The organism is Actinomycetospora termitidis, from assembly GCF_030286555.1.
In the GTDB taxonomy this organism is placed as follows: Bacteria; Actinomycetota; Actinomycetes; order Mycobacteriales; family Pseudonocardiaceae; genus Actinomycetospora; species Actinomycetospora termitidis.
Genome location: NZ_JASVWF010000004.1, coordinates 1 through 56,971, shown reverse-complemented (window position 1 = coordinate 56,971; position 56,971 = coordinate 1). Strand labels below are relative to the sequence as shown.

54 protein-coding genes (1 of these 54 cut by a window edge) are annotated in these 56,971 nt (G+C 74.0%); 15 read left to right on the top strand and 39 right to left on the bottom strand.

Annotated features, from left to right (window positions below):
• The 4 genes from QRT03_RS18475 to QRT03_RS18460 form a co-directional block, all read right to left on the bottom strand.
• Positions 1-534: the 5' portion of a hypothetical protein gene (locus tag QRT03_RS18475; protein ID WP_286054459.1), read on the bottom strand. It extends 720 nt beyond the left edge of the window; 534 of the gene's 1,254 nt are visible here — the first part of the coding sequence; it begins with the start codon at positions 532-534; its stop codon lies off the left edge, out of view.
• Between the two features lie 163 nt (positions 535-697).
• Complete coding sequence (gene aspS, locus QRT03_RS18470; protein WP_286054458.1) at positions 698-2,527, bottom strand: aspartate--tRNA ligase; 1,830 nt, start codon at positions 2,525-2,527, stop codon at positions 698-700.
• 47 nt (positions 2,528-2,574) lie between these two features.
• Positions 2,575-2,988 (bottom strand): PPOX class F420-dependent oxidoreductase, encoded by a 414-nt coding sequence (locus QRT03_RS18465; RefSeq protein ID WP_286054457.1) that lies wholly within the window; start codon positions 2,986-2,988, stop codon positions 2,575-2,577.
• A 327-nt stretch (positions 2,989-3,315) separates the two neighbouring features.
• A complete protein-coding gene (locus QRT03_RS18460; protein ID WP_286054455.1) occupies positions 3,316-4,878 on the bottom strand; it encodes an Rv2578c family radical SAM protein in 1,563 nt (520 codons plus the stop codon).
• Positions 4,879-4,997: 119 nt separating this feature from the next.
• Between QRT03_RS18460 and QRT03_RS18455 the strand changes: the two genes are divergently transcribed.
• Together QRT03_RS18455 and QRT03_RS18450 are read left to right on the top strand one after the other, a co-directional pair.
• Positions 4,998-6,362 (top strand): acyl-CoA dehydrogenase family protein, encoded by a 1,365-nt coding sequence (locus QRT03_RS18455; RefSeq protein WP_286054453.1) that lies wholly within the window; start codon positions 4,998-5,000, stop codon positions 6,360-6,362.
• A gap of 76 nt (positions 6,363-6,438) precedes the next feature.
• Positions 6,439-7,695, top strand: a complete 1,257-nt coding sequence (locus QRT03_RS18450) for a hypothetical protein (protein WP_286054452.1) — start codon at positions 6,439-6,441, stop codon at positions 7,693-7,695.
• 12 nt (positions 7,696-7,707) lie between these two features.
• On the opposite strand, the gene QRT03_RS18445 is transcribed toward QRT03_RS18450, so the two are convergent.
• Positions 7,708-8,103, bottom strand: a complete 396-nt coding sequence (locus QRT03_RS18445) for a RidA family protein (protein WP_286054451.1) — start codon at positions 8,101-8,103, stop codon at positions 7,708-7,710.
• A gap of 71 nt (positions 8,104-8,174) precedes the next feature.
• Here QRT03_RS18445 and QRT03_RS18440 point away from each other — a divergent pair, with 71 nt between their 5' ends.
• The gene (locus QRT03_RS18440) at positions 8,175-8,792 is read left to right on the top strand and encodes a TetR/AcrR family transcriptional regulator (RefSeq protein ID WP_286054450.1); all 618 of its coding nucleotides are present in this window, start codon (positions 8,175-8,177) and stop codon (positions 8,790-8,792) included.
• Here QRT03_RS18440 and QRT03_RS18435 read toward each other — a convergent pair.
• On the bottom strand, positions 8,789-10,438 hold the full coding sequence (locus QRT03_RS18435; RefSeq protein ID WP_286054449.1) for an NAD-dependent malic enzyme: 1,650 nt from the start codon (positions 10,436-10,438) through the stop codon (positions 8,789-8,791). The two genes, QRT03_RS18440 and QRT03_RS18435, sit on opposite strands and share 4 nt — an antisense overlap.
• Positions 10,439-10,656: 218 nt before the next feature.
• Here QRT03_RS18435 and QRT03_RS18430 point away from each other — a divergent pair, with 218 nt between their 5' ends.
• A complete protein-coding gene (locus QRT03_RS18430) occupies positions 10,657-11,541 on the top strand; it encodes a hypothetical protein (protein ID WP_286054448.1) in 885 nt (294 codons plus the stop codon).
• Between the two features lie 100 nt (positions 11,542-11,641).
• Here the strand turns inward: QRT03_RS18430 and hisS are convergent, their stop codons facing one another.
• Complete coding sequence (gene hisS, locus QRT03_RS18425) at positions 11,642-12,910, bottom strand: histidine--tRNA ligase (RefSeq protein ID WP_286054447.1); 1,269 nt, start codon at positions 12,908-12,910, stop codon at positions 11,642-11,644.
• A gap of 14 nt (positions 12,911-12,924) precedes the next feature.
• Positions 12,925-13,617 carry an MBL fold metallo-hydrolase gene (locus QRT03_RS18420; protein ID WP_286054446.1) on the bottom strand — a complete coding sequence of 231 codons (693 nt, stop codon included), beginning with the start codon at positions 13,615-13,617 and terminating at the stop codon, positions 12,925-12,927.
• 90 nt (positions 13,618-13,707) lie between these two features.
• Here QRT03_RS18420 and QRT03_RS18415 point away from each other — a divergent pair, with 90 nt between their 5' ends.
• Positions 13,708-14,499 carry a peptidylprolyl isomerase gene (locus QRT03_RS18415; protein ID WP_286054445.1) on the top strand — a complete coding sequence of 264 codons (792 nt, stop codon included), beginning with the start codon at positions 13,708-13,710 and terminating at the stop codon, positions 14,497-14,499.
• A gap of 1 nt (position 14,500) precedes the next feature.
• Here the strand turns inward: QRT03_RS18415 and eutC are convergent, their stop codons facing one another.
• The 12 genes from eutC to QRT03_RS18355 form a co-directional block, all read right to left on the bottom strand.
• Positions 14,501-15,259, bottom strand: coding sequence for an ethanolamine ammonia-lyase subunit EutC (gene eutC, locus QRT03_RS18410; RefSeq protein ID WP_286054444.1), 759 nt, complete (start codon positions 15,257-15,259; stop codon positions 14,501-14,503).
• Positions 15,256-16,638, bottom strand: a complete 1,383-nt coding sequence (locus tag QRT03_RS18405) for an ethanolamine ammonia-lyase subunit EutB (RefSeq protein ID WP_286054443.1) — start codon at positions 16,636-16,638, stop codon at positions 15,256-15,258. The genes eutC and QRT03_RS18405 overlap by 4 nt, the downstream gene beginning before the upstream one ends.
• Positions 16,635-18,068, bottom strand: a complete 1,434-nt coding sequence (gene eat, locus QRT03_RS18400; RefSeq protein WP_286054442.1) for an ethanolamine permease — start codon at positions 18,066-18,068, stop codon at positions 16,635-16,637. The genes QRT03_RS18405 and eat overlap by 4 nt, the downstream gene beginning before the upstream one ends.
• A gap of 100 nt (positions 18,069-18,168) precedes the next feature.
• A complete protein-coding gene (locus QRT03_RS18395) occupies positions 18,169-19,677 on the bottom strand; it encodes a glutamate synthase subunit beta (RefSeq protein WP_286054441.1) in 1,509 nt (502 codons plus the stop codon).
• A complete protein-coding gene (gene gltB / locus QRT03_RS18390; RefSeq protein ID WP_286054440.1) occupies positions 19,670-24,289 on the bottom strand; it encodes a glutamate synthase large subunit in 4,620 nt (1,539 codons plus the stop codon). The genes QRT03_RS18395 and gltB overlap by 8 nt, the downstream gene beginning before the upstream one ends.
• A 206-nt stretch (positions 24,290-24,495) precedes the next feature.
• A complete protein-coding gene (lgt, locus tag QRT03_RS18385; protein WP_425604865.1) occupies positions 24,496-25,608 on the bottom strand; it encodes a prolipoprotein diacylglyceryl transferase in 1,113 nt (370 codons plus the stop codon).
• A 31-nt stretch (positions 25,609-25,639) separates the two neighbouring features.
• The gene (gene trpA, locus QRT03_RS18380; protein WP_286054439.1) at positions 25,640-26,452 is read right to left on the bottom strand and encodes a tryptophan synthase subunit alpha; all 813 of its coding nucleotides are present in this window, start codon (positions 26,450-26,452) and stop codon (positions 25,640-25,642) included.
• Entirely contained in the window at positions 26,449-27,762 is a 1,314-nt protein-coding gene (gene trpB, locus QRT03_RS18375; protein WP_425604872.1) for a tryptophan synthase subunit beta, read from the bottom strand. Before trpB ends, trpA begins: the two co-directional genes overlap by 4 nt.
• Complete coding sequence (gene trpC / locus QRT03_RS18370; protein WP_286054437.1) at positions 27,762-28,571, bottom strand: indole-3-glycerol phosphate synthase TrpC; 810 nt, start codon at positions 28,569-28,571, stop codon at positions 27,762-27,764. The genes trpB and trpC overlap by 1 nt, the downstream gene beginning before the upstream one ends.
• A gap of 96 nt (positions 28,572-28,667) precedes the next feature.
• The gene (locus QRT03_RS18365; RefSeq protein WP_286054436.1) at positions 28,668-29,288 is read right to left on the bottom strand and encodes a Trp biosynthesis-associated membrane protein; all 621 of its coding nucleotides are present in this window, start codon (positions 29,286-29,288) and stop codon (positions 28,668-28,670) included.
• Positions 29,285-30,853: an anthranilate synthase component I gene (locus QRT03_RS18360; protein ID WP_286054435.1), complete on the bottom strand. Its 1,569-nt coding sequence runs from the start codon at positions 30,851-30,853 to the stop codon at positions 29,285-29,287. The genes QRT03_RS18365 and QRT03_RS18360 overlap by 4 nt, the downstream gene beginning before the upstream one ends.
• Before the next feature lie 36 nt (positions 30,854-30,889).
• Entirely contained in the window at positions 30,890-31,849 is a 960-nt protein-coding gene (locus tag QRT03_RS18355) for a DMT family transporter (RefSeq protein WP_286054434.1), read from the bottom strand.
• Positions 31,850-31,923: 74 nt separating this feature from the next.
• Here QRT03_RS18355 and QRT03_RS18350 point away from each other — a divergent pair, with 74 nt between their 5' ends.
• Genes QRT03_RS18350 through QRT03_RS18340 form a run of 3 tightly spaced genes read left to right on the top strand, consistent with a single transcriptional unit; the run spans position 31,924 to position 34,067 of the window.
• A complete protein-coding gene (locus tag QRT03_RS18350; RefSeq protein WP_286054433.1) occupies positions 31,924-32,847 on the top strand; it encodes a LysR family transcriptional regulator in 924 nt (307 codons plus the stop codon).
• A 10-nt stretch (positions 32,848-32,857) separates the two neighbouring features.
• Positions 32,858-33,250, top strand: coding sequence for a hypothetical protein (locus QRT03_RS18345; protein WP_286054432.1), 393 nt, complete (start codon positions 32,858-32,860; stop codon positions 33,248-33,250).
• Between the two features lie 52 nt (positions 33,251-33,302).
• On the top strand, positions 33,303-34,067 hold the full coding sequence (locus QRT03_RS18340) for a DUF6882 domain-containing protein (protein ID WP_286054431.1): 765 nt from the start codon (positions 33,303-33,305) through the stop codon (positions 34,065-34,067).
• On the opposite strand, the gene hisI is transcribed toward QRT03_RS18340, so the two are convergent.
• The 11 genes from hisI to QRT03_RS18285 form a co-directional block, all read right to left on the bottom strand.
• Positions 34,068-34,415 carry a phosphoribosyl-AMP cyclohydrolase gene (hisI, locus tag QRT03_RS18335; RefSeq protein WP_286054430.1) on the bottom strand — a complete coding sequence of 116 codons (348 nt, stop codon included), beginning with the start codon at positions 34,413-34,415 and terminating at the stop codon, positions 34,068-34,070.
• The gene (gene hisF / locus QRT03_RS18330) at positions 34,412-35,185 is read right to left on the bottom strand and encodes an imidazole glycerol phosphate synthase subunit HisF (protein ID WP_286054429.1); all 774 of its coding nucleotides are present in this window, start codon (positions 35,183-35,185) and stop codon (positions 34,412-34,414) included. Before hisF ends, hisI begins: the two co-directional genes overlap by 4 nt.
• Before the next feature lie 33 nt (positions 35,186-35,218).
• The gene (gene priA / locus QRT03_RS18325) at positions 35,219-35,950 is read right to left on the bottom strand and encodes a bifunctional 1-(5-phosphoribosyl)-5-((5-phosphoribosylamino)methylideneamino)imidazole-4-carboxamide isomerase/phosphoribosylanthranilate isomerase PriA (protein ID WP_286054428.1); all 732 of its coding nucleotides are present in this window, start codon (positions 35,948-35,950) and stop codon (positions 35,219-35,221) included.
• A gap of 26 nt (positions 35,951-35,976) precedes the next feature.
• Positions 35,977-37,260 (bottom strand): RNA polymerase sigma factor, encoded by a 1,284-nt coding sequence (locus tag QRT03_RS18320; protein ID WP_286054427.1) that lies wholly within the window; start codon positions 37,258-37,260, stop codon positions 35,977-35,979.
• Complete coding sequence (locus QRT03_RS18315) at positions 37,257-37,694, bottom strand: YciI family protein (protein ID WP_286054426.1); 438 nt, start codon at positions 37,692-37,694, stop codon at positions 37,257-37,259. Before QRT03_RS18315 ends, QRT03_RS18320 begins: the two co-directional genes overlap by 4 nt.
• A 22-nt stretch (positions 37,695-37,716) precedes the next feature.
• The gene (locus QRT03_RS18310) at positions 37,717-38,196 is read right to left on the bottom strand and encodes a YciI family protein (protein WP_286054425.1); all 480 of its coding nucleotides are present in this window, start codon (positions 38,194-38,196) and stop codon (positions 37,717-37,719) included.
• 96 nt (positions 38,197-38,292) lie between these two features.
• The gene (hisH, locus tag QRT03_RS18305; RefSeq protein ID WP_286054424.1) at positions 38,293-38,934 is read right to left on the bottom strand and encodes an imidazole glycerol phosphate synthase subunit HisH; all 642 of its coding nucleotides are present in this window, start codon (positions 38,932-38,934) and stop codon (positions 38,293-38,295) included.
• A gap of 27 nt (positions 38,935-38,961) precedes the next feature.
• Positions 38,962-39,624, bottom strand: coding sequence for a class I SAM-dependent DNA methyltransferase (locus QRT03_RS18300; protein ID WP_286054423.1), 663 nt, complete (start codon positions 39,622-39,624; stop codon positions 38,962-38,964).
• Positions 39,625-39,708: 84 nt separating this feature from the next.
• Positions 39,709-39,870, bottom strand: a complete 162-nt coding sequence (locus QRT03_RS18295) for a hypothetical protein (RefSeq protein ID WP_286054422.1) — start codon at positions 39,868-39,870, stop codon at positions 39,709-39,711.
• A gap of 31 nt (positions 39,871-39,901) precedes the next feature.
• On the bottom strand, positions 39,902-40,507 hold the full coding sequence (gene hisB / locus QRT03_RS18290) for an imidazoleglycerol-phosphate dehydratase HisB (RefSeq protein ID WP_286054421.1): 606 nt from the start codon (positions 40,505-40,507) through the stop codon (positions 39,902-39,904).
• A gap of 14 nt (positions 40,508-40,521) precedes the next feature.
• Positions 40,522-42,075: a methyltransferase domain-containing protein gene (locus tag QRT03_RS18285; RefSeq protein ID WP_286054420.1), complete on the bottom strand. Its 1,554-nt coding sequence runs from the start codon at positions 42,073-42,075 to the stop codon at positions 40,522-40,524.
• A gap of 60 nt (positions 42,076-42,135) precedes the next feature.
• Between QRT03_RS18285 and QRT03_RS18280 the strand changes: the two genes are divergently transcribed.
• Positions 42,136-42,714 carry a helix-turn-helix domain-containing protein gene (locus QRT03_RS18280; protein WP_286054419.1) on the top strand — a complete coding sequence of 193 codons (579 nt, stop codon included), beginning with the start codon at positions 42,136-42,138 and terminating at the stop codon, positions 42,712-42,714.
• A 3-nt stretch (positions 42,715-42,717) separates the two neighbouring features.
• Here QRT03_RS18280 and QRT03_RS18275 read toward each other — a convergent pair whose 3' ends face one another.
• Positions 42,718-43,827 (bottom strand): histidinol-phosphate transaminase, encoded by a 1,110-nt coding sequence (locus tag QRT03_RS18275; RefSeq protein WP_286054418.1) that lies wholly within the window; start codon positions 43,825-43,827, stop codon positions 42,718-42,720.
• Positions 43,824-45,101 (bottom strand): histidinol dehydrogenase, encoded by a 1,278-nt coding sequence (gene hisD / locus QRT03_RS18270; RefSeq protein ID WP_286054913.1) that lies wholly within the window; start codon positions 45,099-45,101, stop codon positions 43,824-43,826. The genes QRT03_RS18275 and hisD overlap by 4 nt, the downstream gene beginning before the upstream one ends.
• 151 nt (positions 45,102-45,252) lie before the next feature.
• Between hisD and QRT03_RS18265 the strand changes: the two genes are divergently transcribed.
• Positions 45,253-45,849, top strand: coding sequence for an NADPH-dependent FMN reductase (locus tag QRT03_RS18265; RefSeq protein WP_286054417.1), 597 nt, complete (start codon positions 45,253-45,255; stop codon positions 45,847-45,849).
• 83 nt (positions 45,850-45,932) lie between these two features.
• On the opposite strand, the gene QRT03_RS18260 is transcribed toward QRT03_RS18265, so the two are convergent.
• Positions 45,933-46,790, bottom strand: a complete 858-nt coding sequence (locus QRT03_RS18260; protein WP_286054416.1) for a GH12 family glycosyl hydrolase domain-containing protein — start codon at positions 46,788-46,790, stop codon at positions 45,933-45,935.
• 152 nt (positions 46,791-46,942) lie between these two features.
• On the opposite strand from QRT03_RS18260, the gene gndA reads away from it, so the two are divergent.
• A complete protein-coding gene (gene gndA / locus QRT03_RS18255; protein ID WP_286054415.1) occupies positions 46,943-48,382 on the top strand; it encodes an NADP-dependent phosphogluconate dehydrogenase in 1,440 nt (479 codons plus the stop codon).
• Between the two features lie 54 nt (positions 48,383-48,436).
• Positions 48,437-49,126 carry a DedA family protein gene (locus QRT03_RS18250; protein WP_286054414.1) on the top strand — a complete coding sequence of 230 codons (690 nt, stop codon included), beginning with the start codon at positions 48,437-48,439 and terminating at the stop codon, positions 49,124-49,126.
• 396 nt (positions 49,127-49,522) lie between these two features.
• Here the strand turns inward: QRT03_RS18250 and QRT03_RS18245 are convergent, their stop codons facing one another.
• The 3 genes from QRT03_RS18245 to QRT03_RS18235 are packed head-to-tail and all read right to left on the bottom strand — an operon-like array spanning position 49,523 to position 53,290.
• Positions 49,523-50,236, bottom strand: a complete 714-nt coding sequence (locus QRT03_RS18245; RefSeq protein ID WP_286054412.1) for a hypothetical protein — start codon at positions 50,234-50,236, stop codon at positions 49,523-49,525.
• Between the two features lie 58 nt (positions 50,237-50,294).
• Positions 50,295-52,226, bottom strand: coding sequence for a translational GTPase TypA (gene typA, locus QRT03_RS18240; RefSeq protein WP_286054411.1), 1,932 nt, complete (start codon positions 52,224-52,226; stop codon positions 50,295-50,297).
• 41 nt (positions 52,227-52,267) lie between these two features.
• The gene (locus tag QRT03_RS18235; RefSeq protein WP_286054410.1) at positions 52,268-53,290 is read right to left on the bottom strand and encodes an NAD(P)/FAD-dependent oxidoreductase; all 1,023 of its coding nucleotides are present in this window, start codon (positions 53,288-53,290) and stop codon (positions 52,268-52,270) included.
• A gap of 57 nt (positions 53,291-53,347) precedes the next feature.
• On the opposite strand from QRT03_RS18235, the gene QRT03_RS18230 reads away from it, so the two are divergent.
• Positions 53,348-53,554 (top strand): hypothetical protein, encoded by a 207-nt coding sequence (locus QRT03_RS18230; RefSeq protein WP_286054409.1) that lies wholly within the window; start codon positions 53,348-53,350, stop codon positions 53,552-53,554.
• 129 nt (positions 53,555-53,683) lie between these two features.
• Here QRT03_RS18230 and QRT03_RS18225 read toward each other — a convergent pair whose 3' ends face one another.
• Positions 53,684-54,550 carry an SCO6745 family protein gene (locus QRT03_RS18225; RefSeq protein WP_286054408.1) on the bottom strand — a complete coding sequence of 289 codons (867 nt, stop codon included), beginning with the start codon at positions 54,548-54,550 and terminating at the stop codon, positions 53,684-53,686.
• Between the two features lie 49 nt (positions 54,551-54,599).
• On the opposite strand from QRT03_RS18225, the gene QRT03_RS18220 reads away from it, so the two are divergent.
• A complete protein-coding gene (locus tag QRT03_RS18220; RefSeq protein WP_286054407.1) occupies positions 54,600-55,454 on the top strand; it encodes an esterase/lipase family protein in 855 nt (284 codons plus the stop codon).
• Position 55,455: 1 nt separating this feature from the next.
• On the opposite strand, the gene QRT03_RS18215 is transcribed toward QRT03_RS18220, so the two are convergent.
• Positions 55,456-56,340 (bottom strand): Dyp-type peroxidase, encoded by an 885-nt coding sequence (locus QRT03_RS18215; RefSeq protein ID WP_286054406.1) that lies wholly within the window; start codon positions 56,338-56,340, stop codon positions 55,456-55,458.
• A gap of 104 nt (positions 56,341-56,444) precedes the next feature.
• On the opposite strand from QRT03_RS18215, the gene QRT03_RS18210 reads away from it, so the two are divergent.
• Positions 56,445-56,971, top strand: a 527-nt coding sequence (locus QRT03_RS18210; RefSeq protein ID WP_286054405.1) for a DUF222 domain-containing protein, incomplete at its 3' end; no start/stop codon positions are given.

The window sequence follows — 56,971 nt, the reverse complement described above, 5'->3', positions numbered from 1 at the left end:
GCGGGCCGCCGTCGCCGCCTGCAGCCGTCCGAGCGCGCGGGTGGCGCCGAGCAGGGCCCGTTCCGCGCCCTTGGGGTCGTCGCCGTGCAGCTTGTCGGCGAGCGTCGAGCCGCGGCCGAGGTCCTCGAGGACGAGGAGACGGCGCTGCGGGTCGTTCGCGTAGAGCGTGGGCGTGGCGCGGTCGTCGGCCGGCATGGCGGTGAACAGCTGGCAGCTCGCGGCCTCGTACGGGAACGGGTCGACGCGGTCCGCCGTGCCGCCCGGGGCGACCGGCCCGAGGTAGTGCTTCACCACCAGCGTGCGGGGCAGCGAGAACGGGTTCTCGGCCACGCGGACCCGTACCACCCGCGAGCGGTGGCTGCCCCCGAGGTCCTCCACGTCTGCCAGACGCACCCGCGCACCGCTGCGGCGGGTGAGCAGTTCCTCCGCGAGCGCGACGGTCTCCCCGGGTGAACGGCCCGTCCCCTCCGGTGGGGTCCCGCGGTGATCGAGCGTGGACGGAGTGTCGGAATCGTCGGCCGTGAGGGGGGTCATCAGACGATGGACCCTACGCCCCGGTGCGTCTACTACTCGCGAGTAATGCGGACTGAACCTTCTCGGAATCGATGCACGTGGGTGTTCACAGCACCACGTATCGGTTGCGCGGCGTCACCGTATGTGGCAATGACGGCGCGCAACCGAACGCGCGATCGGCTCCTCAGGAGGACTGGTCACCGGGGTCGTCGACGGGGCGCTCCGGCGGCTTCACCGGGGCAGCGGGAGCGGGCTTCGCGTCCACGCCCGCCTCCTTGCGCTGCAGTGCCGTGATCGGGGCGGGGGCCGCGGTCAGCGGGTCGTAGCCGCCGCCGGTCTTCGGGAAGGCGATGACGTCGCGGATCGAGTCGACGCCGGCGAGCAGCGCGCAGATGCGGTCCCAGCCGAACGCGATGCCGCCGTGCGGGGGCGGGCCGAAGGAGAACGCGTCGAGCAGGAAGCCGAACTTCTCCCGCTGCTCCTCCGCGGTCAGGCCCATGAGCGCGAACACCCGCTCCTGGACGTCCTGGCGGTGGATACGGATGGACCCCCCGCCGATCTCGTTGCCGTTGCAGACCAGGTCGTAGGCGTAGGCCAGCGCGTTCGCCGGGTCCTCCTCGAACCGGTCGATCCACTCCGGGGTCGGCGAGGTGAAGGCGTGGTGCACCGCGGTCCACTGCCCGGAGCCGACCGCCACGTCGCCCGCGGCGGTGGCCTCGTCGGCCGCCTCGAACAGCGGCGCGTCGACGACCCACACGAACGACCAGGTGCCGGGCTCGATCAGCTCCTGACGACGAGCGATCTCGCCGCGCGCCGCCCCGAGGAGGGCCCGCGACGACGAGCGCGGCCCGGCGGCGAAGAAGACGCAGTCGCCGGGGTTGGCGCCCACCGCCTTCGCGAGGCCCTCCCGCTCGGCGTCGGAGAGGTTCTTCGCGACGGGGCCGCCCATGCCGACCTGGCCGTCGTCACCGACGAGCACGTAGGCGAGCCCGCGGGCGCCGCGCTGCTTGGCCCACTCCTGCCACCCGTCGAAGGTGCGGCGGGCCTGGGACGCCCCGCCGGGCATGACGATCGCCCCGACGTACGGCGCGCGGAACACCCGGAACGGCGTCTCGGCGAAGTACTCGGTGAGCTCGGTGAGCTCGATGCCGAACCGGAGGTCGGGCTTGTCCGAGCCGTAGCGCGCCATGGCGTCGGCGTAGGTGATCCGCGGGACCGGCGACGGGAGCTCGTAGCCCGCCAGCTCCGACCACAGGGCCCCGATGACCGCCTCGCCCAGCGCGATGACGTCGTCCTGGTCGACGAAGCTCGCCTCGATGTCGAGCTGGGTGAACTCCGGCTGGCGGTCGGCGCGGAAGTCCTCGTCGCGGTAGCAGCGCGCGATCTGGAAGTAGCGCTCGAGGCCGCCGACCTGCAGTAGCTGCTTGAACAGCTGCGGCGACTGCGGCAGGGCGTACCAGCTGCCCGGGCGCAGGCGGGCGGGCACGAGGAAGTCGCGGGCGCCCTCCGGGGTGGAGCGGGTCAGCGTCGGCGTCTCGACCTCGACGAAGTCCCGGTCCGACAGCACGTCGCGGGCGATCTTGTTGGCCCGGGAGCGCATCCGGATCGCGTGCGCCGGGCCCTCGCGGCGCAGGTCGAGGTACCGGTAGCGCAGCCGGACCTCCTCGCCCGGCGTCTCGTCCATCTGGAAGGGCAGCGGCGCGGACTCGGAGAGGACCGTGAGCTCGGTGGCGCTGACCTCGACCCCACCGGTGGCCAGCTCGGAGTTCTCGCTGCCCGCCGGGCGGGCCTCGACCGTCCCGACGACCTGCACGCAGTACTCCGCGCGCAGCCGGTGGCTCGCCTCGGCCACCTCACCGGAGCGGAACACGACCTGGACGATCCCGGAGGCGTCGCGCAGGTCGATGAACACCACACCGCCGTGATCCCGGCGGCGGGCCACCCATCCGGCGAGGGTGACGGTGGCGCCGACGTGCTCGGCGCGCAGCGTGCCGGCGGGGTGCGTGCGCATCATCTGCGGTGAATCTCCTGGTCGCGTCGGGTGGGAGACACCCAGGCTATCTAGCCGCTCACCGTCGGCCCCGCCCGGTCGAGGTGGATCCGGACCGCGACCCGCCGCTCGCGTCGCATCGCCTCGTCGAACTCGTCCCAGTCGTCGTGCTCACCGCCCGAGACCTGCCGGTAGAGCATCCGGAGCGGCTCGTGCGCGGCGGGCAGGTCGACGATCTCGACGTCCCCCTCCACCTGCGCCCACTGTCCGAAGAACCCGTCCGGGACGACGCAGACCCAGGCGCGAGGGGTGCGCCGGAGGTTCTTCGCCTTTATCGCCGTCTCCCGGGTGCTGATCACCGCCGCGCCCTCGTCGTCGATCCCGACGACGACGGGTGAGAGCTGCGGTGCCCCGTCGGAGCGGGTGGTCGCGAGCACGGCACGGTGGTGCTCGCGGAGGAAGGCGCGCGCCTCGTCGAGGTCCATGGTCCTGGAGTACCCCGCGCGCCTCACCGCCGCGCGGAGGTGACGGCGGCCGTCTCGGCGTTGCGTGACGCACACGGCTGGGCCGGTTCGAGCCGCTGCGGATCGGCGTTGCGTGGCGCACACGGCTGGGCCGGTTCGAGCCGCTCCGGATCGGCGTTGCGTGGCGCCCACGGCGCTGTCGTGCGTGGCGCAACGCACGTACCGCTCCAGGTCGATTGCTCCCGCCGTGTGCGTGGCGCAACGCCCGTACAGCGCCGAGTCGACCGCCCCCGCCGTGTGCGTCGCGCAACGCACCCTGCGTCGGTCGCCGCCTCGGACCGGGACGTCTCAGAGCAGGGACAGCTGTTCTGCGGGGGCCTCCTCGACCAGTCGCGTGGGCACGCGAGGCAGCGCCCCGTCCGGCCACGGCTCCGGGTTGTCCTCCCGCACCCCGCGACCTCCGTCCAGCCGCCCACCCATGTGGTGCCCGCCGCCGTCGAGCCCGTGCCGACGCAGCAGCACCGCCACGCGGCGGGCGAGGTCGTCGCGGTAGGCCTTCTGCACGTACGCACCGCGCCGGTAGAGCTCGGCGTACCGGTCGAGCAGGGACGGGTGCTCCCGGGCGAGCCAGCCGTGGAACCACTCGCGGGTGCCGGGCCGCAGGTGCAGGGCGAGCACGCTCGCACCGGCCGCGCCCGCCGCGGCGATCTCGCCGAGCAGGGCGTCCAGAGCCTCGTCGGAGTCGGTGAGTCCCGGCAGGACCGGGGCGACGAACACCCCGACCGGCAGGCCCGCGTCGCTGATCCTCCGCACGAGGTCGAGCCGGGCCCGCGGGGTCGGCGTCCCGGGCTCGACGGAGCGGTGCAGGTCGGGGTCGAGCAGGGCCAGCGACACCCCGACGCCGACGGGCACGTCCCGGCCGGCCGCGACGATGTCGGGGAGGTCCCGGGCGAGCAGCGTGCCCTTCGTGAGGATCGACAGCGGTGTCCCCGAGGTCCCGAGCGCCCGGATGATGCCGGGCATCAGCCGGTAGCGACCCTCGGCGCGCTGGTACGGGTCGGTGTTGGTGCCCATGGCCACGTGCTCGCGGGTCCACCGCGCCGACCGCACCTCGCGCGCCAGCACCTCCGGTGCGTTCAGCTTCACGACCACCTGGCGGTCGAAGTCGGCCCCCGCGTCCAGGTCGAGATAGGTGTGGGTGTTGCGGGCGAAGCAGTTGTGGTGGACGAGGCCCTCGGCCACGTAGTCGCCCGTGGTCGTCGTGACGTCGTAGACGGTCTCCTCCCCCATCGGCTCGACCGCGACCAACGTCCGGTCGGCGCCGCGGGACTCGTCGAGCTCGTCCCGCACGCCGGCGAGTCCCGGCGCGGGGAGGGTCTCGGCGCCGAGGAGGACGTCGCCGGGGACCATCCACGTCCCGCCGTGACCGTCGGCGGCGGCACGCGCGACGTGGCGCCACCCGGTGCGGGTGAGCAGCCGGTGGTCGACGCCCACGACCACCGCCGTGCCGTCGGCGAGCCGCACCCGCACCACCGGCCGCCGGCTCGACCAGTGGGCGAGCACGTGGGTGCGGACCAGCCGCCGCACCCCGCCCTCGACGACGGTGCCGACCACCGCGTCGCCCACCTGCAGGTCGGACATCGGCACCGACCCGCCGTCGGCCCGCAGGATCGGCGTCGACCCCACCGTGCAGTAGGTGCACGCGTGCGAGCAGCCGCGGTACGGGTTGACGGTCCAGGAGAAGGGCATCGGCGACCCGCCCGGCACCCGGTTGAGCACGGAGCGGGCCCGGACCTCGTGGAAGGTGATCCCGGCGAACTCCGGGGTCTGCACGCTGCGCACGAGTCCCTTGAGCGCGGGCATGCCGGGCAGTGCCCCGTCGTCCTCCAGCTGCTGACCCGCCCACCGCATGACCACGAGTCGAACACGTGTTCGTATCGAACGCAAGTTCGAGTCGACCCGACCAGGTTTCGGTACCGTCGGTACGCGGTACTTCGGATCACACCGCCGTCAGGACCGGGAGGACCCCCGTGAGCTTCACCCTCGAACTCACCCCGGCACACCACGAGCTCGTCCGCCGTGCGCACACCTTCGCCGAGGAGGTGATCCGCCCCGCGGCCCCGAAGTACGACCAGCTCCAGGAGTGCCCGTGGGACGTCGTCGACGCCGCGGCCCGCGAGGGCTTCTACAGCGCCCTGTTCTACGCGGACCTGATCTCCGACCCGACGGGTCTGTCGCTGCCGCTGTTCCTCGAGGAGATCTTCTGGGGCTGCGCCGGGATCGGTCTGACGGTGGTCCTGCCCGCCCTCGCGCTCTCGGCGCTGAACCAGGCCGGCACGCCCGAGCAGCTCGCGAAGTGGGCCCCGGAGATGTTCGGCGAGCCCGGCGACATCAAGCTCGCCGCGCTCGCGGTGTCCGAGCCGCAGGGCGGCAGCGACGTCGCGAACCTGCAGACCCGGGCGGTCAAGGACGGCGACGAGTGGGTGCTGAACGGCACCAAGATCTGGATCGGGAACGGCGGCATCGCCGACGTCACGATCGTCAACGCCGTCGTCGACCCCGAGCTCGGCACCAAGGGCCAGGCGATGTTCCTGGTGCCCAAGGGCACGCCCGGTATGGAGCAGGTCCGGCGGCTGGACAAGCTCGGGCACCGCGCCTCGCACACCGCCGAGCTCTCCTTCACCGACTGCCGCATCCCCGCCGACCAGCTCCTGGGCGAGGAGGGCAAGCTCGAGCACAAGCTGGAGAAGGCCCGGCGCGGCGAGGGCGACTCCGCCGCGCTCGGGACGTTCGAGCAGACCCGCCCGATGGTCGCCGCGATGGCCCTCGGCGTCGCCCGCGCGTCCTTCGAGTACGCCTGCGACTACGCGTCGCGCCGCGAGGCCTTCGGCGCACCGGTCATCGAGAACCAGGGCGTCGCCTTCCCGCTCGTCGACATCGCCGCCGAGATCGACGCCGCACGCCTGCTGTGCTGGCGGGCCTCGTGGATGGCGGCGAACGGGGTGCCGTTCCACCTCGGCGAGGGCTCGATGTCGAAGCTGAAGGCGTCCGAGGTCGCGGTGCGTGCCGCCGAGCAGGCCGTGCAGGTGTGCGGCGGGTGGGGCTACGTCAGCGACCTGCCGGTGGAGAAGTGGTACCGGGACGCGAAGCTCTACACGATTTTCGAGGGCACGAGCGAGATCCAGCGGATGGTGATCGGGCGGACGCTCGCCACCGAGGCGTCCCAGAGCCCGCAGCACCACCAGCTCCCGGGTGACCACGGCGGGCTGTCCCGGAAGTTCGGGCACGGCTCGCTCGCGCGGGCACGGGCCGGCGAGGCGTTCCTCAAGCTCGCCCAGAAGGCCCCCGACAAGCTCCTCGACCTCGGCGGCCGGCTCGCCTCTCCCGGACGGTGATCACGGCGCGCCCGGGCCGGACCCTCTAGGGTCCGTGCCACCACCCGTCCCCCGGATGCCGTAGCGAGGGCCACCGATGACGCAGTCGACGCCGCCGTCACGCCGTCCGGAGTCGGCACCCGGCGTGTTCGACACCGCGTACGCCCTGGCGGCGGCGTCGGCGCGCACGGCGGTGGAGCTGACCCTGCGCGGGCCGTCCATCGTGCGCGGGCTCGCCGCGGCGGTGCAGACGGCGTCGGTCGAGATCAGTCCGCTCGTCGGGGACGCCCTGCGCGCCCTGCCCCGGGCGGTCACCGTGCTGGAGCAGCTCCTCCCGCTGGCCCAGGACCTGCAGCGCTCCCTGGACCGCATCGGCGGTGCCGCGGACGACATCCACGCCCTCGCGCAGGCCGTGCCGGCGCTGCAGCAGCTGGGCGGGGCGGCCGACGACATCCACGCGCTGCGGGAGGCCGTGCCGGCGCTGCAGCAGCTGGGTGGCGCCGCGGCCGACATCCGCGCGCTGACGGCCGCGGTGCCGGCCCTGCAGCAGCTCGGCGGGGCGGCCGACGACATCCACGCGCTGACGGCCGCGGTCCCGGCCCTGCAGCAGCTCGGCGGAGCGGCCGACGACATCCACGAGCTGGCGGGGGCGGTCGAGTCGCTCGCCCGGTTGAGCAGCGCGGTCGAGGACCTCCGCCGGATCGCCGCGGCCACCGACGACGTCGCCACGATCGCGCGGTCGGTCGCCACGCTCGAGCGGATCGCGGCCGCGGTCCCGACCGTCGAGCGCATCGCCGACGCCGTCGGGACCGTCGAGACGATCGCGGCCGCGGTGCCGACCATCGAGGCGATCGCGGCGGCCGTGCCCACGATCGAGCGGATCGCGGACGCCGTGCCCACCGTCGAGCGGATCGCGGACGCCGTGCCCACCGTCGAGGCGATCGCCGCGGCGACCGGCACCGTGGAGCGGATCGCGGACGCGGTGCCCACCGCGCAGCAGATCGCCGACGCGGCCCCCGCGCTGCGGGCGCTCGCGGAGGCGGTGCCCGAGGTCGAGAAGCTCACGGCGGCGATCGAGCACGTGGAGGTGCTGGCCCGGCACGCCGACACCACGTTCCCCGAGCTGCCGCCCCGCCTGCAGACCCTCGACTCGTCGCTGTCGACGGCCGCGTCCGAGCTGGTCCGGGTCGCGCCGGACCTGCGGACGGTCGCCGGGCGGATCGAGGACCTCGACGGCCAGATCAAGGTGCTCGCGGACGCCCTCGCCCCGCTGCAGGGCACGACGGAGCGCCTCGGCCGCCTCGTCGACCGCCTCCCGGCCGGACGGCGGGGCCAGAAGGCCGTCGAGGGCTGACGGCACGGCGCCTCAGGGCAGCACGGCCGTCGCCTCCACCTCGACGAGGAGGTCGGGCTCGCCCAGGGCGGCGACCCCGATCAGCGTGATCGGCGGCGTCGCCGTGATGCCGGTGCGGCCCACGCCCTCGCCGAGGGCGGACATCTTGTCCGGGGTCCAGTCGACGACGTAGACCCGCAGCCGGGCGACGTCGGAGAACCCGGCGCCGACGGCGTCGAGGGCCGCCGCGACGTTGCGGTACGCCTGCTCGACCTGGGCGGCGAGATCGCCCTCCCCGACCCGGCCGCCGTCGGCGGTCCGGGCCACCTGGCCGGCGACGTGGACGGTGCGGGTCCCGGTCGAGACGGCCACCTGCCGGTAGACGTCGGCGGCGGGGAGGGTGGACGGGTTGTGCAGTTCGACGGGCACGACGACCTCCGGAGGATGGAATAGCGTTGCTATGTCTCGTCATGTATAGCAGCGTTATGTATCCTCGTCCAGTGCCGAAACCCGCCGATGCCGCCGTCCGTACCGCCCTCATCGAGCAGGCGGCCGCGATGCTCGCCGCCCGGGAGCCGGTGACGCTGCGTGCGCTCGCCGGTCGGGCCGGGACGTCGACGATGGCCGTCTACACGCACTTCGGCGGCATGCCGGGCCTGTGGGGCGCGGTGCGCCAGGAGGGCTTCGTCCACCTGGCGGCGCGGCTGGCGACGGTGCACCCGACCGACGACCCGGTGCACGACCTGGCCGCGCTCGGCGCCGCGTACGCCGACAACGCCGTCGCCCACCCCCTGCTCTACCGCGCGATGTTCGACGCGGCCGTGGACCTGCCCGACCCGGAGGTCGCCGACGGCGGGTTCGCCCCGCTGGTCGCGGCCGCCTCCCGGGCGTGCGCCGACGGTCGGTTCGACCCGGTCGACCCGGTCGACGTCGCGACGCGGCTGTGGGCCGCCGGCCACGGCCTGGTGCTGCTCGTCCTGAGCGGCGTCCTGCCGGCCGAGGCCCTGCGCGCCCAGGGTCCGGCACTCGCCGAGGCGGTCTGTCTGGGCGCCGGGGACGACCCGGCGCGGTGCGCGGCGTCGGTGCGGTCGGGGTGGTCGGCGGGGTCGGCGGGCTAGTAGCCCGGGGTCCAGCGGGTCGCCGCGATCCGGCCGCGCAGGTCGTCGTCGGAGGCCCGTGGGGCGACGCCGTCGGCGACCGCCTGCCGGGCGACGGCGAGCGCGATGTCGTCGGCGACGTCGCGGACCTCTCCCCAGGCCGGCAGCAGCGGGGCCCGGGAGTCGGCCAGGGCCGGCGACGCGTCGCCCAGCGCGCGGGCCGCGGCCCGCATCATCGCGTCGGTGACCCGCGTGGCCCGTGCGGCGGTCACCGCGAGCCCGACCGCCGGGAAGATGTAGACGTTGTTGCACTGCGCCACGGAGACGTCGTCGCCGTCGTCGCGGTGCAGGGGCGGGAACGGCGAGCCGGTCGCGATCAGGGCCCGACCCCCGGTCCAGGCGTCCAGGTCGGCGGGCCGCGCCTCGGCGTTCGCGGTCGGGTTCGACAGCGGGAACACGATCGGGCGGTCGACCTTCGCGGCCATCGTCCGCACGATCTCCTCGGTGAACGCGCCCTGGGCGGTCGACAGCCCCAGCAGCACCCCGACCGTGACGTGCTCGACGACGTCGCCCAGCTGCGCCGGCCCGTCGAGGCCCCAGTCGGCGACGTCGGCGGGGTCGTGGGCGAAGGCGCGCTGGTCGTCGGACAGGTCGTCCCGGTCGGTCGTCAGCAGCCCGCGCACGTCGACCACCCAGCAGCGGGCCCGCGCCTGGGAGTCGGTGAGCCCCTGGTCGACCATCTCCTGACGCACCATCTCCAACACGCCGATCCCGGCCGATCCGGCGCCGAGCATGACGACCTGCTGGTCGGCCAGCCGGGTCCCGGCGACGTCGGTGGCGCCCTGCAACGCGCCGAGCGCGACGGCCGCGGTGCCCTGGATGTCGTCGTTGAAGGTCAGCAGCCGGTCGCGGTAGCGGGCCAGGATCGGCGCCGCGTGCGGGGTGGCGAAGTCCTCCCACTGGAGCAGGACGTCGGGCATCTCGTCCTCGACCGCGGCGACGAAGTCCTCCACGAACGCGAAGTACTCCTCGTCGTCGATGCGGCGTTGCCGCCAGCCGAGGTAGAACGGGTCGTCGAGCAGGTCCGCGTTGTCGGTCCCGACGTCGAGCAGGATCGGCAGCGTCCGCGCCGGGTCGATCCCGCCGATCAGGGTGTAGAGCGAGAGCTTCCCGACCGGGATCCCCATGCCGCCGACGCCCTGGTCGCCGATGCCGAGGATCCGCTGCCCGTCGGTCACCACGATGACGTCGACCTCGCGGTGGGGGCGGTTGCGCAGCATCTCGGCGAGGTGCTCGCGGTCGGGCCAGGCGAGGTAGAGCCCGCGCGGGCGGCGCCAGAGCGCGGAGAAGCGGCGGCACCCCTCGGCGACGGTCGGGGTGTAGACCAGCGGCAGCGCCGTCGGGACGTCGGCGGCGAGCACCGAGTAGAACAGGTGCTCGTTGCGGTCCTGCAGCCCGCGCAGGTAGACGTAGCGCTGGATGTCGGTCGCCTGCCGGTGCACCTCGCCCCAGCAGCGCCCCACCTGCTCGTCGAGCGTGGTGACCGTGTGCGGGAGCAGCCCCAGCAACCCGTGCTCGCGGCGCTCCTCCGCGGTGAACGCGGTCCCCTTCGTGCGCATCGGATCGGTGAGGATCCCGCCGTCGTCGTCCGCCCCGGTCGGCGTCATCGCCCGTTCCTCCCGCTCGCCCGTGCCCGCGGCTCCCACCCTGCCGCAGACCCCTCGCCGCGCCGAGGAGTCCGCCCGCCGTTCTGAGCAAGTACTGAGCATGGGGCGTGCATCACCCGATCGAGAATCAGGGTTACGCTCCCGTTCACCTGATCGTCGTGATCATGACGGGACCCGTTCAGGCGAGAGCGGCGTCCCCGGCGGGACGGAGACGACCGATGACGCACCCCGCGGGCCCGGTGCCGGCCCCTCGCTCGGACCTGGCCGAGGCCGGTCGGATGCTCCTGCGGACCGTGCTGCCGGTCGGCGTGGTCCTGGTCCTCGCCCTCGCCGTCTACGGCGGCACGGGCCACGACCTGACGATCGTCCTGCAGGACCGCTTCCCGGAGGACTCGGAGTACTCCGGCCTGTTCACGATCATGTTCTCGAGCGCGCTGATGGTGTGTGCCGGGATCGCGCTCGGGTCGCTCGTCGTGGCGCGCGCCTGGGCCCGGGCCACGGGCGCCGTCGGGGCCGCCTCACCCGCCCTGCGCGCCGGCCTCGCGGTGGCCGTGCTCTGCGTCTTCCTGGGCTTCGACGACATGATGATGGTCCACGACGCGGTGCTGCCCGGGGCGGGCATCCCGGAGGACGTCGGGCTCGCGGCCTACGCGGTGCTCGGGCTCGTGCTGGTCGCCTGGGCCTTCCGCCCGCTGCTCGCCGAGAAGCTGGGCCTGACGTTCCTGGTCGGCCTCGCCCTGCTGGGCGGTTCCCTCGGCGGGGACGTCCTGGAGTCGCTGTTCGAGGAGTCGGACCCGGCCGTCGCCTCCGTGCTCGGGCACGCCGAGGACGTCGTGAAGTTCCTCGCCTACGCCGCGCTCTGCCACCTCTGCGTGCTGCTCGCCCGCCGCGTCATGGCCCGCACGCTCGCGGCCGCGACCGAGAAGGCGGCCCGCGAGGCGGTCGAGCGCTCCGGGACGACGACCGGCTCCGGGCGCGTCCCGCTGCGGATCACCTCCGGGCGGCACGCTGCCCCCACCGGGGCCGTGCCCACCCTCCTGGCCGACGACCGGGTGGATGCCGACCTGACGATGCCGATCCCGACGGGGCTGACCCGGGCCTGAGCCCGCCCCCCACCGGCACGAACGGCACTCTCGCTGCGTCTACGGGCGCGAGAGTGCCGCTCGTTCACGACGGCGGGTCGGGTCCAGACGGCGGGTCGGCTCAGCCGTGCAGGGCCCGGTCGACCGCGGCCGCGGCGTCGGCGAGGGCGACCTCGGACTGGCTGCCGTCGGCGAGGTCCTTGATCTGGATCGTCCCGGCCTCGAGGTCCCGGTCGCCCAGCACGAGCGCGTAGCGGGCCCCGGAGCGGTCCGCGGCCTTCATCGCGCCCTTGAGACCGCGCCCGCCGTAGGCGAGGTCGGACCGGATCCCGGCGCGGCGCAGCTGCCCGACCAGCCCGACCAGGTGGTCCTTCGCGGCCTCCCCCAGCGGGACCCCGAACACCTCCACGCGGCGGGCGGGCGCGACCTCGAGACCCTCGGCCCGGCAGGCGAGCAGCGTGCGGTCTACGCCGAGACCGAACCCCACCCCGGAGAGCGCCTGGCCCCCGAGTTCGGCCATGAGCCCGTCGTAGCGACCGCCGCCGCCGATGCCCGACTGCGATCCCAGCCCGTCGTGGACGAACTCGAACGTCGTCTTCGTGTAGTAGTCCAGGCCGCGCACCATGCGGGGGTTCTCGACGTAGGCGACGCCCAGCTCGTCGAGGTACTGCTTCACCGTCGCGTGGTGGGCCGCGGCGGCGTCGGAGAGGTGGTCGACCATCAGCGGCGCGTCGGCGAGCTGCTCGCGGACCTCGGGCCGCTTGTCGTCGAGCACGCGCAGCGGATTGATCCGCGCCCGCTCGCGGGTGGCCTCGTCGAGATCGCACTTCTCCAGGAACGCCTGCAGCTCGGCGCGGTAGGCCGGGCGGGTCTCGGCGTCGCCCAGCGAGGTCAGCTCCAGCCGGTACCCGGTCAGCCCGAGCGCGCGGAACCCGGCGTCCGCGACGGCGAGGACCTCGGCGTCCAGCGCCGGGTCGTCCACCCCGATCGCCTCGACGCCCACCTGCTGGAGCTGCCGGTAGCGGCCGGCCTGGGGACGCTCGTAGCGGAAGAACGGCCCGGCGTAGCGGAGCTTGACCGGCAGGGTGCCGCGGTCCAGGCCGTGCTCGATGACGCTGCGGACGACGCCCGCGGTGCCCTCGGGGCGCAGCGTGACGCTGCGGCCCCCGCGGTCGGCGAAGGAGTACATCTCCTTGGAGACGACGTCGGTCGACTCGCCGACCCCGCGGGCGTAGAGCGCGGTGTCCTCGAACACGGGGAGCTCGAGGTGGGCGTAGCCGGCGCGGTCCGCCTCGCGGAGGAGGGTGTCCCGGACCGCGACGAACTCCGGCCCGACGTACTCGGGGATGCCCTTGGGCGCGGTGAAGCCGCCAGGGGGGATCTCTGCCACTGTCGGTGTTCTTCCTAGAGATTCCGGCCGGGCGCGTTCTGCGTGCCCTGCAGGAAGGGGTTCGTGTGCCGCTCGTCGCCCACCGTCGTGGGCTGACCGTGGCCGGGCAGGACCGCGGTCTCGTCGGGGAGCGTGAGCAGCTTCGTCCGCAGGCTCGTCATCATCTCCTCGAGCGAGCCGCCGGGCAGGTCGGTCCGGCCGATGCTGCCCTGGAAGAGGGTGTCGCCGGCGAGCACGAACGGTGCCCCGTCCTCGGTCGCGCTGCGGAAGACCACCGACCCGCGGGTGTGCCCGGGCGTGTGGTCGACGGTCAGCGAGATGCCGGCGAGGTCGAGGGTGGCGCCGTCGGCGAGCGTCTCGACCTGCTTCGGCTCGCGGAACTCCAGCCCCGGGTACATCGCGGCCAGCTGCGCCCCCATCGGCCCGACGCCGGCGAGCGGGTCGGCGAGCATGGAGCGGTCCTTGGGGTGGATGTAGGCCGGGATGTCGTCGCCGTCGCACACCGGCGTGACCGACCACATGTGGTCGAGGTGTCCGTGCGTGAGCAGCACGGCGACCGGCGACAGGCGCCGCTCGGCGAGGACCTTGCGCAACGGCTCCTCGGCGTCCTGCCCCGGGTCGACCACCACGCACGGTCCGCCCTCGTCAGGGGCGATCACGAAGCAGTTGGTCTGGAAACTCCCGGCCGGGAACCCGGCGACCAGCACGGAATCCTCCTCGCGACGACTGCACCCCACCCTAGTCGGCGGCCGTGACCTGCCCGGACTCACCGGGATCCGACTTCCTAGGATGCCGCCGTGCCGACCAACGAGCAGCGCCGCAAGGCCGCCAAGCGCAAGCTGGAGCGACAGATCGAGCGCCGCGCCGAGCGCGCCCGCCGTCGTCGGCAACGGCTGACGATCATCGCGGTCGGCGTGGTGGTGGCGCTGGTCGCGGCCGGCGTCGCGATCTACGTCGCGACCCGCCCCGCGGAGACCGTCGCCGCGCCCGCCGCCGGGGCCTGCACCTACACGCCGGACGGCCAGGCGGCCAAGCCGGTGCAGGCACCGGACCCGGACCCGGAGCGCACCGGCGTCGTCGGGCTGACGCTGCAGACCACGCAGGGGCCGGTCCCGCTCACCCTGGACCGGGCCCAGGCCCCGTGCGCGGTCAACGCGGTCACCTCGCTCGCGCAGCAGGGTTTCTACGACGACACCCCGTGCCCCCGCCTCGTCACCGGCCAGGGGCTGCAGGTCCTCCAGTGCGGCGATCCGACCGGTACCGGCTCGGGCGGTCCCGGCTACCGCTACGCCGAGGAGCCGCCGACGAACCTCGCGCCGTCGCCGCTGGGCCAGGGCGCCTCGAACTACAGCCGCGGCCTCGTCGCGATGGCCAAGGCCTCCCAGCCGGCCAGCACCGGCAGTCAGTTCTTCCTCGTCTACGGCGACTCGGCGCTGCCCCCCGAGTACACGGTGATCGGGCGCATCGCACCCGAGGGGCTCGCGACCCTGGACAAGGTCGCGGCCGGGGGCGACGACGGCTCGAACTCCGCCGGCGGCGGCAAGCCGACGATCCCGGTGCAGATCACGGCGGCCCAGGTCCAGCTCTAGGTCACCCGGCGGCCTCCGGGAGCGCGGCCCCGGTGTCCTTGAGCTCCACCCCGGTCAGTTCCCGACGGCGGGCCTCGCCCATCAGGGCGGCGAGGATCTCCGCGGCGCCGTCGTGGGAGAGCCCGTCGGGCGGGCGGATGTTCGACACGCAGTTGCGTTCGGAGTCCACCCGCCCGACCCGCGGCGCCCACGTCAGGTAGGCCCCGAGCGAGTCCGGGGACGACATGCCCGGCCGCTCCCCCACCAGGACGAGGACCATCCGCGACCCGAGGGCCGCGGCGACCGCGTCGCCGAGCGCGACCCGGGCCTGCTCGGCGACGACCACAGGGGAGAACGACCAGTCGTCCAGCCGCGCGGCGAGCGCGTCGAGCACTGCGACGGCGTGGTCGTGGACGGCGCGCGGCGACAGCCCGTCCGCGACCACCACCGTGAGGTCCGCAGGCTCCTCCGGGGCCGCCTCGCGCAACCGGGCCTCCGACGCCTCGTCGAGCCGGCGCCCGAGGTCGGGGCGCTGCAGGTACTCCGCCCGGTCCGCGGCGGCCGAGTGCACCACCACCGACGGTCGCTCCCCCAGCGCGGCCACCACCGCGTCCGCGTCGAGGGGCAGGTGCACGGCGTCCCGCGCGGCGGCGTGGGCGGCGGCGAGCCGGAGGTTCTCCGCGGTCGGCAGCCCGTCTCCGGCACGGCCGAGGCCGACGCGCGCCCGCGTCGCGGCGCGCAGCATCACCCAGGGATCCCGGTCCACTCCGTTGCCCGTCACGACAGCCCGCTCGTCAGCGCCGGCAGCGCGTCCGGGCCCAGCTGCGGGACGCGTCCGGCGTCGTCGAGCAGCCCGACCGTCTCCAGCCACGCCTCGAACTCCGGCGCCGGGCGCAGCCCGAGGGTGCTGCGGACCTGCAGGACGTCCTGGAACGACAGCGACTGGTAGTTCAGCATGATGTCGTCCCCGCCGGGCACGGTGATGACGAACGAGCAGCCCGCCGCCCCCAGCGTCAGCAGCAGCGTGTCGGTGTCGTCGCTGTCGGCCTCGGCGTGGTTGGTGTAGCAGACGTCCACGCCCATGGGGACCCCGAGCAGCTTGCCGCAGAGGTGGTCCTCCAGGCCCGCCCGCAGGATCTGCTTGCCGTCGTAGAGGTACTCCGGCCCGATGAACCCGACGACGGTGTTGACCAGCAGCGGGTCGAACGCCCGGCACACGGCGTAGGCGCGTGCCTCCAGGGTCTGCTGGTCGCAGCCGTGGTGGGCGTCCGCGGACAACGCGGACCCCTGCCCCGTCTCGAAGTAGGTCACGTTCGACCCGACCGTCCCCCGCCGCAGGGCCAGCGCGGCCTCGTGCGCCTCGCGCAGCTGGTCGAGGGTCACCCCGAAGCCACGGTTGGCCGCCTGGGTGCCGGCGACGGACTGGAACACCAGATCCACCGGCGCGCCCTGCTCGAGCAGCTCCAGCGTCGTCGTGACGTGGGTCAGTACGCACGACTGGATCGGCGCCGCGAGGCGCTGCCGGGCGTCGTCGAGCAGCTCGAGCAGCGCCCGCACCGTCGACGGGCGGTCGGTCGCGGGGTTGATGCCGATGACGGCGTCCCCGGACCCGTGCAGGAGCCCGTCGACGAGGGAGGCGGTGATGCCGACCGCGTCGTCGGTCGGGTGGTTGGGCTGCAGCCGGGTGGCCAGCCGCCCGGGCAGGCCCAGCGTGGTGCGCAACCCGGTGACGACGCGGGTCTTCGCGGCGATCGCGACGAGGTCGCCGACGCGGCACAGCTTGCTGACGGCGGCGACCATCTCCGGGGTCAACCCGGGCGCGAGCGCGGTGAGCGCGGCCGTGTCGGTCTGCCAGGACAGCAGCCGGTCGCGGAAGCCGCCGACCGTGAGCGACCGCACCGGGGCGAACGCGTCGGGGTCGTGGGAGTCGAGGATCAGGCGGGTGACGTCGTCGTCCTCGTAGGGCACGACCGCCTCGTCGAGGAAGTGCGCGAGCGGCAGGTCGGCGAGCACCGTCTGCGCCGCCACCCGCTCCGCGGCCGACTCCGCGGCCACCCCGGCGAGCACGTCACCGGACCGGGCCGGGGTGGCCTTCGCCATCAGCTCCCGCAGGTCGGCGAACGTGTAGGAGTGTCCACCGACGGAGGTGGTCCAGCTCATCGCACCTCCTCCTCGGCCGCCGCCAGCGCCGCGAACTCCTCGTCCGGCGCGGCGGCGACGAGGTGGTGGCGCGAGTAGAACCCGAACCACGCCATGAGCAGGGCGAACACGCCGAGGGCGCACAGCGCGGCGACCACGTCGACCAGGAAGGTCGCGACGACGGCGGCGAGGGCCAGCACCAGCGCGATCCCGGAGGTGATCCGCCCGCCCGGCGTGCGGTACGGGCGGGGCAGCTCCGGATGCCGCGTCCGGAGCACCTGGTGCGCGACCATCATGAGCACGTAGGACAGCGTCGCGCCGAACACCGCGAGGTTGATCAGCACGTCCCCGTCACCCGTGGCGGCCAGGACGAATCCGATGAGGCCGGGCACGACGAGAGCCAGCACCGGCGCGCGGCGGCCGTTGACCCGCGACAGCGCCCGCGGGAGGTAGCCCGCCCGCGACAGCGCGAAGGTCTGGCGCGAGTAGGCGTAGATGATCGAGAAGAAGCTGGCGACGAGCCCGAGCAGGCCGACGTAGTTCACCGTCGTCGCGAGCCACCCCTGGCCCGTGCCCTCGGCCGCCGTGACCAGCGGGTTGTCGCTCGTGGACATCGCGGAGCTGCCGGCCGCCCCGGGGCCGAGCACCAGGACGACGGCGGCGAAGGCGATCAGCGCGATCATGGCGACGACGATGCCGCGGGGCACCGAGCGCACCGGGTCGCGCGCCTCCTCCGCGGCGAGCGGCACGCCCTCCACCGCCAGGAAGAACCAGATCGCGAAGGGGAAGCTGGCCCAGATGCCGACCAGCCCGAACGGCAGGAACGCCGAGGCTCCGGCGGCGTCCGTGACCGGGATGTCGACCAGCTTCGCGGGGTCGAACGAGCCGACGGCACCGAGGGCGAAGACGATCAGCGCGACGGCGGCGATCGCGGTGACGACGAACGTCGCCTTGAGCGCCTCGCCCGCCCCGAGCAGGTGCACTCCGACGAAGAGCACGTAGCAGGCCAGGTAGACCCACCAGCCGTCGGTGATCCCGAACAGGCCGAGCGACTCGACGTAGCCGCCGATGAAGGTCGCGATCGCTGCGGGCGCGACGGCGTACTCCAGCAGGATCGCCGCGCCGGTGGCGAACCCGCCCCACGGGCCGAGGGCGACGCGGGCGAACGTGTAGCCGCCGCCCGCGGCCGGGAGCGCCGAGGACATCTCGGCCAGGGCGAGCACCATCGCGGTGTACATGACGGCCATGAGCACGGCCGCGATCGCGAGCCCGCCCCACCCGCCCTGCGCGAGCCCGAAGTGCCACCCGGCGTAGTCCCCGGAGATCACGTACGCGACGCCCAGCCCGGCCAGCAGCACCCAGCTGGCCGACCCCGCCCGGAGCTTGCGCGCCGCGAGGTAGTCGGCACTCGCCGTGTGCTCGCCGCGCCCGGTACCCACCTGTTCCGCCATCGGCGTCCCTCTCTGCTCGCCCCCGGGTGCACGAGGTTGACCCGGGGGCGCTCCGTGTGGGTGACGGCGAGGTTGCGATCGCCCAGCGGACGATCAGGGCTCAGGCGCTGAGCGGGAGCGCGCCGGGGTGCACCGGCGACGGCAGGTCGGTGCGGCCGTCGGCGGCGAGGTGGGCGTCGACGGCGGCGGCGGCCGAACGTCCCTCCGCGATGGCCCAGACGATCAGCGACGCGCCACGGTGCGCGTCCCCGCACACGAAGACCCCCGGGACGTCGGTCTGCCAGTCCGACCCGCAGCCGATCGTGCCCTTCGGCGTCCGCTCAATGCCCAGGCCGGGGATCATCGCCCCGTCGTCGGGCCCGGTGAAGCCGATGGAGAACAGGACCAGGTCGGCCGGCACGGTGTGGATCTCCTCCGTGGTCGGCACCACCTCGCGGCGGCCGTCCTCGGTGCGGCGGACCTCGACCGAGGACAGCTCGACCGCGCGGACGTGCCCGCGGTCGTCGCCGACGAAGCGGCGCACCGCGGTGGCGAACAACCGCTCGCCGCCCTCCTCGAGCGCCGGCGGCGTGCGGAACATCAGCGGCCACGTCGGCCACGGCGAGCGGGCCTCGTCGCGGGTCTGTGGAGGGGCCGGGTACTGGTCGAGCTGGTGCACGCCGATCGCGCCCTGGCGGGTCGCGGTGCCGTAGCAGTCCGCGCCGGTGTCGCCGCCGCCGATGACGATGACGTTCTTGCCCCGTGCGTTGATCGGCGACGGGCCGTCGCCCTCGCACTCGCGGTTGGCGGGCACGAGGTAGTCCATCGCGAGGTGGATGCCGTCGAGGTCGCGGCCCTCGATCGTGCGGTCGTCCCGGCTCTCGAGCGCCCCGACCGCCAGCACCACCGCGTCGTACTCGGCGCGCAGGCGCTCCACCGGCAGACCGTCCCCGCCCACCTCGCAGTTCACGACGAAGCGTGTGCCCTCCGCGCGCATCTGCTCGAGGCGACGATCGAGCTCCCACTTCTCGAACTTGAACTCCGGGATCCCGTAGCGCATCAGCCCGCCGAGGCGGTCGTCGCGCTCGTGGACCGTGACGTCGTGGCCGGCCCGGGTCAGTTGCTGGGCGGCCGCCAGCCCCGCGGGTCCGGAGCCCACGACCGCGACCCGCTTCCCCGAGGACTCGGCCGCGGGCTGGGGCGCGACGTGACCGTCCCGCCACGCCACCTCGGCGATCGACCACTCGACCCGCTTGATCGCCACCGAGCCCGGCTGGGAGGTGATCGACAGGACGCACGCCTCCTGGCACGGCGCCGGGCACAGCGCCCCGGTGAACTCCGGGAAGTTGTTCGTGGCGTGCAGGCGCTCGCTCGCCCGGTCCCACTCGCCGCGGCGGACGAAGTCGTTCCACTCCGGGATCAGGTTGCCCAGCGGGCAGCCGGCGGTGCCGGAGTGGCAGAACGGGATGCCGCAGTCCATGCACCGCGCGGCCTGCTTGCGGGTGCCGGCCTCGAGGTCGGGGTCGGTGACGTCGGCGTAGAGCTCGTGCCAGTCGGTGCGCCGCTCCTCGACCGGACGCTTGGGGTTGTCCTCCCGGGAGTAGGTGAGGAACCCGCGGGGGTCAGCCACCCGCCACCTCCATGATGACCTCGTTCGGGTCGCGGCCCTCGGTGGCGGCGCGCTGCTCGGCGTCGAGGACCCGCTGGTAGTCGGTCGGCATGACCTTGGTGAAGTGCCCGACCTGGGTGTCCCAGTCGTCGAGCAGGCGGGCCGCCTTCGGCGAGGAGGTGAGGTCGAGGTGCCGCTCGACCACCCACCGCAGCCAGTCGGCGTCGTCGCCGGTGACCTCGAGCAGGTCGGCCATCTCGTCGTTCACACGGATCGCCGGCAGGTCGTGCACGAAGGCGATCCCGCCGGACATGCCGGCGCCGAGGTTGCGGCCGGTGCTGCCCAACACGATCACCCGGCCGCCGGTCATGTACTCGCACGCGTGGTCGCCGACACCCTCGACCACGGCGAGTGCGCCGGAGTTGCGCACGCAGAACCGCTCCCCCACCTGACCGCGCAGGAACACCTCGCCGGAGGTCGCGCCGTAGGCGATGACGTTGCCGGCGATCGTGTGCCGCTCCTCCCGGTCGGAGTCCAGCGGCTCGGTGAACTGCGCGCCCTCGGGCGGGCGCACGATCACGCGGCCCCCGGAGAGCCCCTTGGCCACGTAGTCGTTGGCGTCCCCGACGAGGTCGAGGGTGATCCCGCGCGGCAGGAACGCCCCGAACGACTGTCCGGCGGAGCCGGTGAACTCGACGTGGATCGTGTCGTCGGCCAGGCCGTGCTTGCCGTAGCGCCGGGTCACCTCGGAGCCGAGCAGGGTCCCGACGGTCCGGTTGACGTTGCGGACCGGCAGGTCGATCCGCACCGGGACGGCGTCGTCGAGCGCCCCCTCGGCCAGCTGGATCAGGGTGCGGTCGAGCGCGCGGTCCAGGCCGTGGTCCTGGGTCGAGGTGCACCGGCGGTCTGTGGACGCGCCGGCGGGCACGTCCGGCACGGCGAACAGCGGACCGAGGTCGATGCCCTCGGCCTTCCAGTTCTCCACCGCCTCCGCGGCGTCGATCAGCTCGGAGTGCCCGATCGCCTCGTCGATCGTCCGGAAGCCCAGCTCCGCCAGGTACTCCCGGACCTCCTCGGCGATGAACCAGAAGAAGTTCTCGACGAACTCGGGGCGGCCCGTGTAGCGCTTGCGCAGCTCCGGGTTCTGGGTCGCGACGCCGACGGGACAGGTGTCGAGGTGGCAGACCCGCATCATGACGCAGCCGTTGACCACCAGCGGCGCCGTGGAGAAGCCGTACTCCTCGGCGCCCAGGAGCATCCCGACGATCACGTCGTAGCCGGTCTTCATCCCGCCGTCGACCTGGACCGAGATCCGGTCCCGCAGGCCGTTGAGCATCAGCGTCTGCTGGGTGTCGGCGAGCCCGACCTCCCACGGCGCGCCGGCGTGCTTGAGGCTCGTCAGCGGGGCCGCGCCGGTCCCGCCGTCCCACCCGGAGATCAGCACGACGTCCGCGTGCGCCTTCGAGACGCCCGCCGCGACCGTGCCGACCCCGACCGAGCTGACCAGCTTGACGTGGATCCGGGCGCGGTCGTTCGCGTTCTTCAGGTCGTGGATGAGCTGCTTGAGGTCCTCGATCGAGTAGATGTCGTGGTGCGGCGGCGGCGAGATCAGGCCCACGCCGGGGGTGGAGTACCGGACCTCGGCGATCCACGGGTACACCTTCTTGCCCGCGAGTTGACCGCCCTCACCGGGCTTCGCGCCCTGCGCCATCTTGATCTGGATGTCGTCGGCGTTGACCAGGTACTCGCTGGTGACGCCGAAGCGCCCGGAGGCGACCTGCTTGATCGCCGAGCGCCTGGACGGGTCGACGAGGCGCACCGGGTCCTCCCCGCCCTCCCCGGTGTTCGACTTGCCGCCGATGTTGTTCATGGCGATCGCGAGGTCGGTGTGCGCCTCGCCCGAGATCGAGCCGTAGCTCATCGCCCCAGTCGCGAAGCGTTTGACGATCTCGGTGGCGGGCTCGACCTCGTCGAGGTCGATCGGGGTCCGGTCCTCGTAGCGCAGCCGGAACATCCCCCGCAGCTGCCCGCCGGCCCGGGTGATGCCGTCCGCCTCGGCGGTGTAGCGGCGGAACACGTCGCGCTGCTTCGTCCGCGTGGAGTGCTGGAGCAGGAACACCGTCTCCGGGGTGAAGAGGTGGATCTCGCCCTCGCGGCGGTAGGCGTACTCGCCGCCGACGTCGAGCCGGCGGTGGGCCCGCTCGGTCGGGTTGGACGGGTAGGCCGTGCGGTGCCGCGTCGCGACCTCGGTCGCGAGCACGTCCAGCCCGCCCCCGCCCAGCTTGGACGAGGTGCCGTGGAAGTACTCGTCGATGAACTCCTGCGACAGGCCGACGGCCTCGAAGACCTGGGCGGCGGTGTACCCGGACACCGTCGAGATGCCCATCTTGGACATCACCTTGAGGACGCCCTTGACGCAGGACTTCACGTAGTTCCGGATGGCCTGGTCGACCTCGAGCTGGTCCAACCACCCGGAGGCGATCATGTCCTCGATCGACTCGAACGCGAGGTAGGGGTTGATCGCGGCCGCGCCGTAGGAGAGCAGCAGCGCCATGTGGTGCACCTCGCGCGCGTCCCCGGACTCGGCGACCAGCGCGACCTGGGTGCGCTCACGGGTGGCGACGAGGTGGTGGTGCACCGCCGAGACGAGCAGCAGCGACGGGATCGGGGCCCACCGGGCGTCGGAGTCCCGGTCGGAGAGCACGAGGATGCGCTTCCCGTCGGCGATCGCCTCGCTCGCGCGCCGGCGCACCTGGTCGAGGGCCGCGCGCAGCGCGTCCTCGCCGCCGTCGACCTCGTACAGCCCGGAGATCACCGTGGCGGCGAAGCCCGGCATGTCCCCGTCGTCGTCGATGTGGATGAGCTTCGCGAGCTCGTCGTTGTCGATCACCGGGTAGGGCAGCACGACCTGGCGGCAGCTCGCGGGCCCGGGGTGGAACAGGTTCTGCTCCGGGCCGATCGCCCGGGCCATGCAGGTGACGAGCTCCTCGCGGATGGCGTCCAGCGGCGGGTTGGTGACCTGGGCGAAGAGCTGGACGAAGTAGTCGTAGAGCAGCCGCGCCCGGCGCGACAGCGCCGCGGTGGGGGTGTCGGTGCCCATCGACCCGAGCGGCTCGGCCCCCGTCGTCGCCATCGGGGCCAGCAGGATCCGCAGCTCCTCCTCGGTGTAGCCGAAGGTCTGCTGGCGGCGCATCACCGACTCGTGGGTGTGCACGACGTGGTCGCGGTCGGGCAGCTCCTCGAGCCGCACCAGACCCGCGTGCAGCCACTCGGCGTACGGCTCGGCCGCGGCCAGGTCGGACTTGAACCGGTCGTCGTCGATCAACGCGGCGGACCCGTCCCCGGTCGACCCCTCGCGGGTGTCGACGAGGAACATCCGCCCGGGCCGCAACCGTCCCTTCGCGACGACGTCGGAGGCGGGCACGTCGAGCACGCCGGACTCGCTGGCCAGGACGACCCGCCCGTCGGCGAGGTGCCACCACCGGCAGGGCCGCAGGCCGTTGCGGTCCAGCGTCGCGCCGAGCAGCGTGCCGTCCGAGAACACGACCGCGGCCGGGCCGTCCCACGGCTCCATCAGGCTCGCGTGGAACTGGTAGAACGCCCGCTGGTCGGCCGGCATCTCGGCGTGGTTCTCCCACGCCTCGGGCATCATCATCATCACCGCGTGCGGCAGCGACCGGCCGCCGAGCGTGAGGAGCTCCAGGACCTCGTCGACGCTCGCCGAGTCCGACGTCCCGGGCGGGCAGACCGGCATCGCGCGCTGGAGGTCGCCGGGGAAGAGGTCGGTGCCCAGCAGCGCCTCGCGGGCCCGCATGCGGTTGCGGTTCCCGCGGATCGTGTTGATCTCGCCGTTGTGCGCCAGCGTCCGGTAGGGATGCGCGAGCGGCCAGCTCGGGAAGGTGTTCGTCGAGAACCGGCTGTGCACCACCGCGACCGCGCTGACCAGGCGTTCGTCGCGCAGGTCGGGGAAGAACAGCGGCAGCTGGTCGGTGGTCAGCATGCCCTTGTAGGTCACGGTGCGGCTGGACAGCGAGGCGACGTAGAGCCCGCAGCCCTGCTCCACCGACTCCCGCTCCGCCCGCTTGCGGACGATCCAGGCGACGCGGTCGAGCTCGATGCCCGCGAGGGCGCGCTCCGGGTGCGCGAGCAGGACCTGCGCGAAGCGCGGCATCACCGAGCGGGCGACCGACCCGACGTCCGCGCCGTCGGGGTCGGTGGGGGTGTCACGCCAGGCGAGGACCTCGAGACCCTCCTCGCCGGCGATGCGTTCGAGGAGCGAGACCGCTTTGGCAGCGCCGTCGTCGTCCGCCGGCAGGAACACCATGCCGCAGGCGTAGGCGTACTCGTCCTGGCCGCCGTTGGCCGCCGGGCGGGGGGCGGGCAGGTCCGCGTCGACCGTGGCGCGGAAGAGCTCGTCCGGGATGCCCAGCAGGATGCCGGCGCCGTCGCCACTCGTGGGCTCGCTGCCCGCCGCTCCGCGGTGGTCGAGGTTGTGCAGCACCTGCAGCGCGTCGGCGACGATGCCGTGGCTGCGGCGGCCGCGGGAGTCGACGACGGCGCCGACGCCGCAGGCGTCGTGCTCGTTCGCCGGGTCGTACAGGCCTTGCGGACCCGGGTTGGTCGAGAACAGCACGGGGCGGGCCTCCTCATCGCCTCCGAGGAACGGCCCGGCCGCGCTGCCCGTCGGGAGGACGGGGCGCGGAAGAGGGCCGCTCGGTCGTCGCGAGCCGGATGGTGGAATCCGGGACGGCGATGGCCCGGGTGGAGTCTAGCCCGCGCGGCGGGCCGCGGCGGCGTGACGGACGCCGGGTCCCCGTCGGCGCGGGGCGGAGGGGCTCCTCAGGAGCCGTGGGCGGAGGAGGGCGGCGTGGCGGACGCCTCCTCCTCGGGCTGGACGCCCTCGGGCTCGGCGTCCACGCCGGAGGGCTCGGCCGCGCCGTGGTGGGTCTCGGTGTCGTCGCGGTCGCTCGCCGCGACCCGCGAGGCGCGGGCCGCGCGGGCGTCGTCGTTCTCGTCGTCCCTGGGTGTCACGAGCCCGGGCGTACCCGCGTCGTCGTCGGGCGAACCGGTCGGATCCCCGGCCAGGTCCTCGCGCGGACCGCGGGCCAGGAACAGGTACAGCAGCGCGCCGACGCAGAGGACGCCGGACACGATGACGTTGACGCGGACGCCCTCGACGCGGGTGAGCGCGGGGTCGGTGCGCAGCATCTCGATGAAGAACCGGCCGAGGGTGTAGCCCGCGACGTACAGGGCGAACGCCCGTCCGCGCGCCAGCGAGAACCGGCGGTCGGCCCAGATCACCAGCAGCGCCACCAGGACGTTCCACACCAGCTCGTAGAGGAACGTGGGCTGCACGACCTCGATCGGCGTGCGGTCGAGCGCGACCCCGCCGAGGTTGTCGACGACGCCCGTGGCCGGGTCCACCCGCCGGTAGATCTCCAGGCCCCACGGCAGCGTGGTCGGGGCGCCGTAGAGCTCCTGGTTGAAGTAGTTGCCGAGCCGGCCGATGGCCTGGGCGAGGACGATCCCGGGCGCGGCCGCGTCGGCGAAGCCGGTCAGCGGGACCCCGCGGCGGCGGCACGCGATCCAGGCGCCGACGCCGCCGAGGGCGATCGCCCCCCAGATGCCGAGGCCGCCGTTCCACACGTAGAGCGCCGCGACCGGATCCCCGCCCGGGCCGAAGTAGGTCCGCCAGTCGGTGGCCAGGTGGTAGAGCCGGCCGCCGATCAGCCCGAAGGGCACCGCCCACACCGCGACGTCGATGACGAAGCCGGGGGCCCCGCCGCGCGCGACGAAGCGCCGCTCGGTCATCCAGACCGCCACGACGATGCCGGCGATGATGCACAGCGCGTAGGCCCGCAGCGGGACGGGGCCGAGGTTCCACACGCCCTGGGGTGGGCTGGGGATGGTCATCGGCAGCGACGCGAGCACGGCGCTCACGCTATCGGTCACCCCCGACACCGTCGGTGAGGTGGGTCCGGGGTCAGCGCCCGGTGTGGTTCCCGCGGACGCCCGCCGCGAGCTCGGTGGTCAGGCGCGCGACCGCGGCCCGGCCGTGCTCGGCGGCGGACACCATCGCCGACCCGACGATCACGCCGTCGGCGTAGGTGGCGATCTCCCCGGCCTGGGCGCCGTTGCGCACGCCGAGCCCGACCCCGACGGGCAGGTCGGTGTGGCGGCGGGTGCGCGCGACGAGCTCGGGGGCGCTCGTGGCGACGGTGTCCCGCGCGCCGGTCACGCCCATGGTGGAGGCCGCGTAGACGAATCCGCGGGTCGCGGCGGTCGTCGAGGCGATGCGGTCCTCGGTGGACGACGGCGCGACGAGGAAGATCGGTGCGATGCCGTGCCGGTCGGCCGCGTCGAGCCACTCCCCCGCCTCGTCGGGCACCAGGTCGGGGGTGATCAGGCCGAGCCCGCCCGCCGCGGCGAGGTCCCGCGCGAAGGCCTCGACCCCGTAGCGCAGCACCGGGTTCCAGTAGGTCATGACGACGGCGCGTCCCCCGCGGGCGGCCAGCGCCTCGACGAGGTCGAGGGTGTCGCGGGTCCGCACCCCACCGCGCAGGGCGGTCTCCACGGCGTGCGCGACCACGGGTCCGTCGAGCACCGGGTCGGAGTAGGGCAGCCCGACCTCGACCAGGTCGGCGCCCGCGTCGAGGGTCTGGGTGAGCAGCCCGCGGGACCCGGGGATCGTCGGGTAGCCGGTGGGCAGGTAGGAGATCAGCGCGGCCCGCGACTCGGCGCGGGCGGTCGAGAAGACCTCGCGGAGCCGGTCGAGACCGGTCTGCGTCGAGGTCACAGCTCCCGCTCCCCCGCCGCCGCGTCGTCGTGGACCGGCTCCGTGGTCGGCAGCGCCGCGGCGTCGACGACGTCGAACCACCGGGCGGCGGTCTCCACGTCCTTGTCGCCGCGGCCGGAGAGGTTGACCAGCAGCAGCGCGTCCGGGCCGAGCTCGCGGCCGGTCCGCAGCGCACCGGCCACCGCGTGAGCGGACTCGATCGCCGGGATGATGCCCTCGGTACGACACAGCAGCCGGAACGCGTCCATCGCCTCGGCGTCGGTGACCGGCACGTACTCCGCCCGCCCGATCTCCGCGAGGTAGGAGTGCTCCGGGCCGACCCCGGGATAGTCCAGGCCGGCGGAGATCGAGTGCGACTCGACGGTCTGCCCGTCGTCGTCCTGCAGCACGTAGGTCAGTGCGCCGTGCAGCGCGCCGACGCTCCCGCCGGTGATCGACGCGGCGTGACGCCCGGTGTCGACGCCGTCGCCCGCCGCCTCGCAGCCGATCAGGCGCACGGGCTCGTCGTCGAGGAAGGGGTGGAAGATGCCGATCGCGTTCGAGCCGCCGCCCACGCACGCCAGGACCGCGTCCGGCAGGCGCCCGTACTGCTCCTGCACCTGCGCGCGTGCCTCCAGGCCGATGACGCGGTGGAAGTCGCGCACCATCATCGGGAACGGGTGCGGCCCGGCGGCGGTGCCCAGCACGTAGTGGGTGGTGCCGACGCTGGACACCCAGTCCCGGTAGGCCTCGTTGAGGGCGTCCTTGAGCGTGCGCGAGCCGGTGGTCACCGGGATCACCTCGGCGCCGAGCAGGCGCATGCGGGCGACGTTGAGCGCCTGGCGCTCGGTGTCGACCTCGCCCATGTAGACGACGCACTCGAGCCCGAGCAGGGCCGCCGCGGTGGCCGTGGCGACGCCGTGCTGCCCCGCGCCGGTCTCGGCGATCACCCGCGTCTTGCCCATGCGCACCGTGAGGAGCGCCTGACCCAGCACGTTGTTGATCTTGTGCGAGCCGGTGTGGTTGAGGTCCTCGCGCTTGAGCAGGATCCGCGCACCACCGGCGTGCTCGGAGAGCCGGCGGGCGTCCGTCACGGGGCTGGGGCGGCCGGCGTAGTCCCGCTGCAGCCGGTCGAGCTCGGCGAGGAACTCGGGGTCGTGCCGGGCCTTGTCGTACTCCGCGGCGACCTCGTCGACGGCGGCGATCAGGGCCTCGGGCATGAACCGCCCGCCGTAGCGGCCGAAGTGACCGCCGCCGTCGGGGTCGTGTCCGTGCTCGGCGAGCCCGTCGCCCGCCGTCGGGAGCGCCACGCTCCTCTCGGGGGCCGCCATCACCGGGCCGGCTTCGGGCACGCCGGGTGCGACCCGGCGGTGACCAACTGGCGGACGGCCGCGCGCGGGTCCTCGGCGGTGGCCATCGACTCGCCGACCAGCACTGCGTCGGCGCCGAGACCCGCGTAGGTCATCAGGTCACCGGGGCCGCGCACGCCGGACTCGGCGACGCGCAGGACCTCGCCGGGCAGCCCCGGGGCGAGGCGGCTGAAGACGTCGCGGTCGACGTCGAGGGTCGTGAGGTCGCGGGCGTTGATCCCGACCAGCTTGGCGCCGGCCTGCAGCGCCATGTCGGCCTCGACCTCGTCGTGGATCTCGACCAGGGCGGTCATGCCGAGCGAGTGCACCCGGTCGACCAGCGCGTCGAGCGCGTTCTGCTCGAGCACCGAGCACATCAGCAGCACGAGGTCCGCGCCGTGGGCCCGCGCCTCGTGGACCTGGTAGGTGCCGACCACGAAGTCCTTGCGCAGCACCGGGATGTCCACCGCGGCCCGGACCTCGTCCAGGTCGGTCAGCGACCCCTCGAACCAGCGCTGCTCGGTGAGCACGCTGACGATCCGCGCGCCGCCCTCGACGTACTGCCGGGCGAGCTTGGCTGGGTCGGGGATGTCGACCATGTGCCCACGGGACGGCGACGCCCGCTTCACCTCGGCGATGACCCCGATCCCCTGGCCCTGGAGCGCGGCGAGCGCGTCCTTCGCGGGCGGTGCGGCGGCCGCGGCCGCCTTCACCTGGTCGAAGGGAACGGCGGCCTCACGGGCGGCGAGGTCGGCCCGGACCCCCTCGAGGATCTGCTCCAGGACGCTCACGCGGGTGCTGCCCCCATCCTTCGGGCTCGATCGATCCGTGGCGCCGCGTGTGTCCGGGGCCACCGGGATCCGGTCCCTGGCCAGTACACCGGAAGTTTAACTCCCGGTCCCGTCGGTCCCGTCCGGTGCCCTCGGTGTCGGGCGCTCGGGGGTGGCCGTGGGATCCTCCCCGGCGTCGAGCGCCTCCCACAGCGAGCGCTCCTCGTCGCGGGGACGGGGGCGGGACGCACCCGGGGCGTCGTAGCGCGCACCGAGCCGCGGCATGGCGGCGCCGCGCAGCGCGACCAGCAGACCGGCCCCGACGAGCAGCAGCCCGCCGAGCCCGCCGAGCAGCGGCCACACCACGGACGCCTGCACCTCCACGGCGCGGCCGGGCTGGCGCACGGTCGCCGGGAGCGCGTCGAGGGCAGGCACGGCGAGGCCGGACAACGACCGCAGGAGCGCCCACAGACCGGCGAGCCCGACGACCACGCCCACGGCGCGCCGACCCCACCCGGAGGCCGCGAGGAGCCCGCCGATCGCGGCGAGCGCGAGCAGGGCCCACGGGACGAGCACCGGCTCGGTGTCCGCGCCGGTGGCGGTGACGACGACGCGGCCGCGCAGCGGCACGTCCCAGGTCGCCGTGAGCCACGTGCCCCGCGACGCGCCCCACAGCGCCGCCGCGGCGAGCAGCAGCCCGACGACGGCGAGGCCGAGCAGCCGCGGTCCGCGGATCACGACCGGGGCCCGGGCGGGCGCAGGGTGGCCGCGGTGGCGACCGCGGCCAGGACGGCCCGGGCCTTGTTCGTGGCCTCCGTGTCCTCGGCGACCGGGTCGGAGTCGGCGACGACGCCACCCCCGGCCTGGACGTGGGCCACGCCGTCGCGGAGCAGCCCGGTCCGGATCGCGATCGCGGTGTCGGCGTCACCGGCGAAGTCCAGGTACCCGACGATGCCGCCGTAGAGCCCCCGGCGGGTCGGCTCGAGCTCCTCGATGATCTCCATGGCCTTCGGCTTCGGGGCGCCGGAGAGCGTGCCGGCCGGGAAGCACGCGGTGACGGCGTCGAACGCGCTGCGCCCCTCGGCGAGCCGCCCGGACACCGTGGACACCAGGTGCATCACGTGGCTGTAGCGCTCGATGTCGAAGAACCGGTGGACCTTGACGGTGCCCGGCACGCAGACGCGCCCGAGGTCGTTGCGCCCGAGGTCGACGAGCATGAGGTGCTCGGCGCGCTCCTTCTCGTCGGCCAGCAGGTCCTTCTCCAGGAGGATGTCCTCCTCGGCGTCGGTGCCGCGCCACCGCGTCCCGGCGATGGGGTGCGTGGTGGCGACGCCGTCGCGCACCGTCACGAGGGCCTCCGGGCTCGACCCGACGATCTCGAACGGCCGGTCGGCGGCGTCGGTCAGCCGGAGGAAGTACATGTACGGGCTCGGGTTCGTGGCCCGCAGGACGCGGTAGACGTCGAGGGCCTCGGCCGCGGTGTCGGACTCGAAGCGTTGGCTGACCACCACCTGGAAGGCGTCGCCCGCGCGGATGCGCTCCTTGGCGGTCTCCACGGCCGCGAGGTAGGCATCCCGGTCGAAGCGACGGCGGACCTGCGGGGAGCGGCCGGCCGCCGGGTCGTACTGCGCGACGGTGGACGGGGCCGGGGCGCCCAGCTCGGCGGTCATCCGGTCGAGCCGGGCGACCGCGTCGTCGTAGGCGGCGTCCGCGCGCTCCGGGCTGTCGTCCCAGTTCACCGCGTTCGCGATGAGGGTGACGGTGCCCTCGTGGTGGTCGAGCGCCGCCAGGTCGGTCGCCAGGAGCATCACGAGCTCGGGGATCTCGAGGTCGTCCTCGGCGAGCTCGGGCAGCCGCTCGAGCCGGCGCACCGCGTCGTAGCCGACGTAGCCGACCAGGCCGCCCGTGAGCGGGGGTAGCCCGGGCAGCGACTCGGTCCGCAGCCGCTCGAGAGTCTCGCGCAGCGCGTCGAGCGGATCCTCCTCGTCCCCGGGCAGGCCCACCGGCGGCGTGCCGGTCCAGTGCGCCCGCCCACCGCGCTCGGTGAGCGCCGCGGCGCTGCGGGCCCCGACGAACGACCACCGCGACCACGACTCGCCGTGCGCCGCGGACTCCAGCAGGAAGGTCCCGCTCCGGGTGCCCGCGAGCTTGCGGTACACCCCGAGCGGCGTCTCGTCGTCGGCGAGCAGGCGCCGCACGACGGGGATGACCCGGTGGTGCGTGGCGAGATCGTGGAACTGCTCGCGGCTCGGCGTCACGGCGCCGAGGGTGGTCGGCCGGTCGGTCACGGACACGGGACCCATTGTGGACGCCGGGTCCGACACCGTCGTCCGGCGGCCTCACGAGGCGACGGCGTCCTCCGGCGACGGTTCGGCGCGCCTGCGGGCCGCGAACGCCACGGCGCCGATGACGACGACGCAGCCGACGAGCTGCCACGCCGTCGGGAACTGGGCGAGCACGAGCATGCCGAGCAGCACCGCGCCGACCGGCTGGAGCAGCAGGATCGAGGCGCCGGTCGAGGAGGGCAGCCGGGCCATGCCGCCGGCGATGAGCACCCATCCCATGCACTGCCCGATCAGCGCCAGCAGGGCGAGCCAGCCGAGGGCCGCCCAGCTCGGCGTGAGGTCCACGCCCTCCCAGAGGCTGCCGAGCACGAACGAGCTCACGGCCGCGGCGGCCGTCGCGAGGGCGACCGGCCCGGACTTCTGCCCGGGCGCGGACCCGATGCGCAGGAACAGCAGGTAGCCCGCGTACGCGAACGCCGCGAGCAGGGCGAGCACCGTCCCGAGCACCGGGTCGGCCGCGCCCGCCCCGCCGTCGGCGAGCCCGCCGGCCAGCGCGACCCCGCCGAGCATCACCGGCACCGCCAGCAGGAACGAGAGCCGGACCCGCTCCCCGAGGACGAGGAACGCGAGCAGCGGCAGGATCACCACCTGCACGTTGACCAGGACCGTCGACACCCCGGCGCCCACGGCGTGGATCGCGCCGGTCCACAGCGTCATGTCCAGGCCCAGCAGCAGCCCGCCCACGACGACGAGCCACGGGCGCCCGCGCTGGACCTCGCCCGGCACCCCACCGACCCGGCGCAGCCGCCGACGCTCGATCAGCGCCATCGGGACGAGCACCGGCAGGGCGAGCAGGCAGCGGAACACGGTCGCGGTGCCCGGCGACGTGCCGGAGAGCGAGATCAGGATCGGGGAGAGCGCGATGCACAGGCTGCCGACGACGGCCATCAGGCGCGGGTCGACGGCCCGACGGCGGGTGGGGGCGGAGGTCGCGAGGGTGTCGGGGACGGCCACGATCACCAGCCTGCGTCCCAGGACCGTTCAGGACCAGCGACTTCTCCTGGCCTGGACCGATTAGAGTTGCTGATGTGTTCGGCATCGCCCGGCTCCAGGCCCTGCACGCCGTGGCCGCCCACCGCACCGTCGGCCGGGCGGCGGCCGCCCTGCACCTGACGCCGTCGGCGGTCTCGCAGCAGCTCGCCGCGCTCGAGCGGGAGGCCGGGGCGGCGCTGACCGAGCCCGCCGGTCGCGGGATCCGCCTGACCGCGGCGGGGCTGGTGCTCGCCGACCACGCCTCGGGCGTCCTGGACCGCCTCGCCCTCGCCCGGCGCGACCTCGACCGGCTCGACGACGACGTCGTCGGCCCGCTGCGCATCGGGGCGATCCCGACGACCGTGCACGCGCTCGCGCCGGCGAGCCTCGCCCGGCTCCGGTCCGCCCACCCGGACCTCACCGTGCTGCTCTCCGACGGCGAGGCGGAACAGACCCTGCCCGCGCTCGTGAACGGCGACCTGGACCTGGCCGTCGTCGAGAACTGGGACGGGCTCCCGGCCCCGGTACCCGCGCGCACCAGCCGCACCGAGCTCTGCGACGACGTCATGGACCTCGCGCTCCCCCGGGAGCACCCGCTGGCGGCCACGGGCTCGGTCGCGCTGTCCGACCTCGCCGGCGCCGACCTCACGTGGGTCGCCGACACCAGCAGCACGCGGGCCCACGACTGGCTGGTCGAGCGCCTCCGCCGCGAGGGCCTGGAGCCCAGGGTGACCTGCACGGTCTGCGGGTTCGCCATCCACCTCGAGCTCGTGGCGGGGGCGGGGCTCGCGGCGATGATCCCGCGGCTCGCCCGCCCGCCGATCCCGACCGGGGTGCGGATGGTCGAGACCGACCCCGTGCTCACGCGCACCGTCGACGCGGTCTGGCGCACCGACCGGGAGACCCCGGCCGTCCGGGCCGCGGTACGGGCGTTCCGGGTCACCGCCGCGGCCCGCCACCCGGCCCACTCGCCCGGCTAGGGTCGCCGTCGTGCGATCGCTCGGCGCGCTCCTGCTCGGGGACGGCCGGTTCGGCGAACCCCTGCGCCGTGAGCTGCTCGAGGCCCGCCCGGTCGTGTTCGAGGAGGGCCTGCGCGGCACCTACGTGCCCCGCGAGGGACGCGAGTACACGAGGAACCCCACCCGGGGAGCGGTGGCCGTCTGCGCGAACCGGTTCGTGGTCTGGTCGCGCCGCTCGAAGACGGTCGACGTCCCGCTCACCCGCCCCTGGCTCGACCGGATGACCGTCGCGGAGCGCCCGGCCGGGCGGCTCGTCGTCGGGATGACGCTGCCACGCGACGGGGCACCGACCGGCACCCTCGAGGTCCGCCTGCGCACCCCGGCGGCCGGCCGCGTCGTGGCCCTGCTGGCGAACGTCCGCTGAACTCCGGGGGCCACGCCGGCCGGGCCGGCCGGGGTTCTCCTAGGGTCCGCGCGTGGACATCTGCGAGCTCCTCGACGATCACGTGTTCGCCTGCGTCGACCGGCAGATGGCGTTCCAGGAGGTGATCGGGGACTCCGGCAGCTATCAGGTCGACCTGCACGAGGGCCGGGTGCGGTTCACGACGGGGCTCGACCTCGGCGTCGGCCTCCTCGGCTCGGCCGCACCCGGCCCGCGGTCCTGGTTGTGGGCGTGGGCGAACCCGACCGCCTACTCCCCCGAGGTCCTCGCGGCCGTGGAGCAGGTCCGCGCCTTCGGGGAGCAGCACGACGTGCGCGAGCTGGTGACCGCCGAGGTCCCGCTCGACGACGCCTGGGACGCGACCCGTGCCGGGATCGCGTCGGTGGCGGCGAGCGACGTCGACGTGTGGCTGCCGGTGGAGGCCGGTGGCGGGACCCAGGTGATGCTCGCCGTGCGGGAGCACCCGCCGCTGCCCGCGCCGTCCCCGGAGCCGACCCGCCTCGGACCGGTGCTGAACCAGGTCATCACGCTCGGCGTCGTCACCGACTGGCGCCGTGCCCTGCGCGCCTACGCCACGGTCCGCGGCGGGGAGCTCGAGGAGCAGGGCGACGTCCTGGTCCTGACGCCGGCCGGGGGCGACTCGGGCGCGCGGCTCGAGCTCGGCGCCGACGGGCGCCCGGCCCGCATGGAGATGACCCGTGCCGCGGGACCGCACCGCACGACCGGTGCCCCGACCCGCGCGTTCGAGGCACCCACCGAGGAGAAGAAGGGGTTCCTCGGGCGGCTGTTCGGGCGGTGATCAGCCCGGCGCGGGCAGCAGCACGTCCGCGTCGAAGCACGTGTGGTCCCCGGTGTGGCAGGCGGCGCCGGACTGGTCGACCAGGACCAGCACGGTGTCGCCGTCGCAGTCCAGGCGCACCTCGTGCACGGCCTGGGTGTGGCCCGACGTCGCACCCTTGATCCACAGCTCCTGGCGCGAGCGCGACCAGTACGTGGCCTCGCGGGTCTCCAGCGTGCGGGCCAGGGCCTCGTCGGACATCCACGCGACCATGAGGACCTCGCGGGTGTCGTACTGCTGGACCACCGCGCACACCAGGCCGTCGGCGTTCCAGCGCACGCGGGCGGCGAGCTCCGGAGCGATGCTCATCGGACCTCCGCTCCGGACTCCCGCAGGGCGTCCTTGACCTCGCCGATCCGCATGATCCCGAAGTGGAACACGCTGGCCGCGAGCACCGCGTCGGCCCCCGCCTCGACCGCGGGCGCGAAGTGCTCCACCGCGCCGGCGCCGCCCGACGCGATCACGGGGACGTCCACCAGGGCGCGCACCTTCCGCAGCATCTCCAGGTCGAACCCGTTCTTCGTCCCGTCCGCGTCCATGGAGTTCAACAGGATCTCCCCGACGCCGAGCTCCGCCCCGCGTTGCGCCCACTCGAGGGCGTCGATCCCGGTGCCGCGGCGGCCGCCGTGGGTGGTCACCTCGAACCCGGACGGCGTCGGCTGCCCGTCGGCCGGGACCCGGCGCGCGTCGACCGAGAGGACGATGCACTGCGACCCGTAGCGGCGGCTGGCCTCGCCGAGGAACTCCGGGCGGGCGATCGCGGCGGTGTTGATCCCGACCTTGTCCGCACCCGCGCGCAACAGCTTGTCGATGTCGTCGTTGGTGCGCACGCCGCCGCCGACGGTCAGCGGGATGAAGACCTGCTCGGCGGTGCGCCGAACGACGTCGTAGGTGGTCTCGCGCTCGCCGGAGGAGGCGCTGACGTCGAGGAAGGTCAGCTCGTCGGCGCCCTCGGCGTCGTAGAGCCGCGCCATCTCCACCGGGTCGCCCGCGTCGCGCAGGTCGACGAAGTTGACGCCCTTGACCACCCGCCCGGCGTCGACGTCCAGGCAGGGGATCACGCGGACGGCCACACCCATGACGATCAGCCTACTGACGTGCCGCGCCCCGCCTCACGCGACGGCGGCGAGCGCCTCGGGCAGCGTGAACGCCCCGGCGTAGAGCGCCTTGCCGATGATCGCGCCCTCCACGCCGACCGACGCCAGACCGGCCAGCGCCCGCACGTCGTCGAGGCTCGCCACGCCCCCGCTCGCGACGACGGGCGCGGACGTCCGCTCGCACACCGCGGCCAGCAGCTCGGTGTTCGGGCCGGTCAGCGTGCCGTCGCGGCCCACGTCGGTGACGACGTAGCGGGAGCAGCCCTCGGCGTCGAGCCGGGCCAGGACGTCCCACAGGTCCCCGCCGTCGGAGACCCAGCCGCGCGCGGCCAGCCGGTGCTCGCCGTCGCGGATCTTCACGTCCAGCCCGACGGCGACCCGGTCGCCGAACTCGGCGATCGCCTTCGCGCACCACGCCGGGTCCTCCAGGGCGGCGGTGCCGATGTTGACCCGCGCGCAGCCGGTCGCGAGGGCGCGGCGCAGCGACTCGTCGTCGCGGATCCCGCCGGAGAGCTCGACGTTCACCGGCACGCTCGCGACCAGCGAGGCGAGCAGGTCGGCGTTGGACCCGCGCCGGAAGGCGGCGTCCAGGTCGACGAGGTGGATCCACCGGGCGCCGTCGTCGACCCAGCCGCGGGCCGCGTCGAGGGGGTCGCCGTATCCGGTCTCGGTGCCGGCCTCGCCCTGGACGAGGCGGACGGCCTGGCCGTCGACGACGTCGACGGCGGGCAGCAGGTCGAAGCTCACGGGGCCCGATCGTAGGGGCCGGGTGATCAGCCGCTCCCCAGGGCCGACTCCCGCAGGTCCTCGAGGCGACGACGCAGCAGGGTCCGTTCGGCCTCGTTGGACGCGAGCTCCGCGGCACGGTCCAGCTCGCCGGCCGCCTCGTCGGTCCGCCCGAGCGCGACGAGCAGGTCCGCCCTGACCGCCGGCAGGAGGTGGTAGCGCGCCAGGGCGGGCTCGTCGCGCAGCCCGTCGACGATCGCGAGGGCGGCCTCCGGCCCCGAGGCCCGCCCGACGACGACCGCCCGGTTCAGTTCGATCACCGGGGAGGGCACGCGGGCGGACAGGTCGCCGTAGAGCTCGGCCAGGCGTGCCCAGTCGGTCGCGTCCACGCTCCCGGCCCGCGCGTGCTCCGCCGCGATCGCGGCCTGCAGGGTGTACGGATCCGATCCGTTCGAGCCGCCCAGCCTCCGCGCCCGCTCGAGCCCGGCGAGTCCCCGCCGGATCAGCAGCCGGTCCCACCGGCCACGGTCCTGGTCGGCGAGCAGCACCGGCTCGCCGTCGGGACCCGTCCGCGCCCGCAGCCGCGAGGCCTGCAGCTCCATCAGCGCGAGGAGACCGTGCACCTCGGCGCGGTCGGGCATCAGGGCGGCGAGGCGCCGGCCGAGCCGCATCGCCTCGTCGCACAGGTCGTGGCGCAGCCAGTCCGCGCCCGCCGTCGCGGTGTAGCCCTCGTTGAAGACCAGGTAGACGACCTCGAGCACCGCTCCCAGCCGCGTCGTCAGTTCCTCGCCGGCCGGGATCTCCAGCTCCACGCCCTCGGTGGAGAGCCGCTTCTTCGCCCGGCTGATCCGCTGCCCCACCGTGGTGGAGGCGACCAGCAGCCCGCGGGCGATCTCGTCGGTGGTCAGGCCCCCGAACAGCCGCAGGGTCAGCGCCACGCGGGCCTCCCGCGCGAGCACCGGGTGGCAGGCCGCGAACAGCAGCGCGAGCACGTCGTCGCCCACCGCGCGGGTCGGGTCGGCCACGACGTCCGCCGCGTCCGGCTCGACCCGGAGCGACTCCGCCCGCCCCACCTCCTCGGCCTTGCGGGCGAAGGTCTGCTCGCGCCGGATCGTGTCGATCGCCCGCCGCCGCGCCGTCGACGCGAGCCAGGCGCCCGGGTTGTCGGGCACCCCCTCGGCCGGCCACTGCTCCAGCGCCGCGACCAGCGCGTCGTGGGCGAGCTCCTCGGCGAGGCCGACGTCGCGCACCACGCGCGCGACGCCGGCCACGATCCGGGCGGACTCGGCCCGCCAGACCGCGTCGAGGACGGCGAACGGGTCGCGGCTCACGAGCCCTGTTGCTGCTCGACCCGCGCCCGCATCTCGGCCTCGGCCTCCATGACCTCCTCCGGGGCGACGCCCTCGAAGTCCTCCGGGTCCAGGACGCGACGGATCTGCACGGTCTCGCCGTCGCGGAACGGCGCCCGCCTCGCCCACGAGACCGCGTCGGCCAACGAGTCGACACGGAGGATCCAGAAGCCGCCGATCAGCTCCTTGATCTCGGTGAACGGACCGTCGGTGACGGTCGGCTCCTCGGAGTCGGGGCCGTCGCCGTAGGACACGAGGGCACCCTGCGAGCTCGGGGCGAGACCCTCGCCGGCGAGCAGGACGCCCGCGTCGACCATGGCCTGGTTGAACCGCCCCATCTCCTCGAAGATCGCCGGGTCCGGCGTCCGGTTCGCGGCGGCGGCCTCGTCGTAGGTCAGGACCAGCATGAAACGCATGGCGGTGATCCTCCCAGTCCCGTCAGGCCTGCTCGGCGGCGCGCTCGGTGTCCTCGGAGCGGCTCCGCTCCGCTCCGCGCTCGTTGATACGGGCCCGCAGCGACGCCTCCGCGTCCAGCACCTCTGCCGGGGCGATGCCCTCGAACTCGCGCATGTCGGGGATGCGCCGCACCTCGAGCCGGACCCCCGGGCCGATCGGGCACTGCCGCGCCCACTGCTCGGCCTCGGCGCGGGTCGCCACGTCGAGGATCCAGAACCCGGCGACGAGCTCCTTGGCCTCGGTGAAGGGACCGTCGGTGACGGTGACTCCCTCGCCGTCGTGCGTGACCTCGAAGCCCTCCGCGCTGGGGGCCAGGCCCTCGGCGGCGAGCAGCACGCCCGCCTCGACCAGCGCGGTGTTGTACCGCCCCATCATCTCGAAGGCCTCGGTCGCGTCGACCGGGGCGTCCGGCTCCCCGACGGCCATCGACTCGGGGGCGGACATGATCAGCATGTAGCGCATCGGTGACTCTCCTCGTGCTCCGCGGCCGGGTCGTCTCCCGGCCCGCACCGACGCGTCGAACGAGCGGGACGGTCTTCGACACCGGCCGTCGGGAAATTACTGGAGGGTCGCGAGCCAGTTCTCGAGCAGCCGCCGGCCGGCGTCGCCGGACTTCTCCGGGTGGAACTGGGTGGCCCAGAGCGGACCGTTCTCGACGGCGGCGACGAAGTCCTCGCCGTGGTGGGCCCACGTGACCGTCGGGGGCGTGAACGGCTCGACCGGCTCCATCTCCCAGCGCCGCGCGGCGAAGGAGTGCACGAAGTAGAAGCGCTCGTCGGGGGCCATGCCGGCGAACAGCCGGGATTCCTCCGGCGCGCGGACGGTGTTCCACCCCATGTGCGGCAGGACGTCGGCCTGCAGCTTCTCCACCGTGCCCGGCCACTGACCGGCGCCGGCGGCCTCCTCGCCGAACTCGACGCCGCGCTCGAAGAGCACCTGCATCCCCACGCAGATCCCGAGCACCGGCCGTCCGCCGGCCAGGCGCTGCTCGAGGATGCGCTCGCCCCCGACCGCCCGGAGGCCGGCCGCGCACGCCGCGAACGCGCCGACCCCGGGCACGACGAGCCCGTCGCACTCGATCGCGGTCCGGGAGTCGTCGGTCACCTCGACCTTCGCCCCCGCACGCTCCAGGGCGCGCTCGGCCGAGCGGAGGTTGCCCGACCCGTAGTCCAGGACGACGACGTGGGGTGTTCCCGGCATGGCGCCCACTTTACGTCGGGGCGGGACTCACCAGCCCGGGCCGCCGACCGGCGCCGAGGAGGCGACCACCTCGAGCACCGCCACGACGTGCGCCGTTCCCGACGACGGGTGCAGCGGCGCCTCGGTGACCTCCACCAGCCGCGCGGTGCGGCGGGCGGCGAGGCGGCGCAGGTGGGACTCGACCTCGGGCCAGCTCGCGGTCGACGCGGTGAGCACGAGGTGCCCGCCGCGGTGCACCACCCGGGCGAACTCGGCGACCGCGGAGGTCGGGAGGTGCCCCGGCTCGAGCGCATCGACGCAGGTCACGACCCCGAACTTGTCCGGGGCGCCGGGGAGGCGCTGGGAGAGGTCGGCGGGACCGAGGTCGTGGTAGACGCCCCGGCTGCGGGCGCGGGAGATCATGCGCGGGGAGATGTCCAGGCCGTCGACCGAGGTGAAGCCGTGCCGGGCGAGGGCGGCGCCGACCAGACCGGTGCCGCACGCGGCGTCCAGCACGTCGGCCTCCCGGTCGTCGAGGCGGGCGACGACGTCGGCGACGAAGCCCGGCAGCGGGTAGTCGTCGCCGTGCGGGCCGGCCCGGTCCTCGTCGTAGGTCGCGGCCCACTCGTCGTAGACGGCGCGGACCTCGGCCGGGGTCGCCGACGCGGACGCCCGCCGCCCGAACGTCGTGCCGTCGTGCTGCGTCTCCACCTCACACCCCCTCGCGTCCCGCACGTGGTTCCCCGGCGACCGGAGTTCAACCGTGCACCACCGGTCGGCGGCGCGACCCGTCCGTCAGACCAGACGCAGCACGGCCGCGACCGCGGCGAGGACCGCGAGGACGGCCAGGACCCCGGCGGGGATCCAGCGACGGTCACGGCCGAAGCTCACCACGCCTCCGACGAGGAAGCCCGCGACGAGCAGGAGCCCGAGAGCGAGCAGCTGGTCGCTGCTCACGCTGTGCCGTTCCCCCGTCGCTGCGCTCGCCTCATCCGAGAACACCCTTGGTCGAGGCCGTGCCACCGTCGAGGCGGGCGTCCGGCTCGGTGGCGGCGCGCAGCGCGCGGGCGATCGCCTTGTACTCGGCCTCGGTGATGTGGTGCGGATCGCGCCCGCCGGTGACCCGCACGTGCAGCGCGATCCCGGCGTGGAAGGCGATCGACTCGAAGACGTGCCGGTTGAGCACCGTCGGGTAGTTGTTGCCGACGACGAACCCCGTCATCACCTCGGGCTCGCCCGTGTGCACGCAGTACGGACGGCCGGAGACGTCGACGACGGCCTGGGCGAGTGCCTCGTCCATCGGGATCCAGGCGTCGCCGAAGCGCCGGATGCCCGACTTGTCGCCGAGGGCCTGGCGCAGGGCCTGGCCGAGCACGATCGCGACGTCCTCCACCGTGTGGTGGGCGTCGATCTCGACGTCGCCGGTCGCCCGGACGACGAGGTCGAGGCTCCCGTGCTTGCCGAGCGCGTCGAGCATGTGGTCGAAGAACGGCACCCCGGTCGAGATCTCGGTGCGCCCGGTCCCGTCGAGGTCGATCTCGACGAGGACGCTCGACTCCTTGGTTACGCGCTCCACGCGCCCGGTGCGGCTCATGACCTCAGTGTCCCCTACCGGGTCGAGGTGCGGCGCACCTGCACGATCTCGTCGGTGATCGTGGCCTCCTGCCCGTCCGGGCCGGTCGCGACGCGCTCGGGCGACGCGCACCGCACGACCTCCCAGTCGCTCCCCAGCTCCAGCGAGGCCAGCACCTCGTCGGCGGTCGGCAGCCGCAGCGTCGGGTCCCACGACCACGGCGCCAGCCGTCCGTGCCCGATCACCAGCAGCGTCCCGCCGGGGGCGACCGCGGCGGCTGCCCGGCGCAGGATCGCGGCCCGCGGGAAGTCGGCGTTCGGCGAGTGCAGGAAGGAGGCGCTGACCAGGTCGAACGTGCCGTCGGGGAACGTCTCGGTGAGATCGTGGCGCTCGGTGCGGACCGGGCGGTCCCCGGCCAGGGCCGCGAGCCGGTCGCACGCGGTCTGCGACACGTCGACCGCGGTCACGGCCCAGCCCCGGTCGGCGAGCCACATCGCGTCCCCGCCCTCGCCGGCACCCAGGTCGAGCGCCGAGCCGGGCGCCAGGTCGGCCACCGCGTCCGACAGCGCCGCGTTGACCCGCCCGCTCCACACCTGCTCGCGGTCGGCGTAGAAGCGCTCCCAGAACTCCGGGCTGCCGTCACGGCTCGCGGTCAGGGCCAGGCGCACGTCCTCGGCGACCAGGTCGGCGTTGACCGCCGCTGCCACGGCCGTGCCGGAGGCCGCCGCCCCGATCACCACGGCCCGCAGGTCCGCGGCGTTGCCCACGACCCACAGCCCGTCGACCGTGGTCGCCCCGCCCGGCTCGGTCGGCACGACGGTGCCCACGAGGACGTCGCCCATGTGCTGCTCCACGGTCTCCACCCCGAGCATCGCCGGGACCTCGCCGCGGGCCCGGGACACGGGCGCGACCGCGAGGGCGTCCAGGGGGACGACGGTGCCGTCGGCGAGCCGGACACCCTCCAGCTCATTCCCGACGACGACCTCGGTCACCTTCCCGTCCACCACCTCGATCCCGCGCGCGGCGAGCTCGTCCGCACTGTGGTGGTGCAGGGCGAGCGCGTCGTTGGTCAGCAGCACGACGTCGTCGCTCCACTGGCGCAGCAGCTGGACCTGGTGCAGTGCCAGGGGGCTCGTCGCGAGCACGCCGATCCGCCGGTCGCGGACCTCCCAGCCGTGGCAGTACGGGCAGTGCAGCACGTCGCGGCCCCAGCGCTCGCGGAGGCCGGCCACCTCGGGCAGCTCGTCGACGACCCCGGTCGCGACGACCAGGCGCCGCGTCCGCAGCGTGGACGTGTCGTCCAGCCCCAGCTCGAACCCGCCGGCGCCGGAGACCGCCGCCGAGGTCACCCGGCCCGACCGCACCACGCCGCCGTAGCCCTCCACCTCGGCGCGCCCGATCGCGGTCAGCTCGCCGGGCGCCGTGCCCTCGCGGCCGAGGTAGTTGTGCACCCCGTCGGCGGGCGCGTTGCGGGGCTCCCCCGCGTCCACCACCAGCACCCGCCGTCGGGCCCGGGCCAGCGTCAGGGCGGTCGACAGCCCGCCCGCGCCGCCGCCCACGACCACCACGTCCCACGTCTCGTCGCTCATGACGACGAGCCTGCCCGCGCTCCTGGCGTACCGGCAAAGTTCCTTGCTACAACGGCAAGCATGGAGGACTTCGCGACGGTGCTCGACGGCGTCGGACCCCGGCTCCGGGCGATCCGCACGGCCCGCAACCTCACGCTGACCGAGGTGGCGGAGGCGACCGGAATCTCGCTGTCGACGCTGTCCCGGCTGGAGTCCGGCGGGCGGAAGCCCACGCTGGAGCTGCTGCTCCCGCTCGCCCACGCCTTCCAGGTGGCCCTCGACGAGCTGGTGGACGCGCCGCAGACCGGGGATCCGCGCGTGCGGATGCCGTCGTTCCGGCGGTACGGCGCGACGTTCGTCCCGCTGACCCGACGCCCGGGCGGGGTGCAGGCGTTCAAGCAGATCCTGCCGCCCGGCTACCCGCACCGGGACGTCGTCGAGCCGCAGACCCACGAGGGCTACGAGTGGATGTACGTGCTCTCCGGGCGGGTGCACCTGCACCTCGGCGAGCAGCGGCTCGACCTGGTGCCCGGCGAGGTCGTGGAGTTCGACACCCACCTGCCGCACATCGTGATGAACCCCTACGACGAGCCGGCCGAGCTGATCAACCTCTTCGGCCCGCAGGGCGAGCGGGCCCACGTGAAGGCGCGCCCGCGCTGAGCGTCACCGCAGCGCCGCGCTCACCTCGAGGAACCGGTCGTTCTCCGCGGGCGTGCCGACCGTGACCCGCAGGTGCCCGGGGATCCCGACGTCGCGGATCAGCACGCCCGCGTCCAGGTAGGCCTGCCAGGTGGCGTGCGCGTCGGGGTGGGGCAGCCCGCCGAAGAGCAGGAAGTTCGCGGTCGAGGGCACCACCGCGTAGCCGAGGTCGGTCAGCGCCGCGGCGATCCGGTCGCGCTCCCGCGACAGCGTGCCGACCAGCGCCAGCGTCTCGTCGGCGTGGCGCAGGGCGGCCAGCGCCGCGGCCTGCGTCAGGGCCGACAGGTGGTACGGCAGCCGGACCAGCATCAGGGCGTCCACGACGGCGGGTGCTGCCGCCAGGTACCCGAGGCGCCCGCCCGCGAAGGCGAACGCCTTCGACATCGTGCGGCTGACCACGAGCTTCTGACCGTGGGTCGCGAGGAGCTCGACCGTACTCGGGCCGGAGGAGAACTCGACGTACGCCTCGTCGACCACGACGATCCCCGGCGCCGCGTCGGCGATCGCCGCGAGCTCGTCCAGGTCGATCGACTGGCCGGTGGGGTTGTTCGGCGTCGTCACGAACAGCACGTCGGGCCGCCGCTCCCGCACGACGTCGACGGCGGCCGCCGCGTCGAGGGAGAAGTCGTCACGACGGGGTGCCGGCACCCAGTCGGTCCGCGTCCCGGCCGCCAGGATCGGGTGCATCGAGTAGCTCGGCTCGAAGCCCAGCGCGAGCCGGCCGGGCCCGCCGAACGCCTGGAGCAGCTGCTGGAGCACCTCGTTGGAGCCGTTGGCGGCCCAGAGGTTGTCGGTGGCCAGCGGGACACCCGTGGCCGACGTCAGGTACTCGGCGAGCGCCGTCCGCAGCGCGACGTGGTCGCGGTCGGGGTAGCGGTGCAGCGTCGCCGCGGCCTCGCGGGTGGCGGCGGCGACGTCGTCGACCAGCGCGGGCGGCGGCGGGAACGGGTTCTCGTTGGTGTTCAGCGCGACCGGCACCTGCAACTGGGGCGCGCCGTAGGGCGTGCGACCACGCAGGTCGTCGCGCAGCGGCAGGTCGGCGAGCTGGACGCCCGCGCCGATCACGTCGCTCACCGCGAGAGGTCCTTCCGCGTCCCGAAGCGCGCCGCGACCGCCTGGCCGTGCGCCGGCAGGTCCTCCGCCTCCGCGAGCGCGACGACCTGGTCGGCCACCGCGCGCAGCGCGTCCTCCGAGTAGTCGACGACGTGGATGCCGCGCAGGAACGTCTGCACCGACAGCCCGCTGGAGTGCCGGGCGCAGCCCCCGGTCGGCAGGACGTGGTTCGACCCGGCGCAGTAGTCGCCCAGCGAGACCGGGCTGTGCGGCCCGACGAAGACCGCGCCGGCGTTGCGCACCCGCGCAGCGACCTCCCGCGCACCCTCGGTCTGGATCTCGAGGTGCTCGGCGGCGTACGCGTCGACCACGCGGACGCCGTCGTCGAGGTCGGCCACCAGGATCGTCCCCGACTGCGGACCCGACAGCGCGGTGCGGATGCGCTCGTCGTGCTTCGTGGTGCCGACCTGCGTGACGAGTTCGGCGTCGACCGCGTCCGCGAGCTCCGGGCTGGTCGTGACCAGCACGGACGCGGCCGCCGGGTCGTGCTCCGCCTGGCTGATCAGGTCGGCCGCGACGTGGCCGGAGTCGGCGGTGTGGTCGGCGAGGATCGCGATCTCGGTGGTGCCGGCCTCGGAGTCGATCCCGATCCGGCCGCGCAGCACCCGCTTCGCCGCGGTGACGTAGACGTTGCCGGGCCCGGTGACCATGTCGACCGGCTCGAGGGCCGCACCGTCGGTGTCGGTCCCGCCGTACGCGAGCAGCGCGACGGCCTGCGCCCCGCCGACCGCCCACACCTCGTCGACGCCCAGCAGCGCCGCCGCGGCCAGGATCAGCGGGTGCGGTCGGCCGCCGAACTCCTGCTGCGGCGGCGAGCAGACGACGAGCCCCTCGACCCCGGCCGCCTGGGCCGGGACCACGTTCATGACGACGCTCGACGGGTAGACCGCGAGCCCGCCCGGGGCGTACAGCCCGACGCGTGCCACCGGGACCCACCGCTCCGTGACGGTGCCGCCGGGCACCACCTGCGTGGTCGTGTCGGTCCGCCGCTGGTCGGCGTGGACGGCGCGGGCGCGCTCGATGCTGGTCTCCAGCGCGGCACGGACCTGCGGGTCGGTGGCCTCGAGGGCCTCGCGGAGGGCCGCCGTCGGGACCCGGACCGACTCCGAGCGCACCCGGTCGAACCGCTCGCCGTACTCCAGGACGGCCTCGACCCCGCGATCGCGCACGTCGTCGATGATCGGGCGCACCCGCTCCACGACCGCGTCGACGTTCATCTCCGCGCGCGGCAGCATCGCGCGCAGCGCACCCGGAGCGGGTACGCCCCCTCGGAGGTCGGACCGGGTCAGGAGCGTGGTCACATCGGCCAGCCTAACGAGACCCACCGACAGCCACGGGTGCAGGATGGTTGTCGGCGCAACTGTTAGCCGTACGAAGGAGCACCGCATGTCCGACGACGCCCGTCGTCCGCTGTTGCAGATCGTCGTCGCCAGCACCCGGCCGGGACGGATCGGCGAGCCGATCGCGCGCTGGTTCGGCGGCTACGCGCAGGACCACGGCGCGTTCGACGTCGAGATCGTCGACCTCGCCGAGATCGCGCTGCCGATGTTCGCCGAGCCGGAGCACCCGCGCCTCGGCCGCTACACGCTCGACAGCACCAAGGACTTCAGCGCGACGATCGCCCGGGCGGACGCCTTCGTGTTCGTCACCCCGGAGTACAACCACAGCTTCACCGCGCCGCTGAAGAACGCGCTGGACCACCTCAACCGCGAGTGGGCCGGCAAGCCCGCCACGATCGTCAGCTACGGCGGCGTCGCGGCCGGCACCCGGGCCGCCGAGGCGCTGTGGCCGGTGCTCGTCGGGCTGAACATGGTCCCGGTGTCGGCCGCCGTGCCGATCCCGTTCGCGATGAAGAACGTCAGCGGCGAGGGCGACCAGCGGGTCTTCACCCCGGCCGCCGAGACCGAGGCCGGCGCGAAGGGCGCCCTCGACGGGCTCTCGGCGTGGATCGACAAGCTCGGCCTGCTGGGCGAGCGCGCCTGAGCGCTGCTCCCCCGTGACAGGAAAGCGTCGTTGCCGGCATCGGATGCCAGCAACGACGCTTTCCTGTCAGCCGACGCGGGCGGCTACAGCCCGTTCCGCGTCACCGAGAAGTTCGTGACCTTGAGGCCCTGGCCCCCGGTCCACGGCTCGAACCCGGCCTGGACGCTCGTCATGTACCAGGTGTTCTTGATGACGCCGCGGTTCGTCGCGTCCCGCACGAACAGGTCGATCGGCAGGTTCGACACCGACGTCGTCGGGGTCTTGCGGACGTAGGAGATGACCGGCAGGTCGATCTTGCCGTACCAGACGGTGTAGACGGTGCCGCCGATGTTGACGTCGTAGTACGGCTTGCCGATCGGCTGGACCCACGAAGTGCGGTTGAGCCAGATCATCATCTCGGCGCCCGTGTTGCGGCCCTTGTTCGTGGCCGTCGGGTCGAACCAGATGTCGTACGCGGTGTTGTACTGGCTCGTGGCCTTGTTCGTCGGACCCGTCGTCGCGAAGTTCGAGCGGACCGCGCCGAGGGTGCGGACCGGCGCCGGGAAGACGTTCGTCGAGCCCGGGGTGCAGTAGCCGTACACGCAGCCGCGGTAGAGCGACGGGTACGACGACGGGCCGGTGTTGTTCGTGCCGCCGGCGACGTCGAGGGTGAACCCGGTGTCGAACGGGGTGATGCACTGCTGCTTGTCGGTACCCCACCGGTTGTTCTGCGCGACGTACTTGCCGCCGACCCCGCGCGACCCGAACTGGTCGCACACCTGCGGGTACGTCGCGGCCGCCCCCACCGCGTTCCCGACGAAGATCGAGCCGCCCGCCACCACGAGCGCGAGGATCGCAGCCAGCAGGAAGCGGGTGCGACGGGTGGCCCGGGCCGCGGCCCGACGTACCGCGGCGCGACCGCCACGGACCTCCGTTGCGCCGTGCGATGTCCGATCCGTCATCGTCTGTCGTACTCCCCCGTGACCGTCCGCTGCAGCGGGTACGCCGTGCGGTACGACCGCTTCCTCGTCGCCCGTGTCACAACTGTTAGCGGGTCACCGGAAAGTCACTCGGTCGAGCGTGTCCCGACCGTGTTCTCGGGCATGCTGCACCCGTGAGTCAGACAGCGGAGATCGGCGTCAGCGGCCTCGCCACCATGGGCCGGAACCTCGCACGCAACCTCGCGCGGCACGGTCACGCCGTGGCGCTGCACAATCGCACCGAGAAGCGCACCCGGGACCTCGCCGAGAACTTCGCGGACGAGGGCACCTTCGTCCCGGCGTCGTCGGCCGAGGAATTCGTGCAGTCACTCGAACGGCCGCGCCGCATCATCCTCATGGTGCCGGCCGGGAAGGCCACCGACGCCGTCATCGACGAGTTCACGCCGCTGCTCGAGCAGGGCGACGTCATCATCGACGCCGGGAACGCCCACTACGCCGACACCCGGCGGCGGGAGGCCGCGCTCCGCGACCAGGGCCTCAACTTCGTCGGGATGGGCGTCTCCGGCGGCGAGGAGGGCGCGCTCAACGGGCCTAGCATCATGCCCGGCGGCCCGGCGGAGGCCTACGACAGCCTCGGTCCGCTGCTCGAGGACATCTCGGCCAAGGTCGACGGCGAGCCGTGCTGCACGCACATCGGCGAGGACGGCGCGGGCCACTTCGTCAAGATGGTGCACAACGGCATCGAGTACGCCGACATGCAGCTCATCGCCGAGGCGTACGACCTGCTCCGCCAGGGCCTGGGCATGGATCCGGCGTCGATCGCGGACACGTTCACCACCTGGAACCAGGGTCGGCTGGACTCCTACCTGATCGAGATCACCTCGCAGGTCCTCGCGCACACCGACGCCTCCAGCGGCAAGCCGTTCGTCGACGTCGTCGCCGACGAGGCGGAGCAGAAGGGCACGGGCCGCTGGACGGTGCAGGCCGCCCTCGACCTCGGCGTCCCCGTCACCGGCATCGCCGAGGCGACGTTCGCGCGGTCCCTCTCGGGCAACCGGACGCTGCGTGACGCCGCCCGCGGCCTGCCCGGCGTGTCCGGTGCCCGCCTCGAGGGCGCCGCGGCCGAGGGCTTCGCCGACGACATCGAGCAGGCCCTGTACGCCTCGAAGATCGTCGCGTACGCCCAGGGGTTCAACGAGATCCAGGCGGGCGCCGAGGAGTACGGCTGGTCGATCGACCTCGGGAAGGTCGCGAGCATCTGGCGCGGCGGGTGCATCATCCGCGCGAAGTTCCTCAACGAGATCACCGCCGCGTACTCCCGCGAGCCGAACCTGACGACGCTGCTCACCGACACCTCGTTCGCCGACGCCATCGGCGGCGCGCAGGACTCGTGGCGGCGCGTGGTGGCCAGTGCCGCGCAGCTCGGCATCCCCACCCCGGGCTTCTCCAGCGCGCTCGCCTACTACGACGGCATCCGCGCCGACCGCCTCCCGGCCGCCCTCGTGCAGGGCCAGCGCGACTTCTTCGGCGCCCACTCCTACCGGCGCGTCGACCGCGAGGGCACCTTCCACACCGCGTGGGCCACGGACGACCGCGCAGAATCCGAGGCGTAGATCTCAGGGGCCGCCCGGCGGGAGAAATCCGGACATCACGGACGTTGAGAGATCATGCTCCCGCTGCAGGCCCCTCCCCCGGATGACGGCGGTCTCGCCGGCTGGGCGACCGACCTGATGGCCTCGTTCGGCGCCCCCGGCGCCGGACTGATCGTCGCCCTCGAGAACGTGTTCCCCCCGATCCCGTCCGAGATCGTCCTGCCGCTGGCGGGCTTCGCGGCGGGTCGGGGGGAGTTCTCGGTCTGGGCCGCGGTGATCTGGACGACGGCGGGGTCGGTCGTCGGGGCGTTCGCGCTCTACCTCGTGGGGATGCTGTGCAGCGACGGCTGGGTCCGGCGCACGCTGGCCCGGATGCCGCTGGTCAGCGAGGACGACGTGGCGAAGGCCGAGTCGTGGTTCGACCGGCACGGCCGCGCCTCGGTGTTCTGGGGGCGGATGATCCCGGGCGTGCGGTCGTTCGTGTCGATCCCGGCCGGGCAGCGCCGCATGCCCTGGTGGGAGTTCACGCTCTTCACGGCGCTCGGCAGCCTGATCTGGAACTCCGTGTTCGTCGGCGGCGGCTACGCCCTGGGCACGCAGTGGCACCTGGTGGAGCAGTACGCGGGCGTGTTCCAGACGGTCGTGCTGGTGCTGCTGGTGGCCCTCGTCGGGTTCATGCTGGTCAAGCGGTACCGCAAGCACCGGGCCGTCAAGAAGATGGAGGCTCCGACCCAGGTCCTCCGGGTTCCCGACGACGGGTCGTGAGGCAGGCCCGGCGCGTCGAGCGAGCACCTGCGGTGGTCCGCCGCGGCGGTGGCCCGCCGAGAGTGCTCGTTGATCACCGCTCCGGCGGGCAGCGACCGGACGGGAGCACCTTGTCGCTGTGATTCTCAACGACAAGGTGGCCGGGGGTGGGCAGTTCCCCGCGACAAGGCGCGTCCCGCGGCTGTTCGGGCAGGGTCAGCGACGACCGGAGTACGTCGAGCGAGCACTTGCGGTGACTGGCGGGACCGGCGGGCCGCCGAGAGTGCTCGTTGATCATGGTTCGGGTGCGCGCTGGCCGCGCTGAAGGCACCTTGTCGGGGGTTCCCGTCGCCGGGTCCGCGCCTTATCGCGGTGAATCCACGCGACAAGGTCACCCAGCGCCGACGATGCCGCGGATCACGGCTTCCGCGCCACCCCGCCGACCAGGTCCACGACCCGGTCCCAGGGGTTGCGGGCACCGTCGGGATAACGGGCCCGGGCGCGGAGGTCCCGGCGGGACCCGGGGGTGTACCGGCGGCGGGCCCAGGGTGAACCCGGCCGCGCCAGGCGCAGCGCCCCGAGCAGCGCGATCGGCGGCAGGAGGATGCCGACGACGGCCGTGACGAACTTGCCCTTGAACGCCGCGGTGACCGCCGCGCCCGTCGTCACGACGATCGAGATCGCCACGCCGAGGGCACCGTCCTCACCCGTCGTCCCGAACGGGTTGGCCCCGAGCACCAGCAGGGTCCCGACGACGGCCACCATCAGCACCGCGTCGACCGAGATCCGGCCCTCGTCGGACCAGTAGACGTCGGCGAGGCGCAGCCAGAGCGCGAACTCGTCGAGGGCGAGCGCCGCGCCCGCCCCGAACGCGACCGCCAGCACCGTCCGCCAGGCACCGTCGGGTCGGTAGATGAACTCGCCCGCCCCGGCGAGCAGCATCAGGGCGATGCCGTAGACGAGGTGGTGGACGTGGACCCCGCCGACCGAGGTGTCGCGGAACGGCCCGCGGCCCGCCCGGATCAGGCGGGTGATCACGCGGGTCACCAGGAACACCAGGAGGAACGACCCGAGCATCCAGACCGCGGTGATCCGCCCGTCGTCGATGCGGACGTCGAAGCTCACGGTCATCGGGGGCCTCCTCGCTCCGTCGGAGATCACTGTGACGGATCGAGGAGCCCCGCCGCGACTACGACTTGGTCGCGAGCCCCTGCCGCGCCCGGTTGCGCTGCCGGTTGCGGGTATGCGAGTCGAGCTCGACCTTGCGGATCCGCACCGCGCCCGGCGTCACCTCGACGCACTCGTCCTCGGAGCAGAACTCCAGGGCCTGCTCGAGGGAGAGGATGCGCGGCGGGGTGAGCCGCTCGAGGACGTCCTGGCTCGACTGGCGCATGTTGGTCAACTTCTTCTCGCGGACGATGTTGACCTCCATGTCCTCCGAGCGGGAGTTCTCGCCGATGACCATGCCCGTGTAGACGGTGGTGGTCGGGGCGACGAACAGGTCGCCGCGGTCGGCGAGGAGGCCGACGGCGTGCCCGGTCACCGCTCCCCCGCGGTCCGCGATCAGCGAACCCGACAGGCGGGCGCGCAGCTCGCCGACCCACGGGCCGTAGCCGTCGAAGAGCTGGTTCGCGATGCCGGTGCCGCGGGTCTCCGTGAGGAACTCCGTGCGGAAGCCGATGAGGCCGCGCGAGGGCACCCGGTACTCGAGGCGGACGTGGTCCGACGACGCCGAGTGCGTCATCTCCAGCATCTCGCCCTTGCGCGCCGCGAGGAGCTGGGTGACGGCACCCAGGTGCTCGTCGGGGACGTCGACCGAGAGCCGCTCGAACGGCTCGTGCAGCTTGCCGTCGATCTCGCGCGTGACGACCTCGGGCTTGCCGACGGTCAGCTCGAAGCCCTCCCGGCGCATCGTCTCGACGAGGATGGCCAGGGCCAGCTCGCCGCGGCCCTGCACCTCCCACGCGTCGGGGCGCTCGGTGGGCAGGACGCGCATGGACACGTTGCCGACCAGCTCGGCGTCGAGCCGGTTCTTGAGCAGGCGGGCGGTGAGCTTGGTGCCCGGCTTCGGGTCCCGCCCCGCCAGCGGTGAGGTGTTGATGCCGATCGTCATCGCGATCGCCGGCTCGTCGACGGTGATGCGCGGCAGGGGATGCGGGTCGTCCGGGTCGGCCAGGGTGTCGCCGATGGTCACCTCGGCGATCCCGGCCACCGCGACGATGTCGCCGGCGTCGGCGTGCTCGGCGGAGACCCGCTCCAGGCCCTCGGTGCGGAGCAGCTCGGTGACCTTCACGCGCGTGACGCTGCCGTCCTCGCGGCACCAGCCGACCTGCTGGCCGCGGCGGATCCGCCCGGAACGCACGCGGCAGAGCGCGATGCGGCCGAGGTAGGACGAGGCGTCGAGGTTGGTGACGTGCGCCTGCAGCGGGCCGTCGGGGTCGTCGGCCGGGGCCGGGACCTCGGAGAGCAGGAGCTCGAACAGCGGGTCGAGGTTCTCCGAGTCGGGCACGGTGCCGTCGGCGGGCCGCTCCAGGGAGGCCTTCCCGGCGCGCGCGGAGGCGTAGACGACGGGCAGCTCCAGCAGCTGGGCCACGACGTCGTCGTCCAGCTCGAGGTCCGTCGCGAGCTCGAGCAGGAGCTCCAGCGACTCGTCGACGACCTCGGCGCAGCGCGCGTCGGCCCGGTCGGTCTTGTTGACCGCCAGGATCACCGGCAGCCGCGCGGCCAGCGCCTTGCGCAGCACGAAGCGGGTCTGCGGCAGCGGCCCCTCGGACGCGTCGACCAGGAGGACGACGCCGTCGACCATGGACAACCCGCGCTCGACCTCGCCGCCGAAGTCGGCGTGACCGGGCGTGTCGATGATGTTGAAGGTGACGTCCCCGCGGCGCACGGCCGTGTTCTTCGCGAGGATCGTGATGCCCTTCTCGCGCTCGAGGTCACCGGAGTCCATGACCCGGTCGACGAGCTCGGCGCGCGCGGAGAAGGCCCCCGACTGGCGGAGCATGGCGTCGACGAGAGTGGTCTTGCCGTGGTCGACGTGGGCGACGATCGCGATGTTGCGCAGGTCGCTGCGCAGGCCGTGATCGGCGGACCCGGTCCGCTCGGGTGCGGTCGTGGTCACGAGGAGAGGCTTCCTGATGGAGGGCTGCGGTCCTTCCCAGGTTACCGACCGTGATCCGCCGGGTCGTCGGGTGGACCGATGGCGTGCGCCACGTGGTCGTGCACGACCGCTTCGGCCAGGCGCTCCCCGAGCAACGGGGCGAACTTCGCGAGGTTGCCGCCCCAGAGCGCGTGCACGTTCCCGACGCGGGCCGTGCGCACCCCGTCGCCCTCCCCCGCGGTCGGCGTGCAGGTGACCTCGCCGACCGGTTCGGGGTCGAGCTCGCCGATGCGTTCGCGGACGTGGGCGACGATCGCGTCGAGGGACCGGCGACGGACGTCGTCGAGGGAGTGGTCCGCCGTCGTCGTGAGCTCGTCGGGGAGGTGGCCCCCGATCGCCCAGTGCCCCTCGGGCGTGCGGTGCTGGTAGGTCGAGGCCAGCGCCGGACCGGGGGTGCCGTCGAGGTGGGCGGGTGGAACGGCCGTGGGCTGCTCGCGGAGGCGGAAGGCGAACCGCACGTGGTGGCAGAGCTCGTCCGGCACGGCGATCCCGCGCTGCGCGGCCAGCTCCGCCGTGCCCGCACCCGCCGTCAGGACGATCGCGTCCGCGTCGAACTCGTCGAGGTCCACGACGCGGCCGGGACGCAGGTGCTCCCGCAGCGCCTCCTGCAGCATCCGGCCCGCGCCGGCGAGGTCGAGGGCTCCCCCGGCCGGGTCGTGGAGCACCGGTCCGTCGGTCCTCCCGAGCGTTCCCGACGGCGGGTGGCCCACCTCGTGCGCCGCGCCCGCGGCAATCATCGCGGCCGCCCACTCGTCGACCCGCGGCCCGGAGACGACTGCGCCCTCCTCACCCAGGAGCGGCCGGCCGGCGCGCTCCGACCAGTCGTCCCACAGCCGCCGGGCCTCGGTGGCCGCCGCGACGAGCTCCGGGTCGCCGTGGGCCAGACGGAAGATCCGGGAGGCGCCGGCGCTGCGGGCGCCCATCGGCCGGTGCGCCTCGAGCACCGTGACCCGGTGGCCGCGCCGGACGAGCGCGTCCGCCGTCGCGAGCCCCACGATCCCGGCGCCGACCACGGTGACCCGCATGAATCTCAGGGTCGCACCCCGATCCCGCGGACCGCACCCGCACGGAGGATCGGTGTCATGAAGATCGTGGTGTGGATCCTGGTCGGTATCGGCGCGCTCGTGCTGCTCGGTGGGGTGGTCCTGCCGCTCGTGCACTGGTTGCTCGGCGCGCTCGGCTGGCTGATCGCGGGCGCGCTCGTGATCGGCGGCGGCATGTGGCTCGCGAAGCGGTCGCAGTCGCGCGGGGAGGTGGGCTCCCCGCAGGACGCGCAGCGCCTGCCGTAGGGCCGTGACCCCGTGTGGGGCTCCTCGCTCATGATCAGGAGTACATGAGGCACGCTCAGCGGCACGCTGACGTGCCTCATGTACCTCTCGGCGAGAGGCCGGTGCGGTCGGCCGTCGAACGTCGTCGGCTCAGGCCTTCGACGAGCGGTCCGACCCCGGCGCGAACACGCCGTCGGGGAAGGCGCCCGACGCGAGGAGGCGCTTGGTCAGGCCGCCGCCGAGTTCGGCGAGCTCGGCGGCGTCGTCGCCCAGCGACTCCCACGGGGCCGCGGACAGGCGTGACGTCTCGGCCTCGACGCCGTCACGCAGCGCCGCCCCCTCCGGCGTCAGCGACCCGCCGTCGAGAAGGCCCCGTTCCCGGAGGCCGGCGGAGGCGTCGTTCCACTGCTCGACCGACCACCCCCGCGTGGCCTGGGCGACCTCCGGCAGGAAGCCGCGCCCGGTGGCGGTGTGCAGGATCAGCGCCTCGAGCCCGGAGAGCCCGGCGCCGAGCAGGGCGTGCAGGTGGCCGTCGCCGCGGTACTCGCGCAGGAGCGTGATCGCGTGCCAGAGCACGAGGTGCGGCTCGTCGGGCCACGGGAGGTCGGCGTGCGCGGCGTAGAGCACGCGGTCCTCCGTCGTGCACGCCTCGGAGGCGCGGCGGGCGAGCACACCCGCGCGTTCGCACTCGCGGGAGGACACGGCGTCCCCGAGCAGGCGGCGCAGGGCCGAGTCGGCGGCGCGCAGCCGGGCGTTCAGGACGTCCGCGGGCGATGCCGAGGACCAGATCATCGGCACGAAGCGGGCGATCAGGGCCGGGTTGAAGTTGTAGTAGGTCGCGGCCACGACCCCGGGCCCCACCGCGCCCATCGCGGCCGAGCGCTGCGCGAAGTACTGCGCACGTGGGTGCGTGATCCCCAGCGGTGAGAGCTCCTCGCCGACCTCGGGCGCGAAGTAGATCATCGAGTGCAGGGGCTCGAGCCGGCGGTACAGGCGGGCGACGTCGCTGTGCTCCACGGGGCGCACGCTAACGCGGACCCACCCGATCATGGGCACACTGGAGGTCGTGAATCGCTGGCCCGACCGTGCGCCCCTGGGCGGCCTCGCGCCGCGCCGGCGGCTGTTCGTGCTGGTGATGGTCGGGATCGTGCTCGCGGTGACCGTGCTCGTGGGGGTGTCGGTCGCCCGCGAGTACGCGGTCCCGCCGAAGGCCGACCCGGCGGTGATGGGCCCGGTCGTCCTCGTCCCCGGCTACGGCGGGAACACCGCGGCGCTGCAGGCCCTCGCCCTGCGCCTCCAGGTGGTCGGCCGACCCGCCGTCGTCGTGGATCTTCCTGACGGCGGGACGGGGGACTTCGCCGCACAGGCGGCGGCGATCGACGACACCGTGCGCGACCTGATCCGCCACGACGGCGCCACCAGCGTCGACCTCATCGGCTACTCCGCGGGCGGTGTCGCCTCGTGGCTGTACCTGCAGTCGGGGACGACGGCGCCCGCGATCCGCCGGTTCGTGACGCTCGGCTCCCCGTTGCAGGGCGCCGAGCTCGCGGCGGCGGGCGGTGCGCTCGTGCCGGGCGCATGCCCCCGCGCGTGCCAGCAGCTCGCGCCCGGCAGCTCGTTGCTGGCCCGTCTCCAGACCGGTGACCGCCCGGACGTCCCCTGGCTCTCGCTGTGGACCGACCAGGACCAGACCGTCACCCCGCCGGAGTCCTCCGCCCTGCCCGGCGTCCGCTCGATCCGGCTGCAGGCCGTCTGCGACGACATCCTCATCGGCCACGGCCAGCTCCCGACGGCGGGTCTGGCGATCGGGCTCACCCTGCGGGCCCTGGGCACGGGGCCGCTCCCCGTCCCGGTGCCGGGTGACTGCTCGCGGCTGCAGTCCGAGGGGGTCGGACGGCCGGTGCTGGTCGGCACCCGGTGAGTCAGTCGTCGGTCGCAGGTGCCAGCGCGGCCAGGGCGTCCGCGGCGGGAACGACGTAGTAGGCGCCGGTCAGCGGGGTCGTCCAGCGGGTGAGGGCGTCCCGGGGCCCGTCCTTGCCCACCATCGCGTCCAGCATCGCCGCGAGCGGCCGCTGCTCGGCGCAGAACCCCACGAACATCGTCCCGTGGCGCTCCGAGGAGCCCCACGCGGTGTTGCGGCGGAAGATGTGCCCGTAGGTGTCCTGGTCGGTGCGCCCGGCGTGCGCGTCCTCGGCCTTCGGGTCCTGCTCGACGCTCTCGGCCTTGCTGCGGCCGATCACCGCCTCCTGGGTCGCCGTGTCCAGCGAGAGCCACGCGAGCTCGTGCACCCACTTCTGCACCAGCAGGACGGAGCCGCCCGCGCCCCGGACACCGTCGGGAATCGTCACGACCCCGGGAGCCTCGAGGGCCGGCGGGTTCTCGGTGCCGTCCTCGAAGCCGGTGAGGTCGCGGTCGGCGTGGTGCGACCAGGCGGGGAGCTCCTCGACGAGGTGCGCCACGGGTCCGAGCGTCCCGACCACGGCCGCGGCCTCGTCGAACACCGTGGACCGGTCGCCGCCCGCGACCCACACGACCGCGTCGTGCTGCGTCGCGGGCATCGTGAACCCGTCCGGGCCCACGACCGGCTCGTCGAACCCGTGCGCGTCCGGCGCCCGGTCCGGCGAGACACGGGCCCACAGCTCGGGGCGGATCCCGACGACGACGCTGGTCGCGCCGGTGGTCTTCACCGACGCCGCGAGGCCGGCGGCAGCCGTGACCAGCGCGGTCGGGTCGTCGCCCGCGTCGAACTCGAGGTAGGCGTGGGACGCGGTACCGAGGGCCAGGATGCCGTTCTGCGGGACGGGCACGGGACGACCTCCGACGGTGGTGGACGAGATCGGCCCGGACGCTACTGCAGAGGTTGCTCCGAACGGCTCTTGATCTTCTCGAACACGTGTTCGATGATGAGTGCATGACGGCGGCGGTGTGGTTCCTGGACCCGAACGGGTCCTGGCGTCCCCGCGTCGAGCACACCCCACCCCCACCCGTGGAGCCGGCCGAACGCCTGGCCCGGGTCCTGCCGCTACGGCCACCCGCCGACGAACCGGAATGGGCCGTCCCCGGAGTCGAACCCGACGACGGGGACCGGGACGAGGACGGCCTGTCGGCACGGTCGCGGGAGGCGCTGGCCGAGATAGCCGACGCCGTGAGGGCCTATCGACTCGCGGGGGCGCAGGTGTACCGGGCGCTGACCGTCCTGAAGGCCAGCGACGCGTTGGCGGAGTCCGGCTACCGGCACCTGTCGCGGCTGCTCGCGGATCACGTGCGCCTGGACCCGGCCGAGACCAACCGGCTGGCCAAGCACGCCGCCGCGCTGCACGAGACCACCTCACCGTCGGGGGCGGTGGTGCCCGCCGACCTCCCGGCCACCAGCTCCTACGTCGATGACGGCACCGTGGGTGACGGGCACGTCGAGGTCATCCGCGACACCATGATCCG

Coding starts and splice junctions, on each gene's coding strand:
- QRT03_RS18460 (WP_286054455.1), bottom strand. CDS start 4,878: ATGCGGTGGGCGGGTCAGCAGCTGGAGGACGACGGGGCACTGCCCGGC.
- hisD (WP_286054913.1), bottom strand. CDS start 45,101: ATGCTGCCGCGCGCGGAGATGAACGTCGACGCGGTCGTGGAGCGGGTG.
- hisI (WP_286054430.1), bottom strand. CDS start 34,415: ATGAGCATCGCTCCGGAGCTCGCCGCCCGCGTGCGCTGGAACGCCGAC.
- QRT03_RS18260 (WP_286054416.1), bottom strand. CDS start 46,790: ATGACGGATCGGACATCGCACGGCGCAACGGAGGTCCGTGGCGGTCGC.
- hisH (WP_286054424.1), bottom strand. CDS start 38,934: ATGCCGGGAACACCCCACGTCGTCGTCCTGGACTACGGGTCGGGCAAC.
- QRT03_RS18230 (WP_286054409.1), top strand. CDS start 53,348: ATGAAGATCGTGGTGTGGATCCTGGTCGGTATCGGCGCGCTCGTGCTG.
- QRT03_RS18430 (WP_286054448.1), top strand. CDS start 10,657: ATGACGCACCCCGCGGGCCCGGTGCCGGCCCCTCGCTCGGACCTGGCC.
- QRT03_RS18280 (WP_286054419.1), top strand. CDS start 42,136: ATGGAGGACTTCGCGACGGTGCTCGACGGCGTCGGACCCCGGCTCCGG.
- QRT03_RS18435 (WP_286054449.1), bottom strand. CDS start 10,438: ATGACGCCGACCGGGGCGGACGACGACGGCGGGATCCTCACCGATCCG.
- QRT03_RS18285 (WP_286054420.1), bottom strand. CDS start 42,075: ATGAGCGACGAGACGTGGGACGTGGTGGTCGTGGGCGGCGGCGCGGGC.
- QRT03_RS18450 (WP_286054452.1), top strand. CDS start 6,439: ATGACGCAGTCGACGCCGCCGTCACGCCGTCCGGAGTCGGCACCCGGC.
- eat (WP_286054442.1), bottom strand. CDS start 18,068: ATGGCGGAACAGGTGGGTACCGGGCGCGGCGAGCACACGGCGAGTGCC.
- trpB (WP_425604872.1), bottom strand. CDS start 27,762: ATGGCGGCCCCCGAGAGGAGCGTGGCGCTCCCGACGGCGGGCGACGGG.
- QRT03_RS18360 (WP_286054435.1), bottom strand. CDS start 30,853: ATGGGTCCCGTGTCCGTGACCGACCGGCCGACCACCCTCGGCGCCGTG.
- hisF (WP_286054429.1), bottom strand. CDS start 35,185: ATGGGTGTGGCCGTCCGCGTGATCCCCTGCCTGGACGTCGACGCCGGG.
- QRT03_RS18405 (WP_286054443.1), bottom strand. CDS start 16,638: ATGAGCTGGACCACCTCCGTCGGTGGACACTCCTACACGTTCGCCGAC.
- QRT03_RS18250 (WP_286054414.1), top strand. CDS start 48,437: ATGCTCCCGCTGCAGGCCCCTCCCCCGGATGACGGCGGTCTCGCCGGC.
- QRT03_RS18310 (WP_286054425.1), bottom strand. CDS start 38,196: ATGCGCTACATGCTGATCATGTCCGCCCCCGAGTCGATGGCCGTCGGG.
- QRT03_RS18245 (WP_286054412.1), bottom strand. CDS start 50,236: ATGACCGTGAGCTTCGACGTCCGCATCGACGACGGGCGGATCACCGCG.
- hisB (WP_286054421.1), bottom strand. CDS start 40,507: ATGAGCCGCACCGGGCGCGTGGAGCGCGTAACCAAGGAGTCGAGCGTC.
- QRT03_RS18265 (WP_286054417.1), top strand. CDS start 45,253: ATGTCCGACGACGCCCGTCGTCCGCTGTTGCAGATCGTCGTCGCCAGC.
- aspS (WP_286054458.1), bottom strand. CDS start 2,527: ATGATGCGCACGCACCCCGCCGGCACGCTGCGCGCCGAGCACGTCGGC.
- QRT03_RS18315 (WP_286054426.1), bottom strand. CDS start 37,694: ATGCGTTTCATGCTGGTCCTGACCTACGACGAGGCCGCCGCCGCGAAC.
- QRT03_RS18465 (WP_286054457.1), bottom strand. CDS start 2,988: ATGGACCTCGACGAGGCGCGCGCCTTCCTCCGCGAGCACCACCGTGCC.
- QRT03_RS18235 (WP_286054410.1), bottom strand. CDS start 53,290: ATGCGGGTCACCGTGGTCGGCGCCGGGATCGTGGGGCTCGCGACGGCG.